The organism is Pseudomonas sp. IT-P218, from assembly GCF_949767605.1.
In the GTDB taxonomy this organism is placed as follows: Bacteria; Pseudomonadota; Gammaproteobacteria; order Pseudomonadales; family Pseudomonadaceae; genus Aquipseudomonas; species Aquipseudomonas putida_AE.
Map to the genome: position 1 here is coordinate 55,688 of NZ_CATKQQ010000096.1, position 55,923 is coordinate 111,610.

The 55,923-nt window shown below is 61.7% G+C and carries 54 protein-coding genes (2 of these 54 only partly in view); 27 read left to right on the top strand and 27 right to left on the bottom strand.

Annotated features, from left to right (window positions below):
* Both ACM6I6_RS29370 and ACM6I6_RS29375 read left to right on the top strand, forming a co-directional pair.
* Positions 1-826, top strand: the 3' portion of a protein-coding gene (locus ACM6I6_RS29370; protein ID WP_046815894.1) for a sugar nucleotide-binding protein. The gene continues 59 nt to the left of window position 1, outside the view; only the last 826 of its 885 coding nucleotides appear in the window; its start codon lies off the left edge, out of view; its stop codon occupies positions 824-826.
* The gene (locus tag ACM6I6_RS29375; RefSeq protein WP_414921153.1) at positions 819-1,748 is read left to right on the top strand and encodes an NAD-dependent epimerase/dehydratase family protein; all 930 of its coding nucleotides are present in this window, start codon (positions 819-821) and stop codon (positions 1,746-1,748) included. Before ACM6I6_RS29370 ends, ACM6I6_RS29375 begins: the two co-directional genes overlap by 8 nt.
* 90 nt (positions 1,749-1,838) lie before the next feature.
* Here the strand turns inward: ACM6I6_RS29375 and ACM6I6_RS29380 are convergent, their stop codons facing one another.
* From ACM6I6_RS29380 to ACM6I6_RS29400, 5 genes are all read right to left on the bottom strand, one after another.
* Positions 1,839-2,537 carry an OmpW/AlkL family protein gene (locus ACM6I6_RS29380; RefSeq protein WP_274074404.1) on the bottom strand — a complete coding sequence of 233 codons (699 nt, stop codon included), beginning with the start codon at positions 2,535-2,537 and terminating at the stop codon, positions 1,839-1,841.
* Between the two features lie 222 nt (positions 2,538-2,759).
* Positions 2,760-3,278, bottom strand: coding sequence for a DUF3299 domain-containing protein (locus tag ACM6I6_RS29385; protein WP_274074405.1), 519 nt, complete (start codon positions 3,276-3,278; stop codon positions 2,760-2,762).
* Between the two features lie 10 nt (positions 3,279-3,288).
* Complete coding sequence (locus ACM6I6_RS29390; RefSeq protein WP_414921154.1) at positions 3,289-4,554, bottom strand: ABC transporter permease; 1,266 nt, start codon at positions 4,552-4,554, stop codon at positions 3,289-3,291.
* A gap of 1 nt (position 4,555) precedes the next feature.
* Entirely contained in the window at positions 4,556-5,266 is a 711-nt protein-coding gene (locus ACM6I6_RS29395; RefSeq protein WP_323607768.1) for an ABC transporter ATP-binding protein, read from the bottom strand.
* Between the two features lie 135 nt (positions 5,267-5,401).
* On the bottom strand, positions 5,402-5,968 hold the full coding sequence (locus ACM6I6_RS29400) for a DUF2796 domain-containing protein (RefSeq protein WP_414921155.1): 567 nt from the start codon (positions 5,966-5,968) through the stop codon (positions 5,402-5,404).
* 135 nt (positions 5,969-6,103) lie between these two features.
* On the opposite strand from ACM6I6_RS29400, the gene ACM6I6_RS29405 reads away from it, so the two are divergent.
* The gene (locus ACM6I6_RS29405; RefSeq protein WP_274074409.1) at positions 6,104-6,448 is read left to right on the top strand and encodes a hypothetical protein; all 345 of its coding nucleotides are present in this window, start codon (positions 6,104-6,106) and stop codon (positions 6,446-6,448) included.
* A gap of 95 nt (positions 6,449-6,543) precedes the next feature.
* On the opposite strand, the gene trxA is transcribed toward ACM6I6_RS29405, so the two are convergent.
* The 3 genes from trxA to ACM6I6_RS29420 form a co-directional block, all read right to left on the bottom strand.
* A complete protein-coding gene (gene trxA, locus ACM6I6_RS29410) occupies positions 6,544-7,416 on the bottom strand; it encodes a thioredoxin (protein ID WP_008065763.1) in 873 nt (290 codons plus the stop codon).
* Positions 7,417-7,548: 132 nt separating this feature from the next.
* Positions 7,549-8,205, bottom strand: coding sequence for a class I SAM-dependent methyltransferase (locus ACM6I6_RS29415; protein ID WP_406592088.1), 657 nt, complete (start codon positions 8,203-8,205; stop codon positions 7,549-7,551).
* Positions 8,202-8,666: a YbaY family lipoprotein gene (locus ACM6I6_RS29420; protein ID WP_414921156.1), complete on the bottom strand. Its 465-nt coding sequence runs from the start codon at positions 8,664-8,666 to the stop codon at positions 8,202-8,204. Before ACM6I6_RS29420 ends, ACM6I6_RS29415 begins: the two co-directional genes overlap by 4 nt.
* Positions 8,667-8,784: 118 nt before the next feature.
* Between ACM6I6_RS29420 and nrdR the strand changes: the two genes are divergently transcribed.
* The 12 genes from nrdR to ACM6I6_RS29480 all read left to right on the top strand — a co-directional run bounded on the left by nrdR (position 8,785) and on the right by ACM6I6_RS29480 (position 17,539).
* Positions 8,785-9,249: a transcriptional regulator NrdR gene (gene nrdR / locus ACM6I6_RS29425; RefSeq protein ID WP_003228656.1), complete on the top strand. Its 465-nt coding sequence runs from the start codon at positions 8,785-8,787 to the stop codon at positions 9,247-9,249.
* Positions 9,246-10,379 (top strand): bifunctional diaminohydroxyphosphoribosylaminopyrimidine deaminase/5-amino-6-(5-phosphoribosylamino)uracil reductase RibD, encoded by a 1,134-nt coding sequence (gene ribD / locus ACM6I6_RS29430; RefSeq protein ID WP_323607772.1) that lies wholly within the window; start codon positions 9,246-9,248, stop codon positions 10,377-10,379. Before nrdR ends, ribD begins: the two co-directional genes overlap by 4 nt.
* 47 nt (positions 10,380-10,426) lie before the next feature.
* On the top strand, positions 10,427-11,089 hold the full coding sequence (locus tag ACM6I6_RS29435) for a riboflavin synthase (protein ID WP_007906836.1): 663 nt from the start codon (positions 10,427-10,429) through the stop codon (positions 11,087-11,089).
* Between the two features lie 32 nt (positions 11,090-11,121).
* Positions 11,122-12,213 (top strand): bifunctional 3,4-dihydroxy-2-butanone-4-phosphate synthase/GTP cyclohydrolase II, encoded by a 1,092-nt coding sequence (ribBA, locus tag ACM6I6_RS29440; RefSeq protein WP_274074413.1) that lies wholly within the window; start codon positions 11,122-11,124, stop codon positions 12,211-12,213.
* Between the two features lie 91 nt (positions 12,214-12,304).
* Positions 12,305-12,781, top strand: coding sequence for a 6,7-dimethyl-8-ribityllumazine synthase (gene ribE / locus ACM6I6_RS29445; protein ID WP_003228649.1), 477 nt, complete (start codon positions 12,305-12,307; stop codon positions 12,779-12,781).
* Positions 12,778-13,278, top strand: a complete 501-nt coding sequence (gene nusB, locus ACM6I6_RS29450) for a transcription antitermination factor NusB (protein ID WP_008053839.1) — start codon at positions 12,778-12,780, stop codon at positions 13,276-13,278. The genes ribE and nusB overlap by 4 nt, the downstream gene beginning before the upstream one ends.
* 18 nt (positions 13,279-13,296) lie before the next feature.
* Entirely contained in the window at positions 13,297-14,262 is a 966-nt protein-coding gene (gene thiL / locus ACM6I6_RS29455) for a thiamine-phosphate kinase (RefSeq protein WP_414921157.1), read from the top strand.
* Complete coding sequence (locus ACM6I6_RS29460; RefSeq protein WP_046815881.1) at positions 14,259-14,762, top strand: phosphatidylglycerophosphatase A; 504 nt, start codon at positions 14,259-14,261, stop codon at positions 14,760-14,762. The genes thiL and ACM6I6_RS29460 overlap by 4 nt, the downstream gene beginning before the upstream one ends.
* Positions 14,763-14,786: 24 nt before the next feature.
* Positions 14,787-15,524, top strand: coding sequence for a transporter substrate-binding domain-containing protein (locus tag ACM6I6_RS29465; RefSeq protein ID WP_323607774.1), 738 nt, complete (start codon positions 14,787-14,789; stop codon positions 15,522-15,524).
* Between the two features lie 181 nt (positions 15,525-15,705).
* Entirely contained in the window at positions 15,706-16,323 is a 618-nt protein-coding gene (ribA, locus tag ACM6I6_RS29470) for a GTP cyclohydrolase II (protein ID WP_180204442.1), read from the top strand.
* Positions 16,320-16,739 carry an MFS transporter gene (locus ACM6I6_RS29475; RefSeq protein ID WP_323607775.1) on the top strand — a complete coding sequence of 140 codons (420 nt, stop codon included), beginning with the start codon at positions 16,320-16,322 and terminating at the stop codon, positions 16,737-16,739. The genes ribA and ACM6I6_RS29475 overlap by 4 nt, the downstream gene beginning before the upstream one ends.
* On the top strand, positions 16,739-17,539 hold the full coding sequence (locus ACM6I6_RS29480; RefSeq protein ID WP_414921158.1) for a cobalamin-binding protein: 801 nt from the start codon (positions 16,739-16,741) through the stop codon (positions 17,537-17,539). Before ACM6I6_RS29475 ends, ACM6I6_RS29480 begins: the two co-directional genes overlap by 1 nt.
* A 138-nt stretch (positions 17,540-17,677) precedes the next feature.
* Here ACM6I6_RS29480 and ACM6I6_RS29485 read toward each other — a convergent pair whose 3' ends face one another.
* From ACM6I6_RS29485 to ACM6I6_RS29505, 5 genes are all read right to left on the bottom strand, one after another.
* Positions 17,678-19,561 (bottom strand): TonB-dependent receptor domain-containing protein, encoded by a 1,884-nt coding sequence (locus tag ACM6I6_RS29485; RefSeq protein WP_414921159.1) that lies wholly within the window; start codon positions 19,559-19,561, stop codon positions 17,678-17,680.
* A 119-nt stretch (positions 19,562-19,680) separates the two neighbouring features.
* Positions 19,681-21,579: a 1-deoxy-D-xylulose-5-phosphate synthase gene (dxs, locus tag ACM6I6_RS29490; RefSeq protein ID WP_323607778.1), complete on the bottom strand. Its 1,899-nt coding sequence runs from the start codon at positions 21,577-21,579 to the stop codon at positions 19,681-19,683.
* Positions 21,580-21,670: 91 nt separating this feature from the next.
* Positions 21,671-22,558: a (2E,6E)-farnesyl diphosphate synthase gene (gene ispA, locus ACM6I6_RS29495; protein ID WP_323626368.1), complete on the bottom strand. Its 888-nt coding sequence runs from the start codon at positions 22,556-22,558 to the stop codon at positions 21,671-21,673.
* Positions 22,555-22,797, bottom strand: a complete 243-nt coding sequence (locus ACM6I6_RS29500; protein WP_007894317.1) for an exodeoxyribonuclease VII small subunit — start codon at positions 22,795-22,797, stop codon at positions 22,555-22,557. Before ACM6I6_RS29500 ends, ispA begins: the two co-directional genes overlap by 4 nt.
* A 166-nt stretch (positions 22,798-22,963) precedes the next feature.
* The gene (locus ACM6I6_RS29505) at positions 22,964-24,103 is read right to left on the bottom strand and encodes a Fic family protein (RefSeq protein WP_414921160.1); all 1,140 of its coding nucleotides are present in this window, start codon (positions 24,101-24,103) and stop codon (positions 22,964-22,966) included.
* Between the two features lie 276 nt (positions 24,104-24,379).
* On the opposite strand from ACM6I6_RS29505, the gene ACM6I6_RS29510 reads away from it, so the two are divergent.
* The 6 genes from ACM6I6_RS29510 to ACM6I6_RS29535 are packed head-to-tail and all read left to right on the top strand — an operon-like array spanning position 24,380 to position 34,541.
* Positions 24,380-25,168, top strand: coding sequence for a YfaP family protein (locus ACM6I6_RS29510; protein ID WP_323626370.1), 789 nt, complete (start codon positions 24,380-24,382; stop codon positions 25,166-25,168).
* A 35-nt stretch (positions 25,169-25,203) separates the two neighbouring features.
* Positions 25,204-26,916: a DUF2138 domain-containing protein gene (locus ACM6I6_RS29515; RefSeq protein WP_414921161.1), complete on the top strand. Its 1,713-nt coding sequence runs from the start codon at positions 25,204-25,206 to the stop codon at positions 26,914-26,916.
* Positions 26,886-27,551, top strand: a complete 666-nt coding sequence (locus ACM6I6_RS29520; RefSeq protein ID WP_414921162.1) for a DUF1175 domain-containing protein — start codon at positions 26,886-26,888, stop codon at positions 27,549-27,551. Before ACM6I6_RS29515 ends, ACM6I6_RS29520 begins: the two co-directional genes overlap by 31 nt.
* Positions 27,548-32,104: an alpha-2-macroglobulin family protein gene (locus ACM6I6_RS29525; protein WP_414921163.1), complete on the top strand. Its 4,557-nt coding sequence runs from the start codon at positions 27,548-27,550 to the stop codon at positions 32,102-32,104. The genes ACM6I6_RS29520 and ACM6I6_RS29525 overlap by 4 nt, the downstream gene beginning before the upstream one ends.
* Position 32,105: 1 nt before the next feature.
* Positions 32,106-33,725 (top strand): DUF2300 domain-containing protein, encoded by a 1,620-nt coding sequence (locus ACM6I6_RS29530; RefSeq protein WP_414921164.1) that lies wholly within the window; start codon positions 32,106-32,108, stop codon positions 33,723-33,725.
* A 3-nt stretch (positions 33,726-33,728) separates the two neighbouring features.
* The gene (locus ACM6I6_RS29535) at positions 33,729-34,541 is read left to right on the top strand and encodes a YfaP family protein (RefSeq protein WP_323607785.1); all 813 of its coding nucleotides are present in this window, start codon (positions 33,729-33,731) and stop codon (positions 34,539-34,541) included.
* A gap of 55 nt (positions 34,542-34,596) precedes the next feature.
* On the opposite strand, the gene ACM6I6_RS29540 is transcribed toward ACM6I6_RS29535, so the two are convergent.
* From ACM6I6_RS29540 to ACM6I6_RS29585, 10 genes are all read right to left on the bottom strand, one after another.
* Entirely contained in the window at positions 34,597-36,048 is a 1,452-nt protein-coding gene (locus tag ACM6I6_RS29540; protein ID WP_406591213.1) for a DUF1254 domain-containing protein, read from the bottom strand.
* A gap of 529 nt (positions 36,049-36,577) precedes the next feature.
* The gene (locus ACM6I6_RS29545) at positions 36,578-37,324 is read right to left on the bottom strand and encodes a helix-turn-helix transcriptional regulator (RefSeq protein ID WP_274074435.1); all 747 of its coding nucleotides are present in this window, start codon (positions 37,322-37,324) and stop codon (positions 36,578-36,580) included.
* Positions 37,325-37,553: 229 nt separating this feature from the next.
* Positions 37,554-38,081: an inorganic diphosphatase gene (ppa, locus tag ACM6I6_RS29550; RefSeq protein WP_003205933.1), complete on the bottom strand. Its 528-nt coding sequence runs from the start codon at positions 38,079-38,081 to the stop codon at positions 37,554-37,556.
* A gap of 113 nt (positions 38,082-38,194) precedes the next feature.
* On the bottom strand, positions 38,195-39,007 hold the full coding sequence (locus ACM6I6_RS29555; protein WP_274074436.1) for a zinc-dependent peptidase: 813 nt from the start codon (positions 39,005-39,007) through the stop codon (positions 38,195-38,197).
* A gap of 4 nt (positions 39,008-39,011) precedes the next feature.
* The gene (locus tag ACM6I6_RS29560; RefSeq protein WP_274074437.1) at positions 39,012-39,668 is read right to left on the bottom strand and encodes a DedA family protein; all 657 of its coding nucleotides are present in this window, start codon (positions 39,666-39,668) and stop codon (positions 39,012-39,014) included.
* Positions 39,669-39,880: 212 nt separating this feature from the next.
* Complete coding sequence (locus tag ACM6I6_RS29565; RefSeq protein WP_077186306.1) at positions 39,881-40,342, bottom strand: GNAT family N-acetyltransferase; 462 nt, start codon at positions 40,340-40,342, stop codon at positions 39,881-39,883.
* 116 nt (positions 40,343-40,458) lie between these two features.
* Positions 40,459-41,283 (bottom strand): ethanolamine ammonia-lyase subunit EutC, encoded by an 825-nt coding sequence (gene eutC, locus ACM6I6_RS29570; RefSeq protein WP_274074600.1) that lies wholly within the window; start codon positions 41,281-41,283, stop codon positions 40,459-40,461.
* Between the two features lie 5 nt (positions 41,284-41,288).
* On the bottom strand, positions 41,289-42,683 hold the full coding sequence (locus tag ACM6I6_RS29575; protein WP_323607787.1) for an ethanolamine ammonia-lyase subunit EutB: 1,395 nt from the start codon (positions 42,681-42,683) through the stop codon (positions 41,289-41,291).
* A gap of 185 nt (positions 42,684-42,868) precedes the next feature.
* Positions 42,869-44,239, bottom strand: a complete 1,371-nt coding sequence (gene eat, locus ACM6I6_RS29580; protein WP_274074439.1) for an ethanolamine permease — start codon at positions 44,237-44,239, stop codon at positions 42,869-42,871.
* Between the two features lie 211 nt (positions 44,240-44,450).
* The gene (locus tag ACM6I6_RS29585) at positions 44,451-45,971 is read right to left on the bottom strand and encodes an aldehyde dehydrogenase family protein (RefSeq protein WP_274074440.1); all 1,521 of its coding nucleotides are present in this window, start codon (positions 45,969-45,971) and stop codon (positions 44,451-44,453) included.
* A gap of 301 nt (positions 45,972-46,272) precedes the next feature.
* On the opposite strand from ACM6I6_RS29585, the gene ACM6I6_RS29590 reads away from it, so the two are divergent.
* Complete coding sequence (locus tag ACM6I6_RS29590; protein ID WP_323607788.1) at positions 46,273-48,195, top strand: sigma-54-dependent Fis family transcriptional regulator; 1,923 nt, start codon at positions 46,273-46,275, stop codon at positions 48,193-48,195.
* Between the two features lie 36 nt (positions 48,196-48,231).
* On the opposite strand, the gene ACM6I6_RS29595 is transcribed toward ACM6I6_RS29590, so the two are convergent.
* Positions 48,232-49,356 carry a molecular chaperone DnaJ gene (locus ACM6I6_RS29595; protein ID WP_406591212.1) on the bottom strand — a complete coding sequence of 375 codons (1,125 nt, stop codon included), beginning with the start codon at positions 49,354-49,356 and terminating at the stop codon, positions 48,232-48,234.
* Between the two features lie 194 nt (positions 49,357-49,550).
* Here ACM6I6_RS29595 and mpl point away from each other — a divergent pair, with 194 nt between their 5' ends.
* From mpl to ACM6I6_RS29610, 3 genes are read left to right on the top strand one after another with little or no spacing between them, the layout of a single operon-like run.
* Positions 49,551-50,900 (top strand): UDP-N-acetylmuramate:L-alanyl-gamma-D-glutamyl-meso-diaminopimelate ligase, encoded by a 1,350-nt coding sequence (gene mpl / locus ACM6I6_RS29600; protein ID WP_274074443.1) that lies wholly within the window; start codon positions 49,551-49,553, stop codon positions 50,898-50,900.
* The gene (ubiX, locus tag ACM6I6_RS29605) at positions 50,897-51,529 is read left to right on the top strand and encodes a flavin prenyltransferase UbiX (protein ID WP_274074444.1); all 633 of its coding nucleotides are present in this window, start codon (positions 50,897-50,899) and stop codon (positions 51,527-51,529) included. The genes mpl and ubiX overlap by 4 nt, the downstream gene beginning before the upstream one ends.
* Positions 51,522-51,806 carry a YceK/YidQ family lipoprotein gene (locus ACM6I6_RS29610; protein WP_323607792.1) on the top strand — a complete coding sequence of 95 codons (285 nt, stop codon included), beginning with the start codon at positions 51,522-51,524 and terminating at the stop codon, positions 51,804-51,806. The genes ubiX and ACM6I6_RS29610 overlap by 8 nt, the downstream gene beginning before the upstream one ends.
* A gap of 85 nt (positions 51,807-51,891) precedes the next feature.
* On the opposite strand, the gene ACM6I6_RS29615 is transcribed toward ACM6I6_RS29610, so the two are convergent.
* From ACM6I6_RS29615 to ACM6I6_RS29625, 3 genes are all read right to left on the bottom strand, one after another.
* A complete protein-coding gene (locus ACM6I6_RS29615) occupies positions 51,892-52,533 on the bottom strand; it encodes an oxidoreductase (protein WP_274074446.1) in 642 nt (213 codons plus the stop codon).
* A gap of 27 nt (positions 52,534-52,560) precedes the next feature.
* Positions 52,561-54,279 (bottom strand): C13 family peptidase, encoded by a 1,719-nt coding sequence (locus tag ACM6I6_RS29620; RefSeq protein ID WP_274074447.1) that lies wholly within the window; start codon positions 54,277-54,279, stop codon positions 52,561-52,563.
* A 113-nt stretch (positions 54,280-54,392) separates the two neighbouring features.
* Positions 54,393-54,848 (bottom strand): MaoC family dehydratase, encoded by a 456-nt coding sequence (locus ACM6I6_RS29625; RefSeq protein ID WP_274074448.1) that lies wholly within the window; start codon positions 54,846-54,848, stop codon positions 54,393-54,395.
* A gap of 194 nt (positions 54,849-55,042) precedes the next feature.
* Here ACM6I6_RS29625 and ACM6I6_RS29630 point away from each other — a divergent pair, with 194 nt between their 5' ends.
* On the top strand, positions 55,043-55,405 hold the full coding sequence (locus ACM6I6_RS29630; protein WP_274074449.1) for a CidA/LrgA family protein: 363 nt from the start codon (positions 55,043-55,045) through the stop codon (positions 55,403-55,405).
* Positions 55,402-55,923, top strand: partial view of an LrgB family protein gene (locus ACM6I6_RS29635; RefSeq protein ID WP_008065952.1) — the 5' portion only. It continues 195 nt past the right edge of the window; only the first 522 of its 717 coding nucleotides appear in the window; it begins with the start codon at positions 55,402-55,404; the stop codon falls past the right edge of the window. Before ACM6I6_RS29630 ends, ACM6I6_RS29635 begins: the two co-directional genes overlap by 4 nt.

The following is a 55,923-nucleotide window of genomic DNA, read 5'->3' on the forward strand; positions in this document are numbered from 1 at the left end:
CCTCGGTGCGGAGGAAGACATCGGTTTCCTCGCCCCCCGCCCACCACAGGACGGCTGGGATGCCGCGAGCCTGACGCAACTGCTCGACGACACCCGCCCGGACGCGTTGATCAACCTCGCCTACTACTTTGACTGGTTCCAGGCGGAGACGGTCAGTGAACAGCGCCTGGCCGGGCAGGAGCGGGCCATCGAGCGCCTGGCCGAACTGTGCCAGCATCACAACATCGTCCTGGTGCAACCCTCGAGCTATCGCGTGTTCGACGGCTCCCGGGCGACCGCCTACAGCGAAAAAGACGAACCGCTGCCGCTGGGCCTGCGAGGCCAGGCCTTGTGGCGGATCGAGCAAAGCGTGCGCGCCACCTGCCCGCAACACGTGCTGTTGCGTTTCGGCTGGCTGCTCGATGACAGTCCTGACGGCACCCTCGGGCGTTTCCTCGGCCGCGCCGAGCAACCCGAGGAACTGCTGTTGGCCGACGACCGCCGGGGCAATCCGACACCGGTGGACGACGCGGCCCGGGTGATCATTTCGGTACTCAAGCAACTCGACTGCAGCGCGCCGCTGTGGGGCACCTACCACTACGCCGGGCATGAGGCGACCACGCCGCTGGCCCTGGGCCAAGCGATTCTCACCGAAGCCCGCGCCCTGCACCCGCTGGCCATCGAAGCGCCGACCGCCCAGGCCCACGCCGCGCGCCCGGACGCCGCGGAAGAACCGCAACACGCGGTACTGGCCTGCAAGAAAATTCTGCACACCTTCGGAATCAAGCCACGCGCCTGGCGTGCGGCCCTTCCGAGCCTTCTGGACAGGTTCTATCGTCATGGTTGATCGCCCCGTTCTCATTACCGGGGGTGCCGGATTCATCGGCTCCCATCTCACCGATGCCTTGCTCGCCAAGGGCTATTCGGTACGGATTCTGGATGACCTATCCACCGGTAAACGCAGCAACCTGCCGCTGGACAATCCCAAGGTCGAGCTGATCGTCGGCGACGTTGCCGATGCCGCCCTGGTCGCCCGTGCGATGACTGGTTGCAGCGCCGTGGCGCACCTGGCGGCCGTGGCGTCGGTACAGGCGTCAGTGGACAATCCCGTGAAGACCCACCAGAGCAACTTCATCGGCTCGCTGAATGTCTGCGAAGCCATGCGCCAGGCGGGCGTCAAGCGCGTGCTGTTCGCCTCCAGCGCCGCGGTGTATGGCAACAATGGCGAGGGCGAGTCAATCGATGAAGACACGCCCAAGGCGCCGTTGACGCCCTACGCGGTGGACAAGCTGGCGAGCGAGCAATACTTCGATTTCTACCGGCGCGAGCATGGGCTGGAGCCGGTGATTTTCCGCTTCTTCAACATCTTCGGCCCGCGCCAGGATCCGTCCTCGCCGTACTCCGGGGTCATCAGCATTTTCAGCGAGCGCGCACAGAAAGGCCTGCCGATCACGGTGTTTGGCGACGGCGAGCAGACGCGGGACTTTCTCTACGTCGAGGATCTGGTCGATCTGCTGGTGCAGGCCATCGAGAAACCCCAGGTGGAAGAGGGCGCGGTCAACGTCGGCTGGAACCAGGCGACCAGTCTCAAGCAGATGCTGGCGGCCCTTGAAGTCGTGGTTGGCAAGCTGCCACCGGTGAGCTACGGCCCGGCGCGCTCAGGTGACATTCGTCATTCGCGGGCCAACAACCAGCGTCTGCTGGAGCGCTTCCGGGCGCCCGAGCCGACGCCGTTGAGCGTCGGGCTGGCACGGTTGCTGGGACAATAGAAAAAGGCGCCTGTAGAGGCGCCTTTTTTTGTTACTGATCGTTCCCGTCCATTGGGCAAGGGAGCGACCAATCCACCACCACGTGAATACTTAGAACTTGTAACCCAGACCGACCATGTAGATGAACGGATCGACATCCACGTTCACCCGTGCCCGGGTGCCCGGCGCCACGGCGTCGTTTTCCACGGTCGCGCGGGTATCGATGTCAATGTAACGCACCTGGGCGTTGATCATCACGTTGTCGGTCAGCATGTAGTCGGCACCGACCTGGAACGCCATGCCCCAGGAGTTTTCTGCCTTGAAGTTGCTGAAGCCGTTGGCCTGGGCTTCGCTGCCGACATGCTCGTCGTAGATCCAGGTGTAATTGATACCGGCGCCGAGGTACGGCTGGAAGTCGGATTTGGCATCCAGCGGGTAGTACACGATGCTGAGGGTCGGTGGCAGGTGTTTCAGCGTACCGAGTTTGCCGTTGGCCGCACCCAGGGCGGTGCCCTTGAGCTTGACGTCGTGCTCGAACGGCGTGGCCGCGAGCAGTTCGATACCCCAGTTGTTGGTGATCATGTAGGCAACGTTCAGACCCAGTTGCGTGTCGCTGCTCATGGTCGCCTTGCCACCCAGGTCGGCGCCGCTCAGCGGACCCTGATCGACCTTGACCGAGGAACTGTCGGCCTCCGGGTTGACGGTAATCGCACCGGCACGAAGGATGATGTCACCGGCTTCGTGGGCGTGGGCGAACGGGGCTGCAAGCGCCAGCGCTACCAGCGAGGCACCGAGCAAGGACTTGTTCATGGGGGGCTCCAGAGGACGTTAAAAATCTTCGATGTCCAATGGTAAGGCGGCTAACGATTCGGTCTTTTGATGCAGCTCAATGAAATCGTGATGGGTTTGGTTTTTGTGGTGTTCATGATGGCCTCATCGCCAGCAGACTGGCTCCCACAGGGAGTCGCCGATCCTTGTGGGAGCCAGCCTGCTGGCGATGACTATCGACCAGACAACACACGACTCCCGGGTTCACTCCGGCAATTCATACAGGTAGATCTTGTCCGCCTCCATCTGGTACCCGGCATCCGCCAGCTCACTGGTGGACGGCTTGACCTGCATCGGCCCCTCGATCCAGTAAGGCTGATACAGCTCGTCGAGCTTCACGCCGACTTCACTTTTGACGTGCACGATCTGGTTCGAAGGCGGTGGCGGTACGTGGATGCAGGCGCCGAAATACGGCACCAGCAGAAAGTCCGTGGTACGACCGTCTTCACTCACTTCCAGCGGCACGATGTAGCCCGGCAAACGAATGTTCTGCCCGTCGAGGGCCTTGACCACCGGGGCGTTGGGCATGTCCTGTTTCGCTGCAGGCGCCGATTCGGCGGACAGTGCATCGCTGAGCTTCGACAGGTCGTGCAGCGGCGTCATGTTCGGCACTTCCGGTGCCGCATCCGGCGGGATCATTTCCGACCAGGTCAGCTCTTTCGGCTCGGCCGCCCACAACGGCAGGGCGACCAGCATCAACAGCGCAAAGACAGCGCGGGGCATTTCAACGTCCTCATAAACGGATCGACAGGCCATCGGCCAGGGATTGGCGATAGGCGCGCCAGGCAGGCACGCTGCCCATCAGCAACGCAGCGATCAGGATGCCACCGAGTAGCGTCCATTCATATTCGCTCGGCCACGCCAGCGGCAGAAACAGGCCGTAATTGGCTTGCACGTAACCCTGGGCTGCCGCGATACAGACGTAGAGCAATGCCACGCCGGCCACCACACCGGCCACCGCCAGGGCAAACGCCTCGAGCACCAGCAGCGTCGCGATGTGCCAGGGCCGCGCGCCCACCGATCGCAGGATCGCCATCTCCCGCCGACGTTCGTTGAGACTGGTGAGAATCGCCGTGAGCATGCCGATCAAGCCGGTCAGCACGACGAACAGCGACACCACGAACAGGGCCTTTTCCGCCGTGCTCATCAAGCTCCACAACTCTTGCAGCGCAACGCCCGGCAGGATCGCCAGCATCGGTTCGCCACGGAATTCGTTGATCTCGCGCTGCAGGGCGAAGGTCGAGATCTTGCTGTTGAGGCCGAGCATGAACGCGGTGATCGCCTGGGGTGTCAGGTCCATGTTGCGCGCCTGATCGGCGCTGACCCGCCCGTTGCCCCGGGCCGGCACGCCGTTGTGCCAATCAACGTGAATGGCTTCCATGCCACCGAGGCTGATGTGCAGCGTGCGGTCCACCGGGGTGCCGGTGCGCTTGAGAATGCCGACCACGGTAAATGGCTTGTCGTCATGCTTGACCAGGCTGATCACGGCCACGCCGTGGGCCAGCACCAGCTTGTCGCCGAGTTTGTAGTGCAGCGCGTCCGCGACTTCAGCACCGAGCACCACTTCGAACGGGTCGCTGGCGAAAGCACGACCATCGGCCAGTTCCAGGTGTTGCTGGCGGCCGTACTGGTAGTGTTCGAAGTACGCCCCGGTGGTGCCCATCACGCGATAGCCGCGATGGGAATCGCCAAGGGACATCGGAATGGCCCACTTCACTTTCGGGTTGCTGGCGAAGTGTTCGAAGCTGTCCCAGCGGATGTTGTTGGTGGCGTTGCCGATGCGGAATACCGAGTACAGCAGCAGGTTGACCGAGCCGGAGCGCGCGCCGACGATCAGGTCGGTGCCGCTGATGGTGCTGGCGAAACTGGCCTTGGCCTCGGTGCGCACCCGTTCCACAGCCAGCAGCAGGCACACCGACAGGGCGATGGCGAACGCGGTGAGGATCGCGGTGAAACGGCGGTTAGCCAGGCTGGCCATGGCTAGACGGAACAGATACATCTCAGACCTCGGACGGGGTGGCGGCGCGATTGAGTTCGGCCAGCGACAGGTTGCGATCGAACAGCGGCGCCAGGCTCTGGTCATGGCTGACGAACAACAGGCTCGAGCCGGCCTCGCGGCATTCGGCGAACAGCAGGCGAATGAAGTTCTCCCGGGCGTCGTAGTCGAGGGCCGAGGTCGGCTCGTCGGCGATCACCAGTTCCGGCTGACCGATCAACGCGCGCGCGGCGGCCACCCGTTGTTGCTGGCCGATGGACAGGGAGTCGGCGCGGCGCGCGAGGATGTTGTCATCCTTCAAACCCAGATGGGCGAGCAGGGTGGCGGCGGCCTGGTCGATGCTGCCGTGGCGCTGCTTCGCCCGCTCGGCGCGCAGTTTCGAGAAGTGGCAGGGCAGTTCGACGTTCTCGCGCACCGACAGAAACGGCAGCAGATTGAACTGCTGGAAGATGTAGCCAGTGTGATCGACACGAAAGTGATCGCGGGCGCCGGCCGACAGTTCCGTTAGCTCCTGGCCAAGCAGGCGGATGCTGCCACGATCGGGCTTCTGCACGCCGCCGAGCAGGCCCAGCAGGGTGGTCTTGCCGCTACCGCTGGGGCCCTTGAGGAACAGGGTTTCCCCAGGCGAAAGGCGAAACGCCGGGATATCCAGCAGCGGCGGGTGACCGGGCCAGCTGAAGCTCAGGTCGGACAATTCGATGAGTGCTTGGGTCATGGCGCCGATTTCATGGGTGTTGATTATCCTGTGGGAGCGGGCTTGCTCGCGAAGGCGGAGTGTCAGTCGACATCTATGTTGCATGACACACTGCCTTCGCGAGCAAGCCCGCTCCCACATTGGTTGTGCGGTGGATCAGAACTTGAGGGAGGCAGCCTTGGCCGTCACTTCAACCCCTTGCTGCCCGCTCGGGCCGATCAGTTGTACCTGAATTTTCCGGGTCGCCGGGAAGCTGTTGAAGATATTCGCCAGATCCAGGGTCTTCAGCGCGCCCGGCGTGACGCAGGTGAATTGGTAGCGGGCGTGGATTTCACTGTGGTCATGGTGGTGTTCATCGTCGGCCTCTGGCGTGTCGCCAAACAACGGGCTTTCCAGCTCCTGGTTTTCCACCACGCAACCGGCGGCTTTCGGCAGGCTGAACAGCGCCAGCGGTTGCTCAAGGCGAGCGCGGGTCGCAGCGACCTTGGCTTTGTCGGCATCGGTTGCGGCGACGTGCTCAAAGCCCACCAGGTTCATCGCCGGACTGTCCAGCTCCAGCTCCAGCTCCAGGGTCAGGCCATCCAGTGCCGCGTTCAGGCGCCCGACACCGTGCTCATGGGCGCCAAGGCTGCCGTGCTCATGGTCGTGATCATGTTCGTCAGCGGCGTGAACGCCAGCCAGCGGCAACAAGGCAAACGGCAGAGCGAGAAGCAGGTGACGCATGGCGAGTCTCCGAAAGACAAGATGAAAGAAATGTTATGTAATCTTATAACATGACGCGCAGAGTGTGACTGCCTGCTTGGCGTTGCACAAGCCCCGTGGGAGCATGGGTGCGAAGAAATGTTCGGGAGCTGACTCATGTTGCGAATTCGCGGAAGCATCGGCGACTGGCCGGTGGATTTGACGCTGGAGATGGATGACGCCGACTGGGCAAGGCTGGGTGCGCAGTTGAAAGTGGAAAAAACCGAGGTCAGTGCTGCGCCAGTGGCGAAACCGCTGAATCAGGACGATGCGCTGTGGCAGGTCGCCAAAGATCTGCTGCGCAAGGCCGGGCAATTGAGCGGGCCGCAATTACTCGATCAACTGGAAGGGCTGACCGGCAGTGCGGCGGCGGGCAAGCGCCTGTTGGTGCGCTTGCGGCATAGCCCGGACGTGAAGGTGCAAAGTGGCGCGGATACGCCGATTTTCCACTGGATCGAATAAACCGCAAAAGATCGCAGCCTGCGGCAGCTCCTACAAGGGCAACGCATATCCCCTGTAGGAGCTGTCGAGCGAAGCGAGGCTGCGATCTTTTGATCTTAATAAAGCGCAGCAAACAACTTGCGACGGTACGTCGTTACCAGCGGATGATCGTTACCCAGCAGTTCGAACACCTGCAGCAAGGTCTTGTGCGGCAGACCCTCGCTGTAGCTGCGATTGCGAATGAACAGCTTGAGCAGTCCATCCAGCGCCGCGTCGTATTGCTGGCGGGCCAGTTGTTGAACGGCCAGCTGATAGACCGCTTCATCGTCCTGCGGGTTTTTCGCCAGGCGAGCCTTCAAGTCGGCGGCATCCGGCAAGTCCTTGGCCTGGCCGAGGAACTTGATCTGCGCCTTGGCGCCGGCCAGGGCGGCCTTGTGCTCATCGCTCTTGACCGCATCGAGCACGGCTTGCGCTTCGCCCAGCTCACCGCGCTCGGTGAGGCAGCGGGCGTAGAGAATCAGCGCCTTGGCGTTGGTGTTGTCTTCGCCCAGCAGCACTTTGAGCAGGGCCTCGGCATCGGCGAAACGGCTGTCGTCGAACAAGGCCTGGGCCTGTTCGAACGGATCGGCGGCGGCCGGTGGCGGCATTTGCACATGGGGCTCGAGCAGCGCGCGCACGGCCGACTCCGGCTGGGCACCGGCAAAACCATCGACCGGCTGGCCATCCTTGAACAGCACCACGGTCGGCAGGCTGCGAATACCGAAACGGGCGACGATGTCCTGTTCGAGGTCACAGTTGACCTTGGCCAGCAGCAGTTCGCCCTGATAGCTCTCGGCGATGGTCTGCAGCATCGGCATCAGCACCTTGCAGGGCGCACACCATTCGGCCCAGAAATCCACCAGCACCGGTTTGTGGAAGGAGTTCTCGATCACCGACTGGTCGAAATCGGCAGTCGTGGCGTCGAAGATGTACGGCGTTTGCTGACTCATGGGCAATCTCGTAAAAGCGTGAATAGGTGAACTATAAGGCGTGGCGCAAAAGATCGCAGCCTTCGGCAGCTCCTACAGGTTAAACCGCATCCCCGCGTAGGAGCTGCCGAAGGCTGCGATCTTTTAGCGGCTTCAGCCGCGCCGAGCGTGGTAGAGGCTCACATGCCGAAACTCTTCCGGCTCGGCCAGGTCCGGCAAGGTCATCGCTTCAAGCATTTCAATGCGTTGATACATCGGATGACGAAAATCCCGAACGCGCGAATCCGCCACCAGAGCCTCCTTGCCACGACTCAGGAACTCATCGAGCAGTGGCAGGTTCGCCCGGTCGTACAGCACATCCGCGACCAGAATCAGATCGAAACGATCGGCCTCGGCGAAAAAATCCGTCGAGTAAACGAGCTGTACGTCATTGAGCTCGGCATTCGCCCGACAGGCGGCAACCGCCAGCGGATCCAGGTCGCAAGCCACCACTTCCAGCGCCCCGGCCTTCACCGCGGCGATCCCGGCCACGCCGGAGCCTGCGCCGAAATCCAGCACGCGCTTGCCCTTGACCCACTCAGGGAAGTCGGCGAGGTAACGCGCCACCGCCAGGCCACTGGCCCAGCAGAAGCTCCAGTACGGCGGTTCGTGCAGAATCCGCCGGGTTTCTTCCGGGCTGAACGCGCGATCCATGTTGTCGCCATCGATCAGCCACAACTTCAGGTCGGTCCCCGGTAATTCACAGGCAACCAGTCGCGCATCACCCAGCAGTTCCCCCAAGGCCTGTTGCAGGTCGTGCGGTGCACTCATGGGGCTTTGACGAATTGCAGCTGGCCCAGGGCCTGGGTGGTCGGCTGGCTAATCCGCTGTGACGGCAGATGCAGGATCAACTGGCCGGACTGGCTGGCGCGGCCACGCAGTTCCACACGGGCACCGACCGGGAACGAATCCGGGTTGAAGCGCAGGTGAAACGGCAGTACCTGGTTGTTGCCGATCAGGCTCGAACTGGCGAGCAATTGCTGTGGACGGTCTTTGTCGTCGATCACCAGCAGCGCCAGTTCCACTTCAGCACCTGTCGGCACACCTTGCAGCGTACCGCTCAGTTCGCGCTGATAGGCCGGCAGCGGGCCGAGGTTCGCCGATTCCCGGGCTTTCTTCTGCGCCTGTTCCGGTGCAGGGCCTGGCGTTGGCGGCTGCGGCTGGGGTGTATCGCTGCTGCAGGCGACCAACAGGCTGAAAAAACTGAGCAAAACGAGTGGTCTCAGGGACATTTGCGGCTCCGGCAACACGTGATCCATATATAGCCAATCTGTATACCGCAAACCCTATGGCTTGTCTTGCCACCCGGATGCGCTACCATGGCCCTCCCTTTTTTTGTTGCCTGCCACCATGCACTGTCCCTTCTGCGGTGCCAACGACACCAAGGTCATCGACTCGCGTCTGGTCGCCGAGGGCGAACAGGTGCGCCGCCGGCGTGAATGCCTGGCCTGCGGCGAACGTTTCACGACGTTCGAAACCGCTGAACTGGTGTTGCCGCGCCTGATCAAAACCGACGGCAGTCGCCAGCCGTTCGACGAAGAAAAACTCCGCGCCGGCATGCAGCGGGCGCTGGAAAAGCGCCCGGTGAGTGTCGAGCGCCTCGAGTCGTCGCTGGTGCACATCAAACACAAACTGCGCGCCACCGGCGAGCGCGAGGTCAAGTCCCTCGTGGTCGGTGAGCTGGTGATGGCCGAGCTGCAAAAGCTCGACGAAGTCGCCTACATCCGCTTCGCTTCGGTGTATCGCCGCTTCCAGGACCTCAATGAGTTCCGCGAAGAGATCGATCGCCTGGCCCGGGAACCGGTGAAAGAATGACCACGTCAGCAGAGCTTGCCGTCCTCGACGCCCATTACATGGCCCGTGCTTTGGAACTGGCGCGCAAAGGTCATTACACGACCCACCCCAACCCGCGAGTCGGCTGCGTGATCGTGCGCGGCGGGCAGATCGTCGGCGAAGGCTGGCACGAGCGCGCCGGGGAACCCCACGCCGAAGTCCACGCCCTGCGCGCCGCCGGTGAGCTGGCCCGGGGCGCGACCGCTTACGTGACCCTCGAACCCTGCAGTCACCACGGGCGCACGCCACCGTGCGCCGATGCGTTGGTCAACGCCGGTGTGGCGCGGGTCGTGGCGGCGATGCAGGACCCGAACCCGGAAGTCGCCGGTCGTGGTCTGCAGCGCCTGGAGCAGGCCGGCATCGCCACCGAAAGCGGCGTGCTGGAAGGCGAGGCGCGAAAGCTCAATCAAGGCTTCCTTAAGCGCATGGAGCATGGCTTGCCGTTTGTGCGGGTCAAACTGGCCATGAGCCTCGACGGTCGCACGGCAATGGAAAGCGGCGAAAGCCAGTGGATTACCGGCCCGGCAGCGCGCTCGGCGGTTCAGCGTTTGCGTGCTCAGGCCAGCGTGGTGCTGACCGGCGCCGATACGGTACTGGCGGACAACGCCCGTTTGACCGTGCGCGCCGATGAACTCGGTCTGGACACCGAACAAGCCGCACTGGCCATGAGCCGTCCGCCGCTGCGTGTGTTGGTCGATGGCCGCCTGCGGGTGCCGCTGGATGCGCCATTCTTCAAGGCAGGTCCCGCGCTGGTCGCTACCTGCGTGGCAGTGGAAGAACAATACGCCAACGGCCCGGAGTGCCTAATCGTGCCGGGTTACGATGGGCAGGTCGATCTTCGTCAGTTGCTGGTCGAACTCGCCAACCGTCAGGTCAATGAAGTGTTGGTCGAGGCCGGACCACGGCTGGCGGGTGCCTTTGCCCAACTCGGTCTAGTGGACGAGTTCCAGATTTTCATCGCCGGCAAGTTCCTGGGTTCTTCGGCGCGGCCGTTGCTGGATTGGCCGCTCGCGCAAATGAAGGATGCGCCCGAGCTCAAAATCACCGAAATTCGCGCGGTTGGCGATGACTGGCGGGTCACTGCCATTCCTTTGCCAGTCGCCAGCGTATAATTCCCGGCCATCGTTATAGCGCTGGCCCTGTTCTCGAGGAGGACTCCATGTTTACCGGCATTATCGAATCCATCGGCAGTATTCGTGCATTGACCCCTAAAGGTGGAGATGTGCGGGTCCACGTCGAAACCGGCAAGCTCGACCTGAGCGACGTCAAGCTGGGCGACAGCATCGCGGTCAACGGCGTGTGCCTGACGGCGGTTGAACTGCCGGGCAACGGCTTCGCGGCTGACGTCAGCCGTGAAACCCTCGACTGCACCGCCATGAACGACCTGAAAAGCGGCAGCCCGGTCAATCTGGAAAAAGCCCTGACCCCGACCACTCGCCTCGGCGGGCACCTGGTCAGCGGTCACGTCGACGGCGTGGGCGAAGTGGTTGCCCGTACCGAGAACGCGCGGGCCGTGGAATTCCGCATCCGCGCGCCGAAGGACCTGGCCAAGTACATCGCCCATAAAGGCTCGATCACCGTCGACGGCACCAGCCTGACCGTGAACGCGGTCGATGGCGCCGAGTTCCTGCTGACCATCATTCCGCACACCCTGAGCGAAACCATCATGGCGTCGTACCAGCCGGGTCGCCGGGTGAACCTGGAAGTGGATTTGCTGGCGCGTTATCTGGAGCGCCTGCTGTTGGGCGACAAGGCCGCAGAGCCAACCTCCAGTAACATCACTGAAAGCTTTCTGGCCGCCAACGGCTACCTCAAATCCTGAAGCTCAAAATTTCGAAAGAAGGGGGGTGCCTTGTGGCGCTCAATAGCATCGAAGAACTGGTTGAAGACATCCGCCAAGGCAAGATGGTCATCCTCATGGATGACGAAGACCGCGAGAACGAAGGCGACCTGATCATGGCCGCCGAGTGCTGCCAGGCCGAGCACATCAACTTCATGGCCAAGCACGCCCGTGGCCTGATCTGCATGCCGATGAGCCGCGAGCGCTGCGAGCTGCTCAAGCTGCCGCTGATGGCGCCGCGCAACGGCTCCGGCTTCGGCACCAAGTTCACCGTCTCGATCGAAGCGGCCACCGGCGTCACCACCGGCATCTCCGCCGCCGACCGTGCGCGCACCGTGCAAGCGGCTGCCGCCCGTGATGCCAAGGCTGAAGACATCGTCAGCCCAGGCCACATCTTCCCGCTGATGGCCCAGGCCGGCGGCACCCTGGCCCGCGCCGGCCACACCGAAGCGGCGTGCGACCTGGCGCGCATGGCCGGTTTCGAGCCGAGCGGGGTGATCTGCGAAGTGATGAACGACGACGGCACCATGTCCCGTCGCGCCGAACTGGAAGCCTTCGCCGCCGAACACAACATCAAGATCGGCACCATCGCCGACCTGATTCACTACCGGATGATCCACGAACGTACCGTTCAGCGGATTGCCGAGCAGCCTCTGGACAGCGAACTGGGCCAATTCAACCTGGTGACCTATCGTGATTCCGTGGAAGGCGACGTGCACATGGCCCTGACCCTGGGCAACGTGTGCGCCGAAGAACCTACCCTGGTGCGCGTGCACAACATGGACCCGCTGCGCGACCTGCTGATGGTCAAGCAACCGGGCCGCTGGAGCCTGCGCGCCGCCATGTCCGCCGTTGCCGAGGCCGGCAGTGGCGTGGTGCTGTTGCTCGGCCACCCGCTCGATGGCGACGTGTTGCTGGCGCATATCCGCGAAACTGCCGACCACGCGGCGGTGAAAAAACCGACCACCTACAGCACCGTGGGTGCCGGTTCGCAGATCCTGCGCGACCTGGGCGTTCGTAAAATGCGCCTGATGTCGGCACCGATGAAATTTAATGCGATATCCGGTTTCGATCTGGAAGTTGTAGAATACGTGCCCTCCGAATAATGACCGGTCGTATCCGGCCCTGTATTCGCGGTTCAAATATCACTGAGGGATGCGTACGAGACGCGTCCCGGCTCTTTAAGAGATCTAACGAATGACCCTGAAGACCATCGAAGGTACCTTCATCGCCCCTAAAGGCCGCTATGCTCTGGTAGTGGGCCGTTTCAACAGCTTCGTCGTTGAAAGCCTGGTCAGCGGTGCTGTTGATGCCCTGGTTCGCCATGGCGTAAGCGAAAGCGACATCACCATCATCCGCGCTCCTGGCGCCTTCGAAATCCCGCTGGTTGCGCAGAAAGTCGCTCAGAAGGGCGAGTTCGCGGCGATCATCGCACTGGGCGCGGTCATTCGTGGCGGTACTCCGCACTTCGAATACGTGGCTGGCGAGTGCACCAAGGGCCTGGCCCAGGTGTCCATGGAGTTCGGCGTTCCGGTCGCTTTCGGCGTGCTGACCGTTGATTCCATCGAGCAAGCCATTGAACGTTCCGGCACCAAGGCCGGTAACAAAGGTGCCGAAGCTGCCCTGTCCGCTCTGGAAATGGTCAGCCTGCTGGCGCAGTTGGAGGCCAAGTGATTAGCGACGAAAGCGATCGTTTCAACCCGCGCGATCCAAAACCTGCGGATGCTGGCAAGCCATCGAAAAGCGTCAAGCGTCGCGAAGCCCGTCAGCTCGCGACCCAGGCGCTGTACCAATGGCACATGGCCAAGCAGTCGCTGAACGAGATCGAAGCGCAGTTCCGGGTCGATAACGATTTCACCGATGTCGATGGTGCCTACTTCCGCGAGATCCTCCACGGGGTGCCGCAGTTCAAGACCGAAATCGACACGGCGCTCACGCCTTGCCTGGACTTGACCATCGAAGAGCTGGACCCGGTTGAACTGGCGGTTCTGCGCCTGTCCACCTGGGAGCTGCTCAAGCGTGTCGACGTGCCGTACCGCGTTGTGATCAACGAGGGTATCGAGTTGGCCAAGGTCTTCGGTTCCACCGATGGGCACAAGTTCGTCAACGGTGTGCTCGACAAGCTGGCCCCACGTCTGCGGGAAGCTGAAGTGAAGGCGTTCAAGCGCTGATTGGCGCTTGATTCAGCAATGGGTGAGTTTGAGCTGATCCGCAATTTCTTCGCCGCCGCGCCTTGTGCGCAGGGCGGCGAAGGCGTTGCCCTGGGGATTGGCGACGACTGCGCCTTGCTGGCGGTTCCTCCCGGGGAGCAGTTGGCGATTTCTACCGATACGCTGGTGGCCGGTGTGCATTTCGCCGACCCCTGCGATCCGTTTCTGCTCGGTCAGCGCTCGCTGGCCGTAGCGGTCAGCGACCTGGCCGCCATGGGCGCCACCCCCGTTGCCTTTACCCTTGCCCTGACCTTGCCGACGGTGACCGCCGATTGGCTGCAGGCCTACGCCCGTGGTTTGAACCTCATGGCGCAGAGCTGCGGCGTGGCGCTGGTGGGCGGCGACACCACCCGCGGGCCGTTGAGCCTGACCATGACCGTGTTCGGTCGGGTGCCGGGTGGCCTGGCCTTGACCCGCAGCGGTGCGCGGCCTGGCGACTTGCTGTGTGTCGGCGGTGAGCTGGGCAATGCCGCTGGCGCCTTGCCGCTGGTGCTCGGCGAGCGCGACGCTGAAGCCGCCATCGCCGAGCCGCTGCTGGCGCATTACTGGTCGCCGCAACCGCAGCTTGGCCTGGGGCAGGCGTTGCGCGGCAAGGCCACTTCAGCCATGGATATCTCCGACGGTTTGCTCGCCGATTGCGGACACATTGCCCTGGCTTCGAAAGTCGGGGTGCTGATCGAACGGGATCGCTTGCCGCTGTCCAAAGCACTGGTGGCCTTCCTCGGCCAGCCGGGCGCGCAGGACGCAGCCCTGAGTGGTGGCGACGATTACGTATTGGTCTTCACCATACCGTCCGTCGAGTTGCCGCCACTGGTGGCCGACGGCTGGCCGATCCATGTGATCGGGCGGATCGTGGCGGGGCAGGGCGTGACGCTGATCGATACCGATGGGCATGACATCACCCCGCAAACCCGGGGCTATCAACATTTTCGGGAGACACCGTGACAGATCATCCCAAACAGGTCCCGGCGGAATTCGTACCGCCCTCGGTCTGGCGCAATCCCTGGCATTTCCTGGCGTTCGGTTTCGGCTCGGGCACCTTGCCAAAGGCTCCAGGCACCTGGGGATCGCTGGTTGCGCTACCCTTTATCCCGTTATGGCAGATGTTGCCCGACTGGGGTTACTGGCTGATGCTGGGCATCACCATGCTGTTCGGCTTCTGGCTGTGCGGCAAGGTGGCCGATGATTTGCGGGTACACGACCACGAAGGCATCGTCTGGGACGAGATGGTCGGAATGTGGATCACCCTGTGGCTGGTGCCGGAAGGCTGGCAGTGGCTGTTGGCAGGGTTCCTGGTGTTCCGCTTCTTCGATATCCTCAAGCCGTGGCCGATTCACTGGGTTGACCGGCATGTGCATGGAGGCGTCGGCATCATGCTCGATGATGTATTGGCCGGGGTGTTTGCCTGGTTGGCGATGCAGGGGCTGGTATGGATTTTCGCCTGAGGGATTAATTAGGGAGAACTAGGGATGGCTCGACGCTGGTTGGTAACGATGGTGTTTATGGTGTTCGGTGCACTTGCCCAGGCGCAGGAGGCATCGACCCCGCCATCGGTGATTCATCTGGCCAGCGAAGACTGGGAAGACTACACCGCTGCCGACGGCCACGGCCTGGGCTGGGACGTGTTGCGCAAAGTCTTCGAGCCGGCGGGGGTCAAGCTGGACATCCGCAGCGAACCTTATGTGCGCTCGATGGGGCTGGCCGAGCGCGGTGAGGTCGACGCCTGTGTCGGCTCCTACCATGAAGAATCCAGCGACGTGCTTTATCCGCGCTGGAACTTCGATACCGACCATATCTATGCCCTGGGCTTGGCCAGCAGCCCGCAACCGACCCCGCAAACCCTGGGTAATTACCGCCTGGCGTGGGTGCGTGGCTACGATTTTCAGGATTATCTGCCCAATATCCGCCGCTACAACGAAGTGTTGCGGCGTACCGGCATCGTTTCGATGCTGACGCAGAACCGCGCCGATTTCTACATAGACGCACTGACCGAAGTCGATTGGGTGCTCAGTCGGGCGAAGGATCCTTCCCAGTTCCGCCGCACGCATATTGCCGAATTGCCGTTGTACCTGTGCTTTGCCAAGACCCCGGCGGCCCGCAGCCTGATGGAACTGTTCGACCAGCGCATGGCGCAGTTGGTGAAAAGCGGTGAGCTCAAACCGATCTTCGAGCGCTGGAAGCAACCCTATCCGTTCGATGAGAACTAACCTGTAGGAGCTGCCGCAGGCTGCGATCTATTAAAATCAAAAGATCGCAGCCTGCGGCAGCTCCTACAGAGATCAAACTTTTTGATTGTTATGGCCGATAATTCAGCCTAAGCGTCGGTTGGAACCTGCTGTTACAATGCCGGCCTGCGAATCTTCAGACTTTTAGATCAGGAGCACACCGGTGCCTGTCGTTTTTGTCGCCGCTTCCAAGCTGCCAACGCCTTTTGCGCAATTCATCATGCACGGCTTTCTCGATGAGGCCACCGGCCGCGAGCACGTCGTGCTGAGCCTGGGTGAGATCGCCGACGGTGCCCCGGTACTCGGCCGGCTGCACTCCGAATGCCTGACCGGCGATGCCCTGTTCAGCCAGCGTTGCGACTGCGGCTCGCAACTTGAGGCCGCGCTGCAGGCCATCGCCCGTGAAGGTCGGGGCGTGTTGCTGTACTTGCGTCAGGAAGGCCGTGGCATTGGCCTGCTGAACAAGATCCGCGCCTATGAGCTGCAGGACGGCGGTGCCGACACCGTTGAAGCCAACGAGCGCCTGGGCTTTGCCGCCGACCAGCGTGACTACGCCATGTGCCTGCCGATGCTTGAGCACCTGGGGGTGAAATCCCTGCGCCTGATGACCAACAACCCACGCAAGGTCAAAGCCTTGACCGACATGGGCATCGCGGTCGCCGAGCGCGTGCCGCTGCACACCGGGCACAATCCGCACAACAAACTCTACCTGGCGACCAAGGCCAGCAAACTCGACCACATGATGGGCAACGAACATCAGGGCGAGGTAGGCCGGGCGTGACCCGAGGCCAGGTGCGGCGGCGACTGTCCGTCAACTGGTGGCAATACCTGGCGTTGGCCTTGTTGCCGCTGTTCGTCATCAACGCCGTGTTCGGCCAGAGCGAGGCCATCCTGCCGGTGCTGGCGATGCCCTTGTTCATCGCTGGTGTCGCCTCGATGTTTGTCAGCCTGAAGTTCTTTGGCGGCTACAAACATGCGCTGATCGCCACCCAGAAAGCCCTCGACACCCCTGAAGAGCCTGGCGCCTGGATCAGTCTGGCGGCCAAGCGGCGCACGGCGTTCCTGGCAGCAGGCCTGCCGGCGTGGATCGGTGCATTGGCGGTGTTCGTCGGCCTCGAAGCGGTCCCGCTGATGCTGCTGGCGCTGTCGACTGCCGTGCTGTTCTACCTCTACCGTATTCCGCGTCAGCTCGGTTGATGCGTCCTGTCTGGCTGGCGGTGTTGCTGCTGGCCGCCAGTGGCTCGGCAGTCGCGGTCGAACGGGTTGTCAGCCTTGCGCCGTCGCTCTCTGAAATTGTCGTTGAGCTGGCTTCGGCCGACTTGCTGGTTGGCGTGCTGGATGCCGGCGAGCGTCCCGCCGAACTCAAGGATCTGCCCTCCGTTGGCCGCTACGGCCAGCTGGACATGGAGCGGCTGCTCAGCCTCAAGCCCGACTTGCTGCTGCTCTGGCCCGGCAGTGTCGGCCCGGCCCAGCGTGAGCAACTCAAGCGCTTGGGCATCCCCACCTACGTCGCCGAACCCCATGATTTCGAACAGCTCACCGCGCAGATCGAGGCGATCGCCTTGCAGCTTGGCCGGCCTGAGCGTGGGGGTGCGTTGGCTGGCGGTTTGCGTCAGCGGCTGGCTGAGCTGCGTCAACGCTACAGGCGCGAAGAGCCGTTGCGGGTGTTCTATCAGGTCTGGGACCGGCCGCTCTATACCGTTGGCGGTGGCCAGATCATCAGCGCGGCGCTCGAAGTGTGCGGGGCGCGAAACGTGTTCGGCGATCAGACACTGCCGGCGCCGCAGGTCAGTGTCGAAGCGGTCCTGCAGCGTGATCCGGAGGTGATTCTGGCGGGTGATCAGGCGCAGCTGGATGCGTGGAAGCTGTGGCCGCAGGTGGCGGCGGTGCGGCAGGGGCAATTGCGGTTGGTGACGGACAAGGGCCTGGAGCGGCCGAGTGGGCAGATGATTGAGGCTACGGCCAAGTTGTGCCGGTTGATAGCGCCCGAACGCTGAGACCGAGTTGCGGCCCTTCGCGAGCAAGCCCGCTCCCACATTGGATTTCAGTGGACACAGATTTTGTGTACGACAGAGGTCAAGTGTGGGAGCGGGCTTGCTCGCGAAGAGACCAGACTGGCCAACAAAAACTTCAAATCAGAGCCCAGGCGTCCAGGTCACCCCAAACATCCATGCCCGACCCTCCTCGCGATACCCGTACTGGCTGCCTTCATGGCTGTACATCGCCCGGCTGTATCCCTTGTCCAGAAGGTTATCGACCTTCAGCTCCAGGCTGACTTCACGATTGAGCGCCCAACTGCTGCGCAATCCCAACAATCCATAACCCCCCAATGGCTGTTGATTGTTCAAGTCGTCATAGCTGCTGCTCACAGCTTGCCAGCTGGCGCCCAGGCCCAGGCGGTCGAACTGGCGGTCCAGATCCCAGCTCAACGTACGCCGGGCACGACGGGCCAGGGTATGCCCGGTGTCGCGGTCACGCGGGTCGATGATCGCCACGCCAAGGTTGCTCTGCCAGCCGAACAACTGCTGTTTCAACGCCGCTTCAAAGCCGTTGATCCGCGCCGAGGCGACGTTTTCCGGTCGTGAGTTGCTGCCGAAGATGATCGCGTCTTCGAGGTCCGTGCGGTACAGCGAGGCCTCCAGGCGACTGTTCTCGGTCAGTTGGTTGCGCCATTGCAGCTCGTAACTTTTCGAGGTCTCGGGTTTCAGGTCCGGGTTGCTGAAGTCCGGGTAGTACAGGTCGTTGAAGGTCGGAGCGCGGAAACCTTCGCTGTAGGTCAGCAGCACGTCGTTGTCCTGGTTCAGCGGCAGGGTGAAGGTACCGCTCCAGCTGTTATGGCCGCCGAACTGCTGGTTCTGGTCGCGGCGCAGGCCCAGCTCGGTGGAGAAGCTGTTGGCCTGGTAGCGATGCTGGATAAAGGCCGCGCGGTTCCAGCGGCTGTCCTCGTCGAACGGCGTGCTGCTGTTGACCCGGTCCTGGTACCAGTCGCCGCCGAGGATCAGGCTGTTGTGCTCGTTGAGTGTCAGGTCGTTCTGCCAGTTCACCGAATCGCGGTAGGTGTTGAACACGCTACGTTCATCGCTGAGCTTGTCGAACGTCTTCTCGCGGTTTTCGCTATGGCCAAATTCGACGCGGGTTTTCCACAGGTCGTTGACCCGTGCGTCGACGTAGCTGCTGACACTGCTCACATCGAATTCGTTGTAGGGCTGCTGCTGGACTGACTCGAAAGTGTCCAGGTCGAAGCGGCCGAACGGATTGTCATATTCGCTCTTGCCACGGTTATCCAGCAGGTTGGCGCCGATCTCGACGTCGTCGCTGAGGGCGTGACTCAGGCTCAGGCTCAGGGATTTGTTGCGGTATGCGTCGTGATCGCCGTCGCTGGGATACGACTCATGGGTGCGATCGATCCCGGCGGTTTCATCGAGGCTGGCGCCGAGGTTGAAGCGGGTCTGCTCATCGCCACCGGACAAACCGAGGCTGCGCTCCCAGGTCTGGTTGCTGCCAAAACCGACATGCAGGCGTGGCTGCAGGCCGGGCTCGCTGCCACGCCGGGTGAAGATCTGGATCACCCCGCCAATCGCATCGCTGCCGTAGATCACCGAACGGGAGCCGCGCAGCACTTCCACGCGCTCGACCTGTTCGATGTTGATGTGTTGCAGATTGCTGTCGCCGGAGGACGAGTTGCCGATCCGTTGGCCGTCCACCAGCACCAGGCTCTGGGCCGACTGCGTGCCGCGAATGTAGATCCCCGGCAAGCTGCCGCGTCCGCCGGTTTGTGCCACTTGCACTCCCGGTACACGGCGCAGCAGATCAGTGACGCTGTTCGGTTGCAGTCGGTCGATGTCTTCGCGGGTGAATACCGTGTTGGCGGCGCTGCTGTCGTTGCGCGCCTGGACCTGGCGGTTGGCGCTGATCAGCACGTCGGGCAGTTTCAGGGCCTGGTCGCGTTCGAAGGAGTCGGCCAGCAGGTGTCCGGACGGCAGAAGCGTCAGCGTCAGGGCGAGGCGAAAGAAATTCATGGTCAATTTTTGTGCATCAAGGACGGCGCGGTCCTTGTAGGAGCTGGCTTGCCAGCGAAGCTCTTGGCGTCCTAGAGGGCGCCATCGCCAGCAAGCCGGCTCCTACAGGGGGATCGGGTTTACAAGTTGAGCAGTTGCAGGCGTTCGCGGATCGATGCTTCGATCCCGGCCTCATCCAGCCCGCACTCCGCCAGCATTTGCGCCGGCTTGGCATGCTCGACGTAAACATCCGGCAAGCCCAGGTGCAGCATCGACTTGAGGATGTTCTCGCGGGCGAGGAACTCACTGACCGCGCCGCCGGCGCCGCCCATGATGGCGTTTTCCTCGACGGTCACCAGCAGTTCATGGCTGCCGGCAATCTCGCGAACCAGTGCTTCATCCAGCGGTTTGACGAAACGCATGTCGACCACGGTCGCGTCCAGCGTCTCGGCGACTTTCAGCGCCTCGGCCAGCTGTACGCCGAACACCAGCAGGGCGACCTTGCTGCCCCGGCGGCGAACCACACCCTTGCCGATTTCGATCGGCTCGAGGTCTTTCTCGATGGTCGCATTCGGGCCATTGCCGCGCGGATAGCGCACGGCCGCCGGACCTTCGTACAGGTGGCCGGTGGTGAGCATCTTGCGCAGTTCGTTTTCGTCGCTCGGGGTCATCACCAGCATGCCGGGGATGCACCGCAGGAACGACAGGTCGAAGCTGCCCGCATGGGTCGGGCCGTCTTCGCCGACCAGGCCGGCACGATCGATGGCGAACAGGACGTCGAGGTTTTGCACTGCGACGTCGTGCACCAACTGGTCGTAACCGCGTTGCAGGAAGGTCGAATAGATCGCCACCACAGGCTTGGCGCCTTCGCAGGCCATGCCGGCCGCCAGGGTCACGGCGTGTTGCTCGGCAATCGCCACGTCGAAGTAGCGCAGCGGGAAACGCTCGCTGAAGGCCACCAGGTCCGAGCCTTCCTTCATCGCCGGGGTGATCCCGACCAGACGCGGGTCGGCAGCCGCCATGTCGCACAGCCATTCGCCGAACACGCCGGAGTACTTCGGCCCGCTGGCTTTTTTCGGCGGGTTGGCCGGCGCATCGACAGGCTCGAGCTTGGTGATGGCGTGGTAACCGATCGGGTCGACTTCAGCCGGGGCGAAGCCTTTGCCTTTCTTGGTGACGATGTGCAGGAACTGCGGGCCCTTGAGATCGCGCATGTTGCGCAGGGTGGCGATCAGGGTGGGCAGGTCGTGGCCGTCGATCGGGCCGATGTAGTTCCAGCCCAGCTCTTCGAACAGGGTGCCGGGCACCAGCATGCCTTTTGCGTATTCTTCGGTGCGGCGGGCGATTTCCCAGGCACCCGGCAGGCGCGACAGCACTTTCTTGCTGCCCTCGCGCATGCTCGCATAGGTGCGACTGGAAAGGATCTTCGCCAGGTAGTTCGACAAGCCGCCGACGTTGCGCGAGATCGACATGTCATTGTCGTTGAGGATCACCAGCATGTTGGCGTCCACTTCCGGCGCGTGGTTCAGCGCTTCGAACGCCATGCCGGCCGTCAGTGCGCCGTCGCCGATCACGGCAATCGCCTTGCGCTCGCTGTTCTGCAGGCGGGCGGCAATCGCCATGCCCAGGGCCGCACTGATCGACGTACTGGAATGGCCGACGCCAAAGGTGTCGTACTCGCTCTCGGAACGGCGCGGGAAGGCGGCAATACCGTCCTTCTGGCGCAGGGTGCCCATGCGCTCGCGACGACCGGTGAGGATCTTGTGTGGATAAGCCTGATGACCTACGTCCCACACCAGCCGGTCGTCCGGGGTGTCGAAAACGTAATGTAGCGCGATGGTCAGCTCGATGACGCCCAGGCCTGCACCGAAATGCCCACCGGTCTGGCCGACCGTGTAGAGCAATTCCAGGCGCAACTCATCGGCCAGGGTTTCCAGCTCGGCTTCGCCTAACCGGCGCAGGCCGTCCGGCGTGTTCGCGCGGTCGAGCAGGGGCGTGGTCGGGCGCTTGCGGGGAATCTCATGGAACGTCGTGGGCATCAGGCGAATCGTTATAGGTATAAAAGATGCGGCAGTTTACCTGATGCATCGGCCCCTGCCCACGCGTTGGTCTTTTTTGGCGGATACGCCGTCAGCTGCGGCGCGAGACGATGTAACGGGCCAGGTCGCGCAGGGGCTCGGCAGCCGCGTCAAACGGTCGCAGCGCGTGCAGCGCCTGATCGCGCAGTTCCAGGGCATAGGCCTTGGCGGCGTCGAGGCCGAGCAGGGCCGGGTAGGTTGGCTTGTCGCGGGCAATGTCGGCGCCCTGGCGTTTGCCAAGAGTTTCGGTATCGCTTTCGACGTCGAGAATGTCGTCCTGGACCTGGAAGGCCAGGCCGATGGCCTGTGCATAAGTCTGCAGGGACTTGAGTTCGTCCCTCTCGGCGCGACCGCTGGCCAAGGCGCCGAGCTTGACGCTGACTTCGATCAGCGCGCCGGTCTTGTGCCGGTGCATGTATTCGAGCGCCTGCTGATCGAGCTTCAGGCCGACCGAGCCAAGGTCGATGGCCTGGCCGCCGACCATGCCCGCCGGACCTGCCGCCAAGGCCAGCGCACTGACCATTTGCAGGCGGATCTCGGCGTCGGCATTGCTCAGGCGCGGGTCGAGCAGGGCGCTGAACGCCAGGCTCTGCAAGCCATCGCCGGCGAGGATCGCGCAGGCTTCATCGAATTTCTTGTGCGTAGTCGGCTGGCCGCGACGCAGGTCGTCGTCGTCCATGGCCGGCAAATCGTCGTGCACCAGCGAATAAGCGTGGATCAGTTCCACTGCACAGGCCGCGCCGTTGGCCTGCTCGGCCTTGCCGCCCAGCGCTTCGCAGGCGGCGTAGGCCAGCAGCGGGCGCACGCGCTTGCCGCCATTCATCACGCTGTAGCGCATGGCTTCGTACAGCCGCGCCAGCTCAGGGCTCGGCGCGGTGAACAGGGTTTCCATGGCGGCGTTGACGCGGGCCTGGCTGGTCGCCGAATACGCTTCAATCATTCTGGTTGATCCGCGTCGAAGGGTTCCTCGGCCAACTCGCCGTCACGCTCGAGCAGCACCTGAACTTTTTGCTCGGCCTGGGCCAGCGCCGCCTGGCAATCGCGGGTGAGGCCGATGCCTTGCTCGAAAGCGGTCAGCGAGTCTTCCAGCGATAATTCGCCATTCTCCAGGCGCTCTACCAGCGTTTGCAGGTCAGCGAGGGATTGTTCGAAATCCAGTGCAGCTTTTTTGCGGGCCATGGCGGCGATTTCCGGTTGACGTTAAACCGGCGCGACACTAGCAGATAGGGGGTTTATGGGCAAATACACCGGCGCTGCAAGCCTCCTGTAGGAGCTGCCGCAGGCTGCGATCTTTTGATTTTGTTTTTTAGAAGCAAGATCAAAAGATCGCAGCCTTCGGCAGCTCCTACAGGGTTTCAGGATAATTGATTTGATACCGGGTACTGCGTCCGCCACCCGGTAGTCGATTCAGGCAGCCCTTCGCCAGTAGTTCAGTCAAATGACGGGTCGCGGTCGCTTTGGATACTTTCGCCACCGCTTGATATTGCGCGGCGCTGATCCCGTCCTCAAACCCTCGTTCCCCGCCATCGAGCAAGCGATTCAGTACCTTGGTCTGCTCGGCCGACAAACCGGACTGCCGGTGCGCCTGCCAGAAGCGGGCTTTGCCCAGCACCGACTCGATCCGCGCCATGGCCTGCTGCAGGCTGCGCAACAAGGTCTGGAGAAACCACTCCAGCCATTCAGTGATGTCCAGAGTGGCTTTCTGACTGTTTTCCAATACGCGGTAATAGCCAGAGCGATCTTCGAGGATGCTCGCCGACATGGCGTAAAAGCGAATCGCCTGGGCCTCGCCCTGAGCCAGTGCAAGGTCGGTGATGGCGCGAGTCAGGCGGCCATTGCCGTCATCAAAAGGGTGAAGCGTGACGAACCAGAAATGTGCGACCCCGGCCCGCAGTAACGGGTCGAGCCCCGCCTGATTCCGGCTGCTTTCAAACCAGTCGAGGAAACTATCGACCTGGCGCTCGAGGCCCTGGCGCGGCGGCGCTTCGAAGTGAACGGTCGGCCTGTCGAGGTGACCGGACACGACTTGCATCGGATCATCGCCGCGCAACGCGCCGACCCGCATGCTGCGGGTGGCGAGGTCGGTATCCTGATCAGGAAACAACCACTCATGCCACCCAAGCAATCGTTCCAGTGTCAGTGGTTCAGCGAAATGCTGCGTGGCATCGAGCATCAATTGCGCCAAGCCTTCGCTACGCTGGCTGACATGGTTGCCATCAAGTTGCTCCAGCCCCAGCCGTCGCGCCAATGAAGAGCGCACCGAGCCGACATTCAACTGCTCACCTTCAATGGCGGACGAGGTGACGATGTTTTGCAGCAATGCATCCAGTTCACTCTGCGCACTCAGCGAATTGCCCACGGAACTGACCATGCCCGTCAATCGACCTTGTGCCTGGACGCACTCGCGCAGCAACGGTGCCAGTCGTTCGGTGTTCCAGGTGAAACTCGGCCAATCGGGCTGCTGCCAGATCCAGAAAGGTGCCATGAACTCGCTACTCTTGAAGGCGTGAGCCGATTAGAAACGCTATTCGGCTCATATAGTGAGCCGAATATGATCTTTATTCGGCTCAGCGTCCAGCCGTCGGCGTGATTCGCACCTCATTTTCAGCGTTCTCCGATTGTTAGGCGCGGACTGAGCGTCTAACCTTCGCGCCATCTACGACCCGCGAGCCTGGGTCTTTCAGACGAAACGCAGTATCCGCATCTGTAACGCGCCGAGGATCAGGCGCAAGGTTTCGTCATGCATGGCAGGAGGCGTTACATGCGCTCATTTCTTTTGCTGCTGATCGGCTGGTTCTGTGCGCCCGCCCTGGCCGCGCCGAGTGCCGAGTTGTCGGAGCCGGTGGGCGGCTGGCGCTTCAACGGTTTGCTCGACCGTACGGAAAACCCGCAAGTCGCCTATCCCACGCCCCCCATCGATCGCGGTGTGCAGCGCAATCGCACGATGATCCAGGGTCAGCTCAAGGCCATCGGCGCACAGCGCGGGCTCCATACCTTGGCGGTCAACGGCAATCCTTTGAACCTGTACACCGACGATCAGGGGCGTTTTGCCCGGCCCTATGCATTCGGGGCCGGTTCCAACAGCGTCGAAGTGCGCAGTGCCGAAGGCCAGTCGCTCAAGCGCGTGCAGTTCTATGAAGCCAACAACCTGCGCACTCCGGCGCGGATTCGCGTGGTGCTGGGCTGGGACGATCCGAAAGCCGAGCTCGACCTGCACATCGTCACCCCGGACGGCCAGCATGCGTTCTGGGCGCGCCCGGCAATGAGCAATGGCGGTGGCCTGGACCCGGACGGCGTCGACGGCCCTGGCCCGGAAATGTTCACCATGACCGCGCCGCTGCATGGCACCTATCTGGTTTACGTCAACTATTGGGGCAACTTCGGTAGCGGCGGCTATAACTTCGATGAGACCAGCAACCAGAACGAGGTCATCACCTCGCAGATCAACCTGGTGCTCAACGAAAACACCGTCGACGAAAAACGCGAAACCTTCATCGTGCCCCTGCGCGCGATCGGGGATCTGCTGCTGGTCAAGACTTTCAACTATTAAGCATCCCGCTCCACGGATGAACTGGGTTTTGTGAAATGAGCGATAGCACTATTTTACCGGCGGTTGAAACACCGAGCGCCAAACCGTCCCGTCGTTGGCCGGTCATTGTGGCCGGGCTGTGTCTGGTCGCGGGCGTGGCCGCTGGCATGGGCTGGCTGATGCATAAAAACAAAGCCCCGGCACCGCAACTGGCGGCTGAAAAGCTCGGCATGAGCCGCCCCGATGGCCTGCTCGAAACCCATTCCCTGAGCCAGTTGCCCAAAGACCTGCTGGCGGTGCCGTTCCTCAAGGAAACCCTGACCGAAGATTTCGTCTTCTATTACCAGACCCATGCCGATCGCCTCGGGCTGATTGGCAGCCTGCGGCGGATCATTTACGAACATGACCTGAAGTTGCAGGACACGCTGATCGAGCAGCTGTTCGATCAACCGGCGGACGTTGCGTTGTGGCGCGGGGCGGACGGCCGGCTCAAGGATTTTCTGCTGGTGATGGATCGTGGCGGGCTGGCCAAGGTCTTGGAGCCGCTGGCGAAAGTGGCGCTGGATGATTCGCAGTTGAGCAAACTCGCGGACGTGAAAGTCGGCAACGACGACGTGGCGCTCTATCAACTCACGTACAACGCCAGCAAGGCGCTGCTGTTTGCTTCCCACGGCGACAAGCTGGTGGTGCTGTCGAATCCGACCAGGCTCTACGATCCGCAAAGTGGGGCGACGCAGGAAGCGGGCGGCGTCTCGACCCAAGCCATCGCCGCGCTGCTCAACGGCGACAAACTGTTTCCCGAGGCCTTCGGCCTGCAACCCCGCGCGCCAGAGGTGAAACAGCGGCTGTCGGTGAATGCCAGTGTGCTGGCCATGGGGTATCAGCGTTTCATTCCGAACTTCGCCGGGTTGCGCTTCGACATGGACGACAAGGGCTGGCACAGCTTCCTCGCCATGGACGAACTGGACAACCAGCCGGACTTCGATTTCAAACCGATCTGGCAAGCCATGCCCATGGGCGCCAGCGCTTGTGTGACCCTGCCGCTGGCGGCCGAACAACAGCAGCCGCTGCTGCTCAAGCTCGGTGCCGACGAGGCCGCCGCCCAGGCGCTGACCGAGCACATGGGCGGTGCGGCGGGCCTGTGCTGGTACGCCGATTCGCGGCTGTATACACCGCTGCTGGTAGCCAGCCTCAAGGATGAAGACAGTGCCAGCCTCGATGGTGAACTGGGCAAACTGTTCGGCTCGATGGTCGGCGCTTATGAAGGCAAGGTCGATGAACATGCGTTCCCGGTGGTCGAGAAGCAGGAAGGCCTGAGTCATCAATGGCAGCGCCAGGTCAGCTCCACTTTCGGTCCCTATGCGGCAAAGGATGCATCCGATCCCGATCAGATCACCGGCAAGGCCTTCATGAAAGTCAGCCTGGCGCGTCACGGTTCGACGCTACTGTTTTCCCTCGACGACAAGCTGGTGGATAAAGCCCTCGGCACCCTCGACAAACGCTTTCCGCCGATGGCCGACGTGGTGCCCAAGGACCTGCTGATGCCGGTGTATTTCGGTCCGGACGCCATGGCCCAACTGATGCAGCGCGAAACCCTCGACAGCCTGCCGCAAGACATGGAACCGGTGTTCTACAACGCAGCGCAAACCTACCTGATCCCGAAATTGCGCAAGCTCGGCGGTTACGGCAAGTACGCCCTGACCCTGCCCGAGGGCAGCGAGCCCGATGGCCACTGGCAATGGCTGCCGCTGGAGTGGAAAGCGCTGTGAACGCACTGATCCGCAGCCTCGGAGTGCTGGCGTTGTTGTTGAGCGCGGGCGCCCGGGCCGTCGACGCACCGGCGCTCGACCCACAGCAATCCCAAATATTCCGCGCCTGGTTCGTGCGCATCGCCCAGGAGCAACTGAGCCAGGGCCCGAGCCCGCGCTGGTATCAGCAGGACTGCGCAGGGCTGGTGCGTTTTGCCGCCAACGAAGCGCTGAAAGTCCATGATGACAAATGGCTGCGCAGCAATGGCCTGTCCAACCGCTACCTGCCGCCGGAGTTGCAACTGAGCGATGCCCAGCGCGGCCTCGCCCAGCAGTGGCAGCAGGGTGGTGGCAAGGTCGGGCCCTACGTCAACGCGATCAAGCTGATCCAGTTCAACAGCCAACTGGTTGGCCGCGATGTCGCACAGGCACGCCCCGGCGACCTGATGTTTTTCGATCAGGGCGACGACCAGCACCTGATGATCTGGATGGGCCGCTACATCGCCTATCACACCGGCACCACCACCCCCACCGACAACGGCATGCGCTCGGCAAGCCTGCAACAACTCATGACATGGAAGGACACCCGATGGATACCCGATGCAGCCAACCCCAACTTCATCGGCGTCTATCGACTGAATTTTCTCTCCCAATGACCGGTGCCCGCATGCTGCGTTTTCTGTCCCTGTTGTTGGTATTGGTGCTGCCTCTGTCGACGGCCAACGCCGCAGACACTGTTGAGCCCAGTGGCTACACGCCGGTGGCCGGTGAGAGTTTTTTCCTGTTGGCCGACAGCAGTTTTGCCAGCGACGAACAGGCAATGGTCCGCCTCGAAGCGCCGGGTCGCGACTACCGTCGCTTGCGCATGGAACCCTACGGCGGCGCCGACATTCGGGTGTATCGCATCGACAAGCCGCTGGATTTCCTCAAGCGCCAGAAGAACCTGCACCGGGTGGTCAGTGACGGCCAGTTCAAAGGCGAAGGCTTGTCGAATACGCTCGCCTACCTGTGGGACAACTGGTACCGCAAATCCCGCCGGGTGATGCAGCGGGCGTTTTCCTACGAGTCGCGTAAACAAGTCACCGAGCAGGTGCCGGAACTGAAAATGGGCAACGCCATGGCCGCGCCAACGCCCTACGACGCGCAGCCGCAATTCGCGCTGATTCCGGGACTGCCGGTGGTCAGCCAGTTTCGTTATCCGCTGTGGCAAGCCAAACCAATCCAGCCGCCTGAAGGCGTCAATCTCGCCGGGTCTTCCAGTGAATTCGTCAGTGTCGCGCCGGGCAACGTCTACATCCCGTTGGGCCACTTGAAACCGGGGCTGTATCTGGTGGAAGCGTTGATCGGCAAGTACCGTGCGACCACCATGGTCTTCGTCTCCAACACCGTGGCGGTGAGCAAGATTGCCGGGGACGAACTGCTGGTGTGGGCCGCGCGCAAACACGAGGGCAGCTCGGTGCCCAAGGTCAATGTGCTGTGGACCGATGGCCTGGGTGTGATGAGTAGCGGGGCGACTGACGCCGATGGTTTGCTGCGCCTGAAACACGTCAGCCCCGAACGTTCGTTCGTGATCGGTGAGGATGAAGAGGGTGGGGTTTTCGTTTCGGAAAACTTCTACTACGACAGCGAAATCTACGACACCAAACTCTTTGCCTTCACCGATCGCCCGCTGTACCGGCCAGGGGATTGGGTATCGCTGAAAATCGTCGGGCGCGAGTTCAAGAATGCCCGGGATTCGGTGCAGCCAACCGCTGCCGACGTCAATGTGACGGTGCTCGATGCGACTGGTACGGCGCTGCAAAGCCTGGACCTGAAACTCGACTCCAAGGCCGGCACTCAAGGCCGTTTCCAGTTGCCGGACAACGCCGTGGCCGGTGGATATGAGCTGCGTTTCAACTACAAGGAGCAGGCCTACAGCAGCGCCTTCCGCGTGGCTGAATACATCAAGCCGCACTTCGAAATCTCCCTGAACCTGGCCAAGCAGGACTACCGCACCGGTGAACCGGTCAAGGGCAACCTGGTGCTGCTGTATCCGGATGGCAAGCCGGTGGCCAACGCCAAACTGAGCCTTAGCCTGCGCGCCCAGCAACTGTCGATGATCGACAACGAGCTGCAATACCTCGGGCAATTCCCGGTGGAACTGACCAGCACCGAACTGACCACCGACGCCAAGGGCAACGCCGTCCTCGATTTGCCGGCTGCGGAAAAACCGAGTCGCTACATGCTCACGGTGTTCGCCAGCGATGGCGCGGCGTATCGGGTCAAGACCACCAAGGAAATCCTCATCGATCGCGGCGCGGCGAATTTTCGCTTGAGTGCACCCCAGCGCTTCAGTGCGGTGGGCGACAAGGTAACGTTCAGCTACGTCAACGAAAGCGAACAAAGTGCAGTGGTCACCCCGGGCAGCTATGGCTGGGTTCGCCTGGAAGACCAGAGCACTGGCGAAGGTAAACTCGCGGCAACCGACAAAGGTTTCTCCCTGGCCTTCGAGCGTCCCGGCACCTACAACCTGACACTCAGGGACGACCACGGCCGCACCCTCGGCGCCACCGGTCATTCGGTCACCGGCGAGGGCGTCAAAGCCGTACCGGGCACCGTGGAAATCGTCCTCGACAAACCCGAGTACAAAGCCGGCGACGAAGCGCTGGCGTTGATCACTTTCCCCGAGCCTATCAACGATGCGCTGCTGTCGCTGGAGCGCGACAAGGTCGAGGCCACGGCGTTGCTGTCCAAGGGCAGCGACTGGCTGAAGCTGGAAAAACTCAGCGACACTCAATACCGCGCGCGCATCGTGGTAAAGGACAGCTTCGCGCCGAACCTGACCTTCTCGGTGCTGTACACCAAGGGCGGCCAGTACAGCTTCCAGAACGCCGGGATCAAGGTAATCACGCCGCAGATCGACGTGGCCATCGCCACGGACAAAGAGACCTACCGACCCGGCGACACCGTTTCGGTGGACCTGACCACGCAGTTCGCCGGCAAGCCGATTCCGGCGCATCTGACGGTCAGTGTGGTCGACGAAATGGTCTATGCCTTGCAACCGGAAATCGCTCCGACCATCGACCAGTTCTTCTACCATCCGCGCCGCAACAACGTGCGCACCAGCGCCAGTCTGTCGTTCATCAGCTACGACGTCGCATTGCCCGGCAGCCCCGGCGCACCGGGCAAGGCCAACCGCAGCGAGCGCGGGGTGAAAGTGCTGGAGCGGCCGCGTCGCGAAGACGTCGATACCGCCGCCTGGCAACCGGAGCTTATGACCGACGCCAACGGCAAGACCCAGTTCACCTTCAAGATGCCGGACTCGCTGACCCGCTGGCGCATCACCGCCCGGGCCATCGCCGATGACGGCCAGGTCGGGCAGAAGAAGCAGTTCGTACGCTCGGAGAAACCGCTGTACCTGAAGTGGAGCGGGCCGAGCAAATTCCGCGCGGGCGACAAACCGGGTCTCGGTGTGTTTGCTTTCAGCCAGGCGCAAAACTCGGTCAAAGCTGAGCTGGTGATTCATTACGCGGGCAGCGATCAACGGGTTCCTGTCACGCTCAACAGCGGCATCAACTACCTGCCGTTGCCAGCGTTCGAGTTGGTCAATGGCGAGTGGAGCGCCGAACTGGTACAGGACGGCAAAACCGCCGATGCCCTGGCCGTGCGCCTGAGCGCAACCGGCGAAGGTTGGCAAGTCACGCAAAGCCAGCGCCTGGACGTGGCTGGCGCGGAGACGCCGCTAACCCTGCCGGCGGATGCCACGGATATTCGCCTGCGCCTGGATGACAGCCCGCAAGCGCTGTTCCGTGCTGCCCTCGATGACCTGCTGGGCTACCCGTATGGCAGCGTCGAGCAAACCGCCAGCGGTTTGCTGCCGCTGAGCATCGCCTATCCCGTCTTGTCGTCTAACCCGCAGGTGCGCGATCGCTTGCGTCTGATCATGCAGAACAGCCGCCTGCGCCTGGTGCAGATGGCTGGTCCTTCGGCGAGCTTCACCTGGTGGGGCATGGACGGCGAGCCGGACGCGTTTCTCACCGCCTACGCCTATTACGCCGACTGGCACGCCAGCCGGGTGCTGGAACTGAGTCTGCCGCCGGAACACTGGCAGCGGGTGCTGGAGGTGTACGCGAAACAGGCGAAGAGCACTCCGCTGCTGCAACGGGCATTGATCCTGTCGTTCGCCAGGCAGATGCAGTTGCCGGTCAACACCTTGCTCAGCGGTTTGATGGAAGATCTGATGCAGGCAGGTGAGGGGCGTGCCGATAACGTCATGGACGTGGCGGGCGATAGCCTGGTCATGGGGGATCCGGATTCGGCATTGGGCCTGGCCGCTACCCGCGTCTTGACTGCCTCGTTAGCCGCGCAATCGAAGGTCGCTTTGCCGGACGCGTTCAAGCGGCAACTGGCCGACGCGCAGCAGCGCCTGGCCAACAGCTCCGAGCCGTTTGCCGAGGCGTTGAATGCGTCACTGCAGCCTTTCGATCAGGCCCACGCGCAAGCGTTGTTGCAACGTCTGCTGCCACAGCAATCCACCCTGGAACGCGCGCTGGCACTGACGTGGTTGCAACGCAGCATCGAACAGGCCGCGCCGGCCGTGGCCCTGAAACCGGGCGACGGCTGGAAGCAGGAGCAGGGCGCCACGGGTGAAGTCTATTGGACCTGGCAAGGCGCACAGGTACCCGGCGTATTGTCGTTGAGCGGTGCGCAGGAGCGGCCACTGAGCGCCGCATTGAGCTTCCAGAGCCAGCAGCCAGCGGTCGATCCGCTGCCCGTGACCATCACCCGTCGCCTGTCGCAACTGGTGCCGGGCGATGAAGCCTTCACCTTCAAGCTGCAGCCGGTCGGCCATGCGCCGTTGTCCAGCGACAATCTGTATCTCGACGAAGTGATCCTGACCAGCAAAGCCGCCAGACCCTTGCGCTATGGCCTGCTGGAAGTACCGCTGCCACCGGGCGCGGATGTCGAGCGCACGACTTGGGGCATCAAGCTCATGGGCAAGGCCGGGACCGAACCGTCTGCGCTGGAGAAGGCCCGTTTCGAGCCGGGACAAATGGCCTACGCCGTTCCGGTGGATGCCTTGAGCGGCGAACTGCGCCTGCGTCACCTGGTGCGTTTCTCGCAGAAAGGCCAGTTCAACCTGCCGCCGGCGCGCTTCACGCAGGTCTACGCGCCGCAGCATCAGGCCCAGGAGCAGAAACCGGCGCTCGGTCAGGTGACGGTTCACTGACATGCATCGGCCTTGGGTCTGGTTGCTGCTGAGTCTGATTCCCGCGCTGGTCACAGCGCAGGAGGAACCGTTACGGCTGGCCTACAAGGATCAACTGCTGACGTTGAGCCACACGCAACTGCTGTCGCGCGAGCCCTTGGCCGACAGTCTGCAGGCGCCCCTGGGCAGTGTCTGGAAGCTGTTTGTGTATGCCTGGTTGGTGGATACCGGCGCGCGGGAGCCGGCGTATGAGTGTCGCGGGCAGTCGAAAGAGGAAGTCTATTGCTGCGCTGCGGGTGGCAAAGTCGAGCGGGATCAGGCGTTGGTGAAGTCCTGTGGGTTGTATTTCGAGCCGGCGCGCCTGGCGCTTGACCCTGGCGCCTGGCGTGAATACTGGCAGGCACGACAGGCACCGCAGTGGCTGCTGGACTTGCCGTCATTGCAGCCCGCCACCCGGGTGTCGGTGGTTGAATTGTTGCGCGCGCTGGCGCTGATGCCGGCGCAGGACCAGGCGCGTCGCGTGTTGCTGGATGTGCTGTTGAACGCGGCGGATGGCAACGTCGTGGGCGAGCTCGGTAGCCGCTTGCGGGTAAAGACCTGGAGCTGGCTGGGGGATCGGGATGCGGCATCGCGCCAAGGTGGATTCGCCGGTTGGACAGCGGATGGCACGCCGATCTGGGCGGGAGGGCGCGGAACCAGCCAGCGGGTCCTGCGCGACTACGCCCAGGCGTTGTCTGTGGTGGTGCCGGCGTCCTGGCTGGCGGAGGCGGGGCAGTGTGTCGAGGTCGATCTGTTCTCGCGTTATCCACTTCAGCGGGTCATGTCAGGTGACCGCGTGGTGTCCTCCGGCCAATTGCAGGGCGATTACCGCGTCGAGTTCGTAAACGGCAACCAACTGGATATCCACAGTGACGGCGAACTGTTTTTATTCAAGGACAAACTGGTCGCCCGACTGGATCGCGAAGAATATGTCGCCCGAGTTCTGCAGCGTGAGGCCAGCGCGGAACCCGCGGAAGCCGCCAAGTCCCTCACCGTAGCCATCCGCACCTACCTGCTGCAAAACGCCACCCGTCACGGTGATTGCCTGAGCATCGACGACAGCAGCCAGCGCCAGCGAGTCGCCCCACGCCCGGCCACTGCGGATACCCGCGCCATCGCCGCCTGGACCAGCGACCTGGTGCTCGCCGGCAGCACGGTGACCTACCACTCCAACCAGCCAGGCCTCGACAAATTGTCCTGGCAACAAGCCTTGGAACAAGCCAGCGCCGGCCAGCGTTACGACGCCATCCTGCTCCACGCCTACCCACGCGCCAGCCTCAGCCGCTGGGACAATCCTGTGGCTTCCTGCGAAGCACTGCCCGCCGCACAAGACTGGCTGCAAAAGCAACGCCGCAGCTGGCGTCCCCGTCTCGAAGGCGAAGCCGGCTACAACGAAGTCAGCACCTTCGCCGTCTGCCGCCTGGCCTTCGGCCGCCCCTTCGTCGACCGCGAACGCCAGCGCCTCTACGTGCGCGGCGTGCTCTCCCTGCAGGACCGCCTCGACCTGACCCACGAATACCTGCACCTGGCCTTCGAAGCGCACCCCAACGGCCAGGATGAAACCTACATCGAAGGGCTCGCCCGCCACCTTTTGCTGGAATAGACCATGACCCATCGTTATCCACAGGTCTTGCTGCTGCTCTGCGCGATCGCCGTGCTATCGCCGGCAACCGCCGCCGACAGCGTCAAACTCGACACCCCCTCCGGCGGCTGGCGAACCGGCGCAGCCGAAGGTGAAGGCGAGAGTTTTCGCCAGGTCGTCAACTACCCGGCATCGTCGGTGAACACCCCGGCAGGCCAGGCAAACACCGCGCGCATCGCTGGTCAGATCAAAGCTGCGCCGAAGAACGGCGACCCCGGCCGGCTGATCGTCAACGGCGTCAGCATGCCCCTGAAAATCGATCCATCAGGCGGCTTCGATCGACCATTCTCCTTCCCCAACGGCAGCAACAGCGTCGAAGTCCGCAGCCCCGACGGCCAACAACGCCACCGAACCCAGTTCCTCAACGCCAGTGGTGGCGCGACTCCTGCCAAGCTGCGCGTACTGCTGGCCTGGGACAGCGACGGCACCGACCTCGACCTGCACCTGATCACCCCGGACGGCGCCCACATCTGGTACGGCGACCGCGCCGTGGCCAACGGCGCCGCCCTCGACGTCGACGTCACCACCGGCTACGGCCCGGAAATCTTCGCCATGCCTGCGCCGATCAAGGGGCAGTATCTGGTGTATGTGAATTACTTTGGCGGTGGGTATCGCAGTGATGAAGAAGGGCAGGAGGATGCGGTTCAGCCGCTGACCACGGCCCAGGTGACCGTGATTACCGAGGAAGGGACGCCGAGCGAGAAGATGGAGACGTTTCTGGTGCCGATGCGGGCGGTGGGGGAGTTGACGTTGGTGAAGGCGTTCAGTTATCCGTAAATCGCCAGTCGCGCGAACGGCTGCTTGCCAGGCGCAAGCAGCCGCAACATTCACCCTACTTCGCGACCACCAGCGCCGGTGGCTGCCAGCTGCCGTTGCCAGCGGGAAGAATCGAAGGCGGTGCGGTCTTCGGCCAGTAGAGACGCATCACCAGATACACCGTGTCGTCAGGCGCGGGCAGCCAGTTGGGCTCCTTGGCCTTGCCCGGCGAATCCTTCTGTATGTACAGGGTCAGCGAGCCATCCGCGTTCTTCGTCATGGCTGACAGCATCGGCGAATTGATCAGGTAGCGGTTGAGCGGATTCTTGATCAGCAGCTGGCTTTTGCCGTCGTACATCGTCACCGACCAGAAGGCATTGACGGGCGGCAGCTTGCCGGCCGGGAAGGTGAGCGTGTAATTGTGCTTGCTGGTATCGAGCGTCTGGCCGCTGCCGTCGGTGCGCGTGAAGGGGTACATCGCCTCGGCGGCGTCGTTGCCGTACAGGCCGCCCTTCGCGGCACCGGCACGCATGAGCCAGTTGGACTGGTAGAACGCCTGATCACCGAAGAACGCACCGACGTTCCAGCCATTGATATTCTTCATGCCGCTCGAGAGAAACTTGTCGACCTTCTCGTCACCGGCCTTCATCCCAAGAAGGACCGCGGCCTTGTGCTCGAGCGAGAGGTCCTTGAATTCAAATCTCCGGCCGGGACCTACCCCGATGCTTGCCAGCCTGGCCCGGATCGCCTTGTCGTCAGACGATGCTGGCACATACTCCATCGCGGCAGACAGGTACTCGAAGAAGTTGGCCTTGATACCTGCCGTGGTCGCCGGTACGAAATCGATCTTCGGTGCAGCGGGCGGCGCGGGTTGATGAAGGAAGGCGGACAGCGGCTGGATCTTGTAGCCCGCCTGCACCTTCTCGACATTTGGCATGTCGGCCGGATTGAACAACTGGGTGCGGATCAAGGTGAGCGCGAAGGGGGTCGAGGAGGTAAACACCTTGTCGATGCCTGGCGGTGTCGCACCCTTCCAGTCAGGCCCTGCAACCAGATAGCTGCCGGCTGCGCTGGCAGTCGCCCGACTGCCGATGTAGCCATAGTTATAGGTGTTGCCGTCGATCAGTTGTATTGAGTAGTAACGCTTTTTGGAGACCGCGGGCACCGTGATCACCAGCGGCTCCGCGCGCAGGTCGGCCCAGAGTATCGAGTACGGCGTGTCGCTGTTTGGCGTAATGACTGCGGTATCGGCGGGCGTCGCGACCCGATGCTCGTTGTGCAGTTGATTGAAGGGAGCCTTGAACTGGCTGGACTTGGGGTCCACCGCGAACTCGTTCATCACGGCATAGTTCATGACCAGCGGCAAGCCGTAGATAAAACCTTCCTCGGCGATCGCCTTGGTCTGCTCAAGACTCGGCGCGGCCACGCCCTTGGCCACATCCGCCTTGTCTGCCTGCGCAATCGGATCGTTCTTGCTCGCGCACCCCGCGAAAAGCGTTGACCCCGCTACGGCAACTGCCGCAGCCATCGTCCAGCCCCTGTATGACATCCTGTTCATTTTTACCTCGTTAGTTATGAGCAACTGCAGGTTATGGGCAGTTGCAAAGAAAACTGGGGATCAGGTCCGCGGACAGCATGCAGACATCAGAAATGCATCTTGCATTTTCGGACAGCCAGCGAGAGGTATAGCTCGGATTTTTGGGCAGTGCATACGAGAGGGGGGATTTCACTCGAGGCGACTCGGGACGGCTTCCATTCAAAAGCCCGGAGGGCGTTATCCCGAGTTTTTTCAGGCGAGTCGGCTTTCTGGCGGGCATTAAAAAGCCGGCTTGTGGCCGGCTTCTCGGGGACTGGCTTGGTTCATTTTTGGTAAACCGCGCCAGCCTTCAAAACGTACACCCGGATCTTGCGTCCGGCTGTGGGACTTGGCGAGAAAGTCATCTGCCTTGTCGGTGCGATCAGGGCCGCTTGGCGGGGTGATGCGCAAATGTGGGGCGCAGCATACTGATTTTTTTGCAGAATTCCCAGTCTGGTGTGTGAGTTGGCGTTTCCTGGGGCTACAGGAACGGTAGCGGTGGTCGTCGTTTGTTCAGTGTCGACCACCAGAACACCCAGCCCAGTACGCGGATGTTCTGTTCTTCGATTTGCGCGGGGCGGAAGATTTCGTCGGGGTAATCGGCGCGGTTATGGCTGCGCATGCGCAAGGCATTGCCGGGCATTCGGTGCAGGTATTTGATGCGCAGCATGCCGTCGTGTTCGATGGCGTAGATTTCGCCGTCGACTATCTGGGTCAGGCCGCGGTCGATTGCCAGGGTGGAGCCGTCGTCGATTTTCTCGGCCATGCTGTTGCCGATCATGGCGGCGCCGATGGCATCGGCGTGGTTGATTTCCAGGGAGTCGAGGTGGCTGCGGGGCAGGCGCAGGCTTTGTCCGCGGTCTTCGATGACGTGGGTCTTTTTGGAGCCGGGGGCCGTGATCACTTCCTTGTAGAAGGGCAGTTCGATGTCGGTGGGCTCGACCACGGTGTAGACACCGCGGATGGCCTGGGCGTCGAAGGTGTGGCCGGTGTCGTCGACCAGGCGCAGGTGCCTGGCGTCTTTCGAGCCTTCGCCGGTTTTTAGCCAGTCGCTGTTGACCGAGAGTTTCCGGGCGACTTCTTCCATGCAATGGGCGGGGACGCCGCGGGTGTACCAGTTGTGTACATTTTGCGGAGCCGTATCCAGGAATTCGGCGAATCCTGTCGTCGTGATGTTCGCTGCTTCAAGGAGCGCTTTAAACCGTGGGCCGCTAGTGTTCTTTTTCATGAACGGGAGTCTACTGGCGCCCGCCGGGGCTTTGAATAAACGGCTCGTTCAAATTTCGAGGGAAATTTACGACTGGATGTGAGGCGCGTTGGGTAAAAAATAAACAGGAAAACCCGGCATTGCAGCGCGTTAAACGAATTGTTTAATACGCTTTACAGACGCGCAAAAAAAAACCCCGGATCAACCGGGGTTCTTCTTGAAGCGTGCGGCTTGAAGCCTGCAGCTGCTCTTAGCCTTTATAGGCAGCAACCGACTTGGTGATCGCTTCGCGGGCGGCGTCTGCGCCGGCCCAGCCTTCGATCTTGACCCATTTGCCTTTTTCGAGATCTTTGTAGTTCGCGAAGAAGTGCTCGATCTGCTGGATCAGCAGCGGCGGCAGGTCGGTGTATTCCTTCACGTCGACGTACAGCTGGGACAGCTTGTCGTGTGGAACCGCGATCACTTTGGCATCGCCGCCGCCATCGTCGGTCATGTTCAAGATGCCGACTGGACGCGCGCGGATCACCGAGCCTGGGGCAACCGGGTAAGGGGTTACGACCAGCACGTCGAGTGGGTCACCGTCGTCAGCCAGGGTGTTCGGGATGTAACCGTAGTTGGCCGGGTAGAACATTGGGGTGGCCATGAAACGGTCAACGAACAGGCAATCGCTGTCTTTGTCGATTTCGTATTTGATCGGCGCGTGGTTGGCCGGAATCTCGATCGCGACGTAGATGTCGTTCGGCAGGTCTTTGCCAGCCGGAATCTTGCTGTAGCTCATTGGGCGTTGCCCCCGTTAGTTGACCAGAAACACTTGGCCGGATTGACCAAAAAGTGGCGGCGATTATAGGCATATTCCTACGTCGACGCCACGTACCAGAGGTCGTGTAGACCTTAGTCGTGTGCCTGATAGACCGGGTTCTCGGCCAGAAGTTGCCGCAGCCTTGCCAGTGGATCCTGGCGATAGAACAGCTTCAGTTGCTCATAGACCTGTGGATAAGCCTCGTGCAGCAAATCCGGGGCACTGAAGAAGTATTCGCTGGTGACGGCGAAGAACTCGGCCGGGTTTTCCGCGGCATACGGATCAATGGCGGTCTCGGCGTCCGGATTGCGCTCCAGTTGGCGGTCGAGATCGTCGTAGGCTTGCTGCATGACCCTGGCCCAGTCGCTCACCCGCATGTCCGAGTGCAGCGGTGGCAGGCCGTTGGCGTCGCCGTTGAGCATGTCGAGCTTGTGCGCCAGTTCGTGGATCACCAGGTTGTAGCCTTCCCAGCCGCCGCTGGCCATGACGCCCGGCCAGGCGAGGATGATCGGCCCTTGTTGCCAGGCTTCGCCGCTGTGCTCGCCGTCCCATTCGTGCTCGACGCCACTGGCGTCACGATGGCGCTGGGGGCTGAGGAAATCGTCGGGGTAGAGCACGATTTCGTGAAAACCCTGGTACCAGTTCAGGTCACCCAGGTGCAGCAACGGCAGTTGCGCCTGGGCGGCGAGCAATAGGCGTTGTTCCTGATGCAGTTCGACCCCGGGCAGGGCGGTCAAGTGTTTGTCTTGCAGGAACAGGACGCAGGCTTCGCGCAGCCACTGGTCTTCGGCGGCACTGATGCCATCGAGAAAACTCAGGTGATGGCGCACCCGTTGCCACATCTCGTCGGCAATCGGGTGCTTGGCCAGGGTACGCCGGCGTCGCCAGGCGCCAAGGGACCACATGCTGTCAGCGTGATGCGGTTTTGGAGTTCGAACCGCCAAGGCGGCTGCGCACAAGGCCAATGATCATCGGCACCAGCGACAGCAGGATGATGCCCACCACCAGCAGCGACAGGTTGGATTTGATGAACGGCACGTTGCCGAAGAAGTAACCCAGGGTGACCAGGCCACCGACCCAGAGAATCGTGCCCAGCACGCTGAAGGCAAAGAAGCGTGGGTAGGGCATTTTCGCGACGCCGGCGACGAAGGGGGCAAAGGTGCGGATGATCGGCAGGAAACGCGCCAGGGTCACGGTTTTGCCGCCGTGCTTGTCGTAGAAGTCGTGGGTTTGCTGCAGGTAGTCGCGCCGGAAGATCTTCGAGTTCGGGTTGCTGAACAATCGCTCGCCGGCCGTTCGTCCGATGATGTAGTTGGTGCTGTCACCGAGGATGGCCGCGAGCATCAGCAGGCCGCCCAGCAACACCGGGTCCATGCCGCCACCGGCCGCAACGGCGCCGGCGATGAACAGCAGTGAATCGCCCGGCAGGAAGGGCATGACCACCAGCCCGGTTTCGCAGAAAATGACCAGAAACAGAATGGCGTAGATCCATGGCCCGTAGTTGGTGACCAGCAAATCGAGGTAGACATCGAGATGCAGGACGAGATCGAGCGGGTTGAAATCCATGGACGGCACCTGTGGTAACGGCCCGACTTGGCAGGCCTGCGGATGACTTCGCGTAAGACTACAGACAGGAGGTAGTATTTCTTACAAGCCGGAAAGTACGGGATTATACGGGCTGGGAAGTGAAAAGCGCGTAGGGTTTGTAGCAGGGGATTTCAGGGTGAATTGAGGACAAGACCGCAGCCTTCGGTCGAAAGCTGCGATCTCTTTTGACCTTACAACTCGTCGCTGATCGGCAATACGTAGTTCTTGAACTCGGTGTCTTCCTTGAATCCGATGGATTCGTAGGTTTTCTGCGCCACTTCGTTGTTGCTGCTGGTGGACACGCGCATGCGCACGGCGTTGGTTTCCTTGGCCATTTTCTTCGCGGTGCGGATCAAGTTGTCTGCAACCAGCTGGCGGCGGGCGTCTTCGGCGACGTAGATGTCGTTGAGGATCCACACGCGTTTGAGCGACAGCGAAGAAAAGCTCGGGTACAGCTGACAGAAGCCCAGCAGTCTGTTGCTGTCGTCATCGGACAGGGCCAGGTAGATCACCGACTCCTTGCGACGCAGGCGTTTCTCGAGGAACGCCCGGGACGAGTCCGGATAGGCCAGGGAGCCGTAAAACTCGCGATATTTGACGAACAACGGGGTCAGCTGGTCCAGGTGTTCGAGGGTCGCTTGAATAATCCGCATGGTAGGTCTCGTCTTCAAGTGGCTGTCTTCACGTGCTTTGGCGGCAAAGGGTACTCACTGGCAGCCGTGCGTCGATCCTGCCTGAAAAAGGTGAGAAAGCGCAATGCGGAAGCGGTTCAGGTTTGGGGCGCATCAAGCAGGAAATTTCCTTTGAGGTCCGCTCCTGCGTCCGATTCCAGCGTTTGCACCTGCGCTTCGTCCTTCAGATTGACCCCGGATAACTGTCGCCGGCACGCCTCGCGCATCAAATACAGCAAACGGTGTGCCGCCATGCCGTAAGTCAGGCCTTCGAGACGCACATTCGAGATGCAGTTGCGATAGGCGTCGGTCAGGCCGACCTTTGGATTGTAGGTGAAATATAATCCCAGACTGTCTGGAGAGCTCAGGCCAGGGCGTTCGCCGATCAGGATCACGGTCATTTTTGCACCCAACAGTTCGCCGATCTCGTCGGCTACCGCGACTCGCCCCTGTTCCACCAGTATGACGGGCGCGATTGACCATCCGTCGGCTGAGCTCTGCTCTGCAAAGCGCGCCAGGAACGGCAGCGTATGGCGATGCACCGCCAATGCCGACAAACCATCGGCTACCACGATGGCCAGATCGACTCCGCCAGGATTGGCCGTGGCGTATTCGCGCAGGTTTTTTGCCGATTCCACGCTCAATTTGCGCCCCAGATCGGGGCGCTGCAGGTAGCTGTTGCGATCAGGCGCTGCGCTATGCAGCAACAGGCTCTGACGACCCCGTTCGGCCAGTTGCTCGCTGAGGGCGGCATGATCAAACGGCAAGTGCACCGCGTCTCGCGCCTGGGCGTGGGCATACTGAAAGTCCAGCTGGGCACGGGTGGGCATGCTGGTGCCAGTGCGGCCCAGGGCAATGCGCGCGGGGGTCAGGCGTCGCAGCTCCAGCCAGGGGTTGTGCGGATCGAAGGGTGGTTTTTCCATATCACTCATCCCAATTGCGCCAGGGCCTGGCGGAAGGCCGGTGGCAGGCTGTTACCGAAGAGGACCTTGCCGTCCGCCTGGGTGAAGATGCCCATTTTCGCCAGCCATTGCTCGAACTCCGGCGCAGGCTTGAGCCCCAGCGTCTGCCGGGCGTACAGCGCATCGTGGAACGACGTGGTCTGGTAATTGAGCATGATGTCGTCTGAGCCAGGGATACCCATGATGAAATTGATCCCGGCCACTCCGAGCAGGGTCAACAGGGTGTCCATGTCATCCTGGTCCGCCTCGGCGTGGTTGGTGTAGCAGATGTCGCAGCCCATCGGCACCCCCAGCAGTTTGCCGCAGAAGTGGTCTTCGAGGCCGGCGCGGATGATCTGTTTGCCGTTGTAGAGATATTCGGGGCCGATGAATCCGACAACGGTGTTCACCAGGAACGGATTGAAATGGCGGGCCACCGCGTAGGCCCTGGTTTCGCAGGTCTGCTGGTCGATGCCGTGATGGGCATTGGCCGACAGGGCGCTGCCCTGGCCGGTTTCGAAATACATCAGGTTCTTGCCGAGCGTGCCGCGATTTAGGCTCAACCCGGCGTCGTAACCTTCCTTGAGCACATTCAGATTGATGCCGAAGCTGGCGTTGGCCGCCTCGGTGCCGGCAATCGACTGGAACACCAGGTCCAGGGGGACGCCGCGATTGACCGCTTCGATTGAAGTGGTGACGTGGGTCAGCACACAGGCCTGGGTCGGGATTTCGTAGCGCTGGATGATCGCATCGAGCATTTCCAGCATGGCGCAGATCGAGGCGATGCTGTCGGTGGCCGGGTTGATGCCGATCATGGCATCGCCGTTACCGTGCAGCAGGCCATCGAGAATGCTCGCAGCGATGCCGGCCGGTTCATCAGTGGGGTGATTGGGTTGCAGGCGGGTGGACAGGCGGCCGCGCAGACCGAGGGTGCCGCGGAACTGCGTGACCACGCGGATTTTCTGCGCGACCAGGATCAGGTCCTGTACGCGCATGATCTTCGAGACGGCCGCGACCATTTCCGGGGTCAGGCCGGGGGCGAGGGCGCGCAGGACCTGTTCGTCGGCGGCATCGCTGAGCAGCCAGTCGCGAAAACCGCCGACGGTGAGATGGCTGACCACCGCAAAAGCCTGTTTATCATGGGTGTCGATGATCAGGCGGGTGACTTCATCGGCCTCATAGGGAATCAGCACTTCCTGCACGAAGTGGCTCAGCGGGATGTCGGCCAGCGCCATCTGCGCAGCCACGCGCTCGCCGTCGTTGAGGGCGGCGATGCCGGCCAGATAGTCCCCGGAGCGCGCCGGGGTTGCCTTGGCCATCACTTCCTTGAGGTTTTCGAAGCGGTAGGTCTGGGCGCCGACGGAATGGGCAAATACGGCCATGGGCGGTGTCCTCCAAATAACTCAAATTCATTTCCGACCCTTTGTAGGAGCTGTCGAGTGCAACGAGGCTGCGATCTTTTGATCTTGCTTTTAAAGATCGCAGCCTCGTTGCACTCGACAGCTCCTACAGGGGGGTGTGCACGTCCATAGGGCGTTGCCGGGCAACGGGCCCGGCGCCGGTGCAACTAGATACCTTCGAGCATAGCGTCCGCCGGTGCTTCGGAACGTTGCCGCGCGGTCAGTTGGAAATACAGGTAGCCGGCGGCCATGAAGCCGAGGAAGACCACGCCGATCAAGGTGTTGAACCACGCCATCGCCACCAGGCACACCAGCGCCAGGAACAGCGCGATCCCCGGTACGATCGGATAGCCCGGCGCGCGGAAGGTGCGCTCCAGGTTCGGCTCGGTTTTACGCAGCTTGAACAGGCTCAGCATACTGATGATGTACATCACGATGGCACCGAATACCGACATGGTGATCATGGCCGCCGTCAGCGACATGCCTTGCAGGTTGACCAGGCCATCGCTGTAGATGGCCGCAATGCCGATCACCCCACCGGCCAGGATCGCCCGATGCGGGGTCTGGAAGCGCGAGAGCTTGGCCAGGCTGCGCGGCAGGTAACCGGCGCGGGCCAGGGCGAAGAACTGGCGCGAGTAGCCGAGAATGATCCCGTGGAAACTCGCCACCAGGCCAAACAGGCCGATCCACACCAGCATGTGCATCCAGGTTGAATTGTTGCCAACCACCGCTTTCATGGCCTGGGGCAGCGGGTCGTTGATGTTTGCCAGCTGGCGCCAGTCGCCGACGCCACCGGCCATCACCATTGTGCCGATGGCCAGGAACACCAGGGTCAGGATGCCGCTGACGTAGGCCCTGGGAATCGTGCGTTTGGGGTCCTTGGCTTCCTCGGCGGCCATGGCTGCGCCTTCGATGGCGAGAAAGAACCAGATGGCGAAGGGAATGGCCGCGAAAATGCCGGGAATGGAAGCAATGGTGAATTCGCTGGAGCCAGACCAGCCATTGAGTACGAAGTTACTGAAACTGAAGCCTGGCGCGACCACGCCCATGAAGACCAGCAGTTCGGCGACTGCCAGCACGGTCACCACCAGTTCGAAGGTGGCGGCGATGCTGACACCGAGGATATTGAGGGTCATGAACACGAAGTAGGCGCCCACCGCGGCGATTTTCGGGTCCAGTTCCGGGTATTGCACGTTGAGATAGGCGCCGATGGCCATGGCGATGGCCGGCGGCGCGAATACGAATTCGATCAGGGTGGCGATGCCGGCGATCAATCCGCCTTTTTCACCGAAGGCCCGTCGACTATAGGCAAACGGCCCGCCGGCATGGGGAATGGCCGTGGTCAATTCGGTAAAACTGAAGATGAAGCAGGTATACATCGTTGCCACCATCAGTGCGGTGACGAGGAACCCCAGGGTCCCGGCGGTGCCCCAGCCATAACTCCAGCCGAAGTATTCGCCGGAGATCACCAGGCCAACGGCAATGCCCCATAGATGCAGGGTGCCGAGTGTGGGTTTGAGCTGTGTGGAAGAAGTCATAAGTCCTCGCTGTTTTTTTTTGATCTTGTTGGACTTGCGTGAGTTGCGTTTGGGTGTGATGCGGGCACGCAAAGCCCGTGCCAGAGCGGCCAGGCCTTGAGTGTTATGTCAATGAGGGCGCCTTCGCCGGCAAGCCGGCTCCTACAGGTGCGGTGTGATCCTTGTAGGAGCTGGCTTGCCAGCGAAAGCCGTTACACGGTGTCGCGCCAGGTTAGAAGAAGCCCAGCGGATTGATGTCGTAGCTCACCAGCAGGTTTTTGGTCTGCTGATAGTGGTCGAGCATCATCTTGTGGGTTTCACGGCCGACGCCGGACTTCTTGTACCCGCCGAACGCGGCGTGCGCCGGGTACAGGTGGTAGCAGTTGGTCCAGACACGACCGGCCTTGATGGCGCGGCCCATGCGGTAGGCACGGTTGATGTCGCGGGTCCAGAGGCCGGCACCGAGGCCGAACTCGGTGTCGTTGGCGATGGCCAGGGCTTCGGCTTCGTCCTTGAAGGTGGTGATGCTCACCACCGGGCCGAAGATTTCTTCCTGGAACACGCGCATCTTGTTGGTGCCCTTGAGCAGGGTCGGCTGGATGTAATAACCGGAGGCCAGGTTGCCCTCGAGTTTTTCCACCTTGCCGCCGGTCAGCAGCTCGGCGCCTTCGCCCTTGGCGATTTCCAGGTACGAAAGAATCTTGTCGAACTGCTGCTCGGACGCCTGGGCGCCGACCATGGTGTCGGTGTCCAGCGGGTCGCCACGTTTGATTTGCAGGACTTTCTTCATCACGACGGCCATGAACTCGTCATAGATCGATTCCTGCACCAGTGCGCGGGACGGGCAGGTGCAGACTTCACCCTGGTTGAAGAACGCCAGCACCAGGCCTTCGGCGGCTTTTTCGATGAAGGACGGTTCGGCCTTCATGATGTCTTCGAAGAAGATGTTCGGCGACTTGCCACCCAGCTCCACGGTGGACGGAATGATGTTTTCGGCGGCGCATTTCATGATGTGCGAGCCGACCGGGGTCGATCCGGTGAAAGCGATCTTGGCAATGCGCTTGCTGGTGGCGAGGGCTTCGCCGGCTTCTTTGCCGTAACCCTGGACAATGTTCAGCACGCCCGGTGGCAGCAGGTCGCCGATCAGCTCGACCAGTACGGTGATGCCCAGAGGGGTTTGCTCGGCAGGCTTGAGCACCACGCAGTTACCGGCGGCCAGGGCCGGGGCGAGTTTCCAGGCGGCCATCAGGATCGGGAAGTTCCACGGAATGATCTGCCCGACTACGCCCAGGGGTTCATGGATGTGATAGGCCACGGTGTTGCCGTCGATTTCGGCAGCGCTGCCTTCCTGGGCGCGGATGCAGCCGGCGAAGTAGCGGAAATGGTCGGCAGCCAGCGGGATGTCGGCATTGAGGGTTTCGCGCACGGCCTTGCCGTTGTCCCAGGATTCGGTGATCGCCAGCAGTTCCAGGTTCTGTTCGATGCGGTCGGCGATTTTCAGCAGCACCAGCGAGCGTGCCTGGGCGGACGTGGCGCCCCAGGCATCGGCGGCCGCGTGGGCAGCGTCCAGGGCCTTGTCGATGTCTTCGGCCGTGGAGCGTGGGAATTCGGCAATGGGTTGGCCATTCACTGGCGAGGTATTGGTGAAGTACTGACCTTTGACAGGCGCGACGAACTCGCCGCCGATGTAGTTACCGTATTTGGCTTTGAACGAAACGATAGCGCCTTCAGTACCGGGGTGAGCGTAACGCATGATGTTTTCTCCTTGGTTCTTGTGCTTATAAGGAAGACGCGCGTGTGCGCTTGCTTTAAGCGTAGAGCAAGGGTCGGGCCACTGCCTTGCAGGTCATGTAAATCAAGGCCTTGCGCGGTTTTTGTCGGACGGGCGGAGAGTGCTTGTGACGCTTTCGGTACAGTGCTCGTGACACTTTGTACCGTTTCTGGCACAGGCTGTGACTGGCCGGTCTCGCCAGCATTGCAATGCTGGCCCGGCTGGAGGATGCTCGGCATCACCGCATGCACGGGTCGCCGAGCCCCGGGGAGCATAATAAGAAATGCACGACAACCATTTGAGTCGCCATGCCCAGCAGGTATTGACCGTCGCCCAGGGCAAGGCCCACCTGCAGGGGCCGGGCAGCGACCCGTCCATCGCCCGTTCCTGGCTGCGGTGCCTGGAGGACTATCATCTCGACCCCGCCCTGACCATGGCGCCGACGGTGCTGGAACATGGCCGCGTCCTGGAAAGCCGCGAGCGCTTGCAGCAGGTGCTGCACATCGCCGGTAATGAAATGACCAGCCTTCATCAGCAACTCTCCGGTGCCGGCCACGCTGTGCTGTTGACCGATGCTCGCGGGGTGATCCTCAATTGCGTGACGGCACCGGCCGAACGCAAGATTTTCGAGCGTGCCGGTCTCTGGCTGGGCGCCGACTGGAGCGAGGCCTGTGAAGGCACCAACGGCATCGGCACCTGCCTGGTGGAGCGCCAGTCGCTGACCATTCACCAAGATGAGCATTTCCGCGGGCGACACACCGGCCTGACCTGTTCGGCAAGCCCGGTATTCGATCCGCACGGCGAGCTGTTGGCGGTTCTCGACGTGTCCTCTGCCCGGCACGAGGTCTCGCGGCAAAGTCAGTTTCACACCATGGCCCTGGTCAATCTTTCGGCGAAGATGATCGAGAGCTGCTATTTCCTGCGTTGTTTCGACAATCAATGGCTGCTGCGTTTTCATCTGCAGGCCGAGTCCGTCGGTTTGTTCAGCGAAGGGCTGCTGGCGTTCGACGGTGAAGGGCGGATCTGCGCGGTCAATCAGAGCGCACTGAACCTGCTGGGGCATATCCGTGGCGGCTTGCTGGGCAAGCCGGTGGAGGCGTTTTTCGACTGCTCGCTGGACGAACTGCTCGGCCGCGCGAGCGTCAACGCCAGCGCCAGCTGGCCACTGCGCACCCGTGACGGACGCAACCTGTTCGCCGTGTTGCGCGGGCAGTCGCGTAAAGCGCCGGTAACGCCGGTGCCGCTGGTGCCAGGCCCGGTGGTGGAAGAGCGCTCGCGCCTGTCGGGCATTTGCCTCGGCGATCCAACGTTGCAGGCGGATTTCCGCAAGGCCCTGCGCGTATACGAGCGGGACGTCCCTTTGCTGATCAACGGCGAAACCGGTTCGGGCAAAGAAGCCTTCGCCAAGGCCGTCCACCAGGCCAGCCAGCGAGCGGAAAAAGCCTTCGTCGCCCTCAACTGTGCGGCCATCCCCGAAAGCCTGATCGAGAGTGAGCTGTTCGGCTATCGCGGCGGCAGCTTCACCGGTGCGCGCAAGGAGGGCATGCGCGGCAAGCTGCAGCAGGCCGATGGCGGGACCTTGTTCCTCGACGAAATCGGCGACATGCCGCTGGCCATGCAGACCCGTTTGTTGCGCGTGCTGGAAGATCGGCAAGTGGTGCCAATCGGTGGCGAGCCGGAATCAGTCAACGTGCGGATCATCAGTGCCACGCACCGCAATCTGCTGGAGCGGGTGCAGGACGGCGGTTTTCGCGAGGATCTTTATTATCGGCTCAATGGGCTCGAAGTCGCGTTGCCGGCGTTGCGCGAGCGCAGTGACAAATCGCAGTTGCTCGACTTCCTGCTGGCCGAGGAGGCGCGCGGGGAAACCGTGCTGATCGACGGGCCGGCGCGCGAGGCGTTGTTGGGATTCGCCTGGCCGGGCAACGTGCGGCAGATGCGCAATGTGTTGCGTACGTTGGCGGCGTTGTGTGACGGCGGACGGATCGGGCTGGAGGATCTGCCGGCGATGATTCGTCAGGCGCAGCCGGTGGTCGTGCCAAAAATTGAAGAGCCTTGCGAACATCCGCTGGAAGATGCCGAGCGGCTGGCGCTGTTGAATGCGCTGGAGCATACGCGCTGGCATATGACGAATACGGCTGAGCTGTTGGGGCTCAGCCGCAATACCCTCTACAGGAAGCTACGCAAGCACGGGATCTCCCGTTAGGGAGTGGGTGTTTGAGTGAACCTGAACAACTGTGGCTCAACGAAAAAATGTATCCGGGAAGTCATCGAATAGAGTTTCATCAAACTCCATGGTCTTCTGATATTGCCGTAGTTGCTTTAGCCATGATTTCAGGACTTTAGGATCCTTGAGCTGTTCATGCAGAACGCTTAGCTCTTCGATGTCAGTGTTCAACATGTCGAGTTGGTGTTGATAGATGTCAGGCAGGTTCTGAACGGATAGCTCATCGAATGGCTCGAGATTGAATTGTTGCCTGAAAGACAGTTCAAGGTTGAGCACTTCCAGTTCCAACTCATCCAGTTGCTCGGTCAGGACCTGGTTGTAGTGCTTGAGTCGATCAGCAGACAGTGTTTCAAGAGTGCTCGCATTGATGTGCTCCATTTCCAACTGCAGTTGCAGCAGTTCGAGCAAGTTCCGTTCGCTATATGCCTGGTTGACGCGCTGCATCAGCGATGTCTTTCGTTTGCGCTCGTCCGGATCGGTTTCCCGGTCGGGATGCAGGGCACTGGCCAGTTTGCGGTAAACCTCGCGAATAGATTGACTGACTTGGGCAGCCTCTTCTTTCAGGCGCTGTTGGCGTGCGTTTTTTTTACCCGGTTTTTGCTGCTGTGCGGTGTGTTCAGCTTGCTGCTGTTCAAGAATTTTTTGCGCAATGTCTTCAGGGGACTGCATGTCGACATCATCGTCCAACTCAACACCGAATATGTCTTTCAGGCCGAGTTTGAATAATTCGTCTCCTTCACGCTCATCTGCGTCAAAGTCACCGCCGCTATGCTTGTTGTACAGCGCTTTCAAAGCGGCTTCCTGCTCCTCATTACAGCCGCGATCGATCAATGAGTAAGCTTGGTCAAGGATTTCCTGAACCAAGGTCCGGCGATCGACTTTCGAGAGCTTGATCCGTTCGCTGAGATGATCCAGGGCATGCACAAGCTCAACATTGCATTGATGAAATTGCTCGAGCCGGGGGGCGAACTCGAGATGCCAACGTTCGATATACAGGGGAGTAGCGGATTGCCATTCCTGAAGCACCAGGCGATGTTTTTCGATCTTCTTGATGAGCCCGTTGAATTTCCGCTGTCCAGCGGAAAGTTTTTTCGTGCCTGAGGCAGGTGCGATGTTGATCTGGGAAGTGTTGTTCTTCACGGACTGCTCCAAGTGAACGTTCAAGGGATGAGCGGCATTATCAAGGTAAATCCAGCCTGGAACAGCGCATTCTGATGCCAAGTGTTTTCGGATGATGCAATAGTGTAGAGGGAAGCAGCATGGGTCAGCTCAAACACAAGGTGCGATTTTCCCCTCCCTAAGCTAACCTGCGGCCATGTTTTACGAGGTCGACTATGCACATTCATATTCTGGGTATCTGCGGCACTTTCATGGGTTCGATGGCGGTCCTGGCCAAAGAGCTCGGCCATCACGTGACCGGCTCCGATGCCAACGTCTACCCGCCGATGAGCACTCAGCTCGAGGCTCAGGGCATTGAGTTGACCCAGGGCTACGACCCGGCGCAACTGGACCCGGCCCCCGATCTGGTGGTCATCGGCAACGCCATGTCGCGCGGCAACCCGGCGGTCGAATACGTGCTGAACAAAGGCCTGCCTTACGTTTCCGGCCCGCAATGGCTGGCCGACCATGTGCTGCAAGGCCGCTGGGTACTGGCGGTCGCCGGTACGCACGGCAAGACCACCACCAGCAGCATGCTCGCCTGGGTGCTGGAGCACGCGGGCATGAGCCCGGGCTTCCTGATCGGCGGTGTACCGCAGAACTTCTCGGTATCGGCGCGCCTGGGTGACACACCGTTTTTCGTGATCGAAGCCGACGAGTACGACAGCGCGTTCTTCGACAAACGCTCCAAGTTCGTTCACTACCGTCCGCGCACGGCGATCCTGAACAACCTGGAGTTCGACCACGCCGATATCTTCCCGGATCTGCCGGCCATCGAGCGACAGTTCCACCATCTGGTGCGAACCATCCCGAGCGAAGGCCTGGTGATTCATCCGACTACCGAACCGGCCTTGCTGCGCGTGATCGAGATGGGTTGCTGGACCCCGGTGCAAACCACCGGTGCCGGCGGGCAGTGGCAGGTCAAGCTGCTCAGTGAGGATGGCTCGAAGTTCGAAGTGATGTTCGAAGGCGTCGCTCAAGGCGTGGTCGATTGGGACATGACCGGCCAGCATAACGTGGCCAATGCATTGGCCACCTTGGCTGCCGCGCGCCATGTTGGCGTGGTTCCGGCCATGGGCATCGCCGCATTGAGCGCCTTCAAAAGCGTGAAGCGACGCATGGAAAAAGTCGCAGAGGTGCGCGGCATCACCATCTACGATGACTTCGCTCACCACCCGACGGCCATCGCCACCACACTCGACGGCCTGCGCAAGCGCATTGGCGATGCGCCGTTGATTGCGATCATCGAACCGCGCTCCAACTCCATGAAGCTGGGCGCGCACCGTGACGGCTTGCCGGAGAGCGTGGTCGATGCCGACCAGGTGATCTGGTATGCACCGGCCAATCTCGGCTGGGATCTGGCCGGCACCGCGGCGCTGTGCACGGTACCGTCGATTGTCAGCGACTCGCTGGAAGGCATCATCGAGCGGGTCAAGAGCCAGGCCCAGCCGGGCACCCACGTGGTGATCATGAGCAACGGCGGCTTCGGCGGCCTGCACGGCAAGCTGGCCGAGGCGCTCAAATGAGTAACGGTCCGGACCGCATCACGCTGGCGATGACGGGCGCTTCCGGCGCCCAGTATGGCTTGCGCCTGCTCGATTGCCTGGTGCGCGAAGAGCGCGAAGTGCACTTCCTGATTTCCAAGGCCGCGCAACTGGTGATGGCCACCGAAACAGACGTCACGCTACCGGCCAAGCCACAGATGATGCAGGCCTTCCTCACCGAATACACCGGTGCTGCCGCTGGGCAGATTCGGGTCTACGGCAAGGAAGACTGGATGTCGCCGGTGGCCTCGGGCTCCGGTGCGCCGGCGGCGATGGTGGTGGTGCCGTGCTCCACCGGGACCCTGTCGGCCATCGCGACGGGAGCGTGCAACAACCTGATCGAACGCGCCGCCGATGTCACGCTCAAGGAGCGCCGGCAGCTGATCCTGGTGCCCCGTGAAGCGCCATATTCGAGTATTCACCTGGAACACATGCTCAAGTTGTCGAACATGGGCGTGACGATTTTGCCGGCCTCGCCGGGTTTCTATCATCAGCCACAAACCATCGACGACCTGATCGATTTCGTCGTGGCGCGGATCCTCAATCTGCTGAACATTCCTCAGGACATGCTGCCGCGTTGGGGCGAATACCATCTGACCAGCGATGAGTAAGTGGTTGGTTATAGTGCTGGCGTTACAGCTGGCGGGATGTGCGACGGCGCGTACGCTGGATGCGGCCAAGCCAGGCGCGCCAGTGGTGTACTCCGGGACGCGGCTGGATTTGTATGCGCTCAATGGCGGTTGTTGCGCGATGGATCGCTTCGGCGCCGAGGCACCGAGCTATCCGGGTGTTGATCTGCCGGCCAGTGCGCTGTTGGATACGCTGCTGTTACCGTTGTCGTTGCTGACGGTGATCGGCGTGAGTTTCCAGGCAACCGGCGGATTGTAAAAACAAAAGATCGCAGCCTTCGGCAGCTCCTACATTGGGAAGGTGTACACCCTGTAGGAGCTGCCGAAGGCTGCGATCTTTTGATCTATTTGCCCAGCTTCCTCAACTCATCCGACTCGACAATCCGCACCCCATCCTGCTCCTCCAGGGCGAGGCGCCACATCGCGCGGGCCAGCTGACAAGCTTCTATGCCTCGGTACTTGCCGGGAATCAGTTTCGACAAGGGCCCGGCGAACTGCTCGCCCAGGCGTGGCTGGGTGCGTTCGCCCAACAGCAACGAAGGACGGCAGATGGTCAACTGCGGCCAGTCCTGCGCGCGCAAGGCATATTCCATTTCGCCTTTGACCCGGTTGTAGAAAATCGAGGACCTGCGATCGGCGCCCAGGGCGCTGATCACGATCAGGTGCCGTGCACCCATCTCCCGGGCACGCTTGGCGAACGCCACCACCATGTCCAGGTCCACCGCGCGAAACGCCTGCTCCGAGCCGGCCTGTTTGATGGTGGTGCCCAGGCAGCAGTAGGCGATGTCGACGCGGCCGTTCAATTGCGGCAGGAACTCAGTGGGGTCGCCTACCGGGTTCTCCAGGTGCGGATGTTCGGCCAGTGGTCGGCGCGAGGGGGCCAATACTCGCGATATCGTTGGCTCGTTGAGCAAGCGATCGAGTAAGTGTTCACCGGTCAAACCAGTGGCTCCGGCAAGCAACACGTGCTGAGGCGTCAAGTACATAATGTTTCTCCCTTGATACAGTTCAGCTTAGTTGTTCTTTGCATCCTTGCTGTCAATGGAGACACTTTGCAGCGCTTTTCGTGCCTGCTGCTTACGTAACAGTTGCCAATGCGAGAGCACGGTTTTCGGTGCCCAGATCTGCGGTTCGGAGGCTTCGAAATTGTCCGCCAGCTCGCGCTCGGCGACAGTGGCCTTGGCCAGTTTGAAGGCTTGCTCCAGGTCATCGGTCTGGTTCAGCGCCTGGGCGAAAAGGGCGTCGCCGAAGTAGGTGAAGTTAGCTTCTTCGGAACAGCCGAAGGACACGCGGTCAGCTCGCGAGGCGGTCATGATCAGGGTGCGTTCGTCTTTCAGGGCGGGGATGAAACCGCCGGAGTAGCAGGACGAAATCACGATGATCTTGTCGCGGTTTTTCAGCGGGGCAAGGACGGCGGCAAGCTCGTCGGCGGGCAGGTCCGCCAGTTCCATGCGCGGCTGGTCGAGCACCAGTTCGTGCTCGCTGGTGCCATGGCTGGTCAGGTAGATGAACACCAGGTCTTCCGGGCCGCTGCGTTCGGCTAGCGTCTGGGCGGCGCGCCGCAGGTTCTCCCGGGTTGCCATCGGCCGGTCGCCGAGGTGGTCGCGATGGTTCACCAGGCGGATCTGGCCATAGGCGCCGAAGCGGCTGGTGAGCATGTTCGCGACATAGTCGGATTCGCGCAGGAACACGCTCTGCTTGCCGTCGCCGCCAAGGGTCAGGGTATAAAGCTCCACGGCCGGGGTCGAGGCTGGAACGTTGCTCAGCGCCTCTTCGAGCAAGCGCCCCTGGGCCAGCAAGCCAAGCTCGAGGGTGTCGGGCAGCAATTTGCCCTCGGCGTCGCGCACGCGCTGGCCGTTGATCCAGGTGCCACTGAGCACGGAACCGTCGGTGAGGACCAGGGTGCCGCGCCCGGAGTAAGTGTCGTTGTCGAACTGGCCGGTGTAGAAGCTGCCGTCGGCCAGGTTCAAGCGGCCCTGGCCGGTGAAGCGCCAGTCGCTGAAGTGGCCGATGTAATGGCTGCCGTCGGCGCCGATCAATTCGCCCTTGCCGTTGAGCGAACCTTCCTTGAACTGACCCAGCCAGACGTCGCCGTCGGCGTTTTCATAACGACCCTTGCCGTGCAATTGGTTGTTCTTGAACCCGCCGACATAGATATCGCCTTCGGCACTGTTGAAGGTTCCGTTGCCTTCCAGCTGACCATCGACGAAGTGCCCGGTGAATTGATTGCCGCTGCCGTCGCTGCGTTGGCCATCGCCATTGGGCTTGCCGTGGGCGAACTGGCCCTGATAGGCGCTGCCATCTTCGAGCTCCAGGCGGCCGAGCCCCGAATATTGGTCGGCCTTGAACCCGCCCCGGTAAAGCATGCCGTGTTCTTTTAGGGTGCCTTCGCCGTCGCGTCGGCCCAGCTTGAAGCCACCGTCGTAACTGCCACCGTTGGTGGTCAGGGACCCTTGGCCATCGAACAGGCCTTGCTTGAACTGCCCGCGATAGACCTCGCCATTGCTGCCATGCCATTCACCCTGGCCATGCCACTGGCCCTGATCGAACTCGCCGGCGTACCAGCTGCCGTTCGGGTAGTCGATGCGGCCCTGGCCCTGCAGCAACCCGTTGACCAGCTCCCCGCGATAGCGTCCACCGTCCGGCAGGCGGGCGTCCGCGGGCAATAGCGATTCGCCGTCGCCGCAAGCGGTGAGCATCAGGGTCAAGGCGAGGAGTGCAAGTGGGCGCATAGCGGGTTCCGGGCAATTAGGCGACCGAGTATGCCGCAGCTATGTGTCCTTATACAGCCGGTAGAAAAACAGCCGGTGCGAAACAGCCTGTGCTGCTTCGCATCCCGGAGGGCTTACACGAAGCAGAGCGACAGGGATTCGGCGACGTACGCCGGTTTGTCCATGCCGTCGATTTCCAGTGTGGCGATGGCCTTGAGCAGCCATTGACCGGGTTTTTTCTCGGTGACCTCGGACAGTTCGACCTTGAGGCGCACCTTCGAATCGACCTTGACCGGCTGAATGAAGCGCACGCTGTCCAGACCGTAGTTGACCACCATTTTCAAGCCTTCTGGCATGACGAGGATGTCTTCCATCAGTTTCGGAATCAGCGACAGCGACAGAAAGCCGTGGGCAATGGTACCGCCAAAGGGTGTTTGCGCGGCCTTGACCGGGTCGACGTGGATGAACTGATAGTCCCCGGTGGCTTCGGCGAACAGGTTGATGCGCTCCTGATCGATGGTGAGCCATTCGGAACGTCCGAGTTCCTTGCCGATATAATCTTTGAGCTCTGCAACGGGTACATAGGGCATTGAGACTCTCCTGGGTTCATCGATTTTATAGTTTTTAGGTGGGGGGATTTGACCTCCCGGATTTACCACTTTAGATCACCATGGCAAAAGGCCGCGGTCAACAGACCATGCTTATGGCGAATGCCGGTCCATAGCGCAAGCGTGCTTATAATGCGCGGGCCGATGCGGGTGACGGATTTTGCGGGAGATCTTTGATGTTGTTACGTGGCCTGACCTGGCTGGTGCTGTTCCAATTGCTCGGCACCGCGATCAACCATTTGTTCTTGCCCTTCCTGCCGGGGCCGATCATCGGCCTGCTGCTGTTGCTGATATTTCTGATCGGTCGTGGCCAGGTCGGTGAGCCGTTGAACCTTGCAGCCAGCAGCCTGCTGCGCTACCTGCCATTGCTGCTGGTGCCGCCGGCCGTAGGGGTGATGGTGTACGCCGCGGACATCGCCGCCGATTTCTGGGCCATTGTCGGCGCGCTGGTGTTGTCATTGTTGCTGTCGATGGCGTTCGCTGGTGTCCTCATGCAACGCATGGTCAAGCGCCATGTTCAACCTGAGGACGGCCAATGATCCTGGACTGGCACGGCGCCTGGACGTCGGTGATTCATCATCCCTTGTTCGGCATCGGCATCACGCTCGGCGCCTATCAACTGGTGCTGGCGGCGTTCGAGAAAACCCGCTGGATCTTTTTGCAGCCTGTGCTGGTCTCCATGTTGCTGGTGATCGGTGTGCTGGTCGGCTGCGGTCTGACCTACGCCGAGTACCGCAAGAGCACCGAGATCCTCAGTATTTTGCTCGGCCCTGCGACGGTCGCGCTGGCCGTGCCGCTTTACCTCAATCTGCGGCGGATCCGACAGTTGTTCTGGCCGATATTTACTACGCTGGTGATAGGCGGTGTGGTCGCCACGTGCATGGGCGTGCTGTTGGGCTGGTGGTTTGGGGCCGAACACATGATCCTGATGACCATGGCGCCGAAATCGGTGACGTCGCCCATCGCCATGCTGGTGGCCGAGCAGATTGGTGGCGTCGCCGCGCTGGCGGCGGTGTTCGTGCTGATCACCGGGGTAATCGGGGCGATCTTCGGCCCG

Bases quoted from the DNA above. Each gene is read 5' to 3' on its own strand.
- ACM6I6_RS29375 (WP_414921153.1), top strand. From the start codon at position 819: ATGGTTGATCGCCCCGTTCTCATTACCGGGGGTGCCGGATTCATCGGC.
- ACM6I6_RS29380 (WP_274074404.1), bottom strand. From the start codon at position 2,537: ATGAACAAGTCCTTGCTCGGTGCCTCGCTGGTAGCGCTGGCGCTTGCA.
- ACM6I6_RS29385 (WP_274074405.1), bottom strand. From the start codon at position 3,278: ATGCCCCGCGCTGTCTTTGCGCTGTTGATGCTGGTCGCCCTGCCGTTG.
- ACM6I6_RS29390 (WP_414921154.1), bottom strand. From the start codon at position 4,554: ATGTATCTGTTCCGTCTAGCCATGGCCAGCCTGGCTAACCGCCGTTTC.
- ACM6I6_RS29395 (WP_323607768.1), bottom strand. From the start codon at position 5,266: ATGACCCAAGCACTCATCGAATTGTCCGACCTGAGCTTCAGCTGGCCC.
- ACM6I6_RS29400 (WP_414921155.1), bottom strand. From the start codon at position 5,968: ATGCGTCACCTGCTTCTCGCTCTGCCGTTTGCCTTGTTGCCGCTGGCT.
- ACM6I6_RS29405 (WP_274074409.1), top strand. From the start codon at position 6,104: ATGTTGCGAATTCGCGGAAGCATCGGCGACTGGCCGGTGGATTTGACG.
- trxA (WP_008065763.1), bottom strand. From the start codon at position 7,416: ATGAGTCAGCAAACGCCGTACATCTTCGACGCCACGACTGCCGATTTC.
- ACM6I6_RS29415 (WP_406592088.1), bottom strand. From the start codon at position 8,205: ATGAGTGCACCGCACGACCTGCAACAGGCCTTGGGGGAACTGCTGGGT.
- ACM6I6_RS29420 (WP_414921156.1), bottom strand. From the start codon at position 8,666: ATGTCCCTGAGACCACTCGTTTTGCTCAGTTTTTTCAGCCTGTTGGTC.
- nrdR (WP_003228656.1), top strand. From the start codon at position 8,785: ATGCACTGTCCCTTCTGCGGTGCCAACGACACCAAGGTCATCGACTCG.
- ribD (WP_323607772.1), top strand. From the start codon at position 9,246: ATGACCACGTCAGCAGAGCTTGCCGTCCTCGACGCCCATTACATGGCC.
- ACM6I6_RS29435 (WP_007906836.1), top strand. From the start codon at position 10,427: ATGTTTACCGGCATTATCGAATCCATCGGCAGTATTCGTGCATTGACC.
- ribE (WP_003228649.1), top strand. From the start codon at position 12,305: ATGACCCTGAAGACCATCGAAGGTACCTTCATCGCCCCTAAAGGCCGC.
- thiL (WP_414921157.1), top strand. From the start codon at position 13,297: ATGGGTGAGTTTGAGCTGATCCGCAATTTCTTCGCCGCCGCGCCTTGT.
- ACM6I6_RS29465 (WP_323607774.1), top strand. From the start codon at position 14,787: ATGGCTCGACGCTGGTTGGTAACGATGGTGTTTATGGTGTTCGGTGCA.
- ACM6I6_RS29480 (WP_414921158.1), top strand. From the start codon at position 16,739: ATGCGTCCTGTCTGGCTGGCGGTGTTGCTGCTGGCCGCCAGTGGCTCG.
- ACM6I6_RS29485 (WP_414921159.1), bottom strand. From the start codon at position 19,561: ATGAATTTCTTTCGCCTCGCCCTGACGCTGACGCTTCTGCCGTCCGGA.
- dxs (WP_323607778.1), bottom strand. From the start codon at position 21,579: ATGCCCACGACGTTCCATGAGATTCCCCGCAAGCGCCCGACCACGCCC.
- ispA (WP_323626368.1), bottom strand. From the start codon at position 22,558: ATGATTGAAGCGTATTCGGCGACCAGCCAGGCCCGCGTCAACGCCGCC.
- ACM6I6_RS29500 (WP_007894317.1), bottom strand. From the start codon at position 22,797: ATGGCCCGCAAAAAAGCTGCACTGGATTTCGAACAATCCCTCGCTGAC.
- ACM6I6_RS29505 (WP_414921160.1), bottom strand. From the start codon at position 24,103: ATGGCACCTTTCTGGATCTGGCAGCAGCCCGATTGGCCGAGTTTCACC.
- ACM6I6_RS29510 (WP_323626370.1), top strand. From the start codon at position 24,380: ATGCGCTCATTTCTTTTGCTGCTGATCGGCTGGTTCTGTGCGCCCGCC.
- ACM6I6_RS29515 (WP_414921161.1), top strand. From the start codon at position 25,204: ATGAGCGATAGCACTATTTTACCGGCGGTTGAAACACCGAGCGCCAAA.
- ACM6I6_RS29520 (WP_414921162.1), top strand. From the start codon at position 26,886: ATGGCTGCCGCTGGAGTGGAAAGCGCTGTGAACGCACTGATCCGCAGC.
- ACM6I6_RS29525 (WP_414921163.1), top strand. From the start codon at position 27,548: ATGACCGGTGCCCGCATGCTGCGTTTTCTGTCCCTGTTGTTGGTATTG.
- ACM6I6_RS29530 (WP_414921164.1), top strand. From the start codon at position 32,106: ATGCATCGGCCTTGGGTCTGGTTGCTGCTGAGTCTGATTCCCGCGCTG.
- ACM6I6_RS29535 (WP_323607785.1), top strand. From the start codon at position 33,729: ATGACCCATCGTTATCCACAGGTCTTGCTGCTGCTCTGCGCGATCGCC.
- ACM6I6_RS29540 (WP_406591213.1), bottom strand. From the start codon at position 36,048: ATGGCTGCGGCAGTTGCCGTAGCGGGGTCAACGCTTTTCGCGGGGTGC.
- ACM6I6_RS29545 (WP_274074435.1), bottom strand. From the start codon at position 37,324: ATGAAAAAGAACACTAGCGGCCCACGGTTTAAAGCGCTCCTTGAAGCA.
- ppa (WP_003205933.1), bottom strand. From the start codon at position 38,081: ATGAGCTACAGCAAGATTCCGGCTGGCAAAGACCTGCCGAACGACATC.
- ACM6I6_RS29555 (WP_274074436.1), bottom strand. From the start codon at position 39,007: ATGTGGTCCCTTGGCGCCTGGCGACGCCGGCGTACCCTGGCCAAGCAC.
- ACM6I6_RS29560 (WP_274074437.1), bottom strand. From the start codon at position 39,668: ATGGATTTCAACCCGCTCGATCTCGTCCTGCATCTCGATGTCTACCTC.
- ACM6I6_RS29565 (WP_077186306.1), bottom strand. From the start codon at position 40,342: ATGCGGATTATTCAAGCGACCCTCGAACACCTGGACCAGCTGACCCCG.
- eutC (WP_274074600.1), bottom strand. From the start codon at position 41,283: ATGGAAAAACCACCCTTCGATCCGCACAACCCCTGGCTGGAGCTGCGA.
- ACM6I6_RS29575 (WP_323607787.1), bottom strand. From the start codon at position 42,683: ATGGCCGTATTTGCCCATTCCGTCGGCGCCCAGACCTACCGCTTCGAA.
- eat (WP_274074439.1), bottom strand. From the start codon at position 44,239: ATGACTTCTTCCACACAGCTCAAACCCACACTCGGCACCCTGCATCTA.
- ACM6I6_RS29585 (WP_274074440.1), bottom strand. From the start codon at position 45,971: ATGCGTTACGCTCACCCCGGTACTGAAGGCGCTATCGTTTCGTTCAAA.
- ACM6I6_RS29590 (WP_323607788.1), top strand. From the start codon at position 46,273: ATGCACGACAACCATTTGAGTCGCCATGCCCAGCAGGTATTGACCGTC.
- mpl (WP_274074443.1), top strand. From the start codon at position 49,551: ATGCACATTCATATTCTGGGTATCTGCGGCACTTTCATGGGTTCGATG.
- ubiX (WP_274074444.1), top strand. From the start codon at position 50,897: ATGAGTAACGGTCCGGACCGCATCACGCTGGCGATGACGGGCGCTTCC.
- ACM6I6_RS29610 (WP_323607792.1), top strand. From the start codon at position 51,522: ATGAGTAAGTGGTTGGTTATAGTGCTGGCGTTACAGCTGGCGGGATGT.
- ACM6I6_RS29615 (WP_274074446.1), bottom strand. From the start codon at position 52,533: ATGTACTTGACGCCTCAGCACGTGTTGCTTGCCGGAGCCACTGGTTTG.
- ACM6I6_RS29620 (WP_274074447.1), bottom strand. From the start codon at position 54,279: ATGCGCCCACTTGCACTCCTCGCCTTGACCCTGATGCTCACCGCTTGC.
- ACM6I6_RS29625 (WP_274074448.1), bottom strand. From the start codon at position 54,848: ATGCCCTATGTACCCGTTGCAGAGCTCAAAGATTATATCGGCAAGGAA.
- ACM6I6_RS29630 (WP_274074449.1), top strand. From the start codon at position 55,043: ATGTTGTTACGTGGCCTGACCTGGCTGGTGCTGTTCCAATTGCTCGGC.